73 protein-coding genes and 1 pseudogene (1 of these 74 cut by a window edge) are annotated in these 52960 nt (G+C 56.1%); 59 read left to right on the top strand and 15 right to left on the bottom strand.

Features of this window, described 5'->3' with window-relative positions:
- Both crp and ASF13_RS03095 read right to left on the bottom strand, forming a co-directional pair.
- Positions 1-487: the 5' portion of a cAMP-activated global transcriptional regulator CRP gene (gene crp / locus ASF13_RS03100; RefSeq protein WP_024966547.1), read on the bottom strand. It extends 146 nt beyond the left edge of the window; the window shows 487 of its 633 coding nt (coding positions 1-487); it begins with the start codon at positions 485-487; its stop codon lies off the left edge, out of view.
- Positions 488-709: 222 nt separating this feature from the next.
- Positions 710-1660, bottom strand: coding sequence for a LysR substrate-binding domain-containing protein (locus ASF13_RS03095; RefSeq protein WP_056232509.1), 951 nt, complete (start codon positions 1658-1660; stop codon positions 710-712).
- A gap of 198 nt (positions 1661-1858) precedes the next feature.
- Here ASF13_RS03095 and ASF13_RS03090 point away from each other — a divergent pair, with 198 nt between their 5' ends.
- Both ASF13_RS03090 and ASF13_RS03085 read left to right on the top strand, forming a co-directional pair.
- The gene (locus ASF13_RS03090) at positions 1859-3070 is read left to right on the top strand and encodes an MFS transporter (protein WP_072166271.1); all 1212 of its coding nucleotides are present in this window, start codon (positions 1859-1861) and stop codon (positions 3068-3070) included.
- Positions 3067-4254, top strand: a complete 1188-nt coding sequence (locus ASF13_RS03085) for an amidohydrolase (protein WP_056232505.1) — start codon at positions 3067-3069, stop codon at positions 4252-4254. The genes ASF13_RS03090 and ASF13_RS03085 overlap by 4 nt, the downstream gene beginning before the upstream one ends.
- A 24-nt stretch (positions 4255-4278) precedes the next feature.
- Here ASF13_RS03085 and ASF13_RS03080 read toward each other — a convergent pair whose 3' ends face one another.
- The 3 genes from ASF13_RS03080 to ASF13_RS03070 form a co-directional block, all read right to left on the bottom strand.
- On the bottom strand, positions 4279-5148 hold the full coding sequence (locus tag ASF13_RS03080) for a phosphoribulokinase (RefSeq protein ID WP_056232503.1): 870 nt from the start codon (positions 5146-5148) through the stop codon (positions 4279-4281).
- 108 nt (positions 5149-5256) lie between these two features.
- Positions 5257-5475: a YheU family protein gene (locus tag ASF13_RS03075; RefSeq protein ID WP_056232501.1), complete on the bottom strand. Its 219-nt coding sequence runs from the start codon at positions 5473-5475 to the stop codon at positions 5257-5259.
- Positions 5472-6491, bottom strand: coding sequence for a hydrolase (locus ASF13_RS03070; RefSeq protein WP_056232499.1), 1020 nt, complete (start codon positions 6489-6491; stop codon positions 5472-5474). The genes ASF13_RS03075 and ASF13_RS03070 overlap by 4 nt, the downstream gene beginning before the upstream one ends.
- Before the next feature lie 58 nt (positions 6492-6549).
- Between ASF13_RS03070 and ASF13_RS03065 the strand changes: the two genes are divergently transcribed.
- From ASF13_RS03065 to tauD, 5 genes are all read left to right on the top strand, one after another.
- Positions 6550-7152, top strand: coding sequence for a LysE family translocator (locus tag ASF13_RS03065; RefSeq protein WP_056232497.1), 603 nt, complete (start codon positions 6550-6552; stop codon positions 7150-7152).
- A 430-nt stretch (positions 7153-7582) separates the two neighbouring features.
- Complete coding sequence (gene tauA / locus ASF13_RS03060; RefSeq protein WP_056232495.1) at positions 7583-8560, top strand: taurine ABC transporter substrate-binding protein; 978 nt, start codon at positions 7583-7585, stop codon at positions 8558-8560.
- A gap of 13 nt (positions 8561-8573) precedes the next feature.
- The gene (gene tauB, locus ASF13_RS03055; protein ID WP_056232494.1) at positions 8574-9341 is read left to right on the top strand and encodes a taurine ABC transporter ATP-binding subunit; all 768 of its coding nucleotides are present in this window, start codon (positions 8574-8576) and stop codon (positions 9339-9341) included.
- Positions 9338-10168, top strand: coding sequence for a taurine ABC transporter permease TauC (gene tauC, locus ASF13_RS03050; RefSeq protein WP_056232492.1), 831 nt, complete (start codon positions 9338-9340; stop codon positions 10166-10168). Before tauB ends, tauC begins: the two co-directional genes overlap by 4 nt.
- Positions 10165-11004 (top strand): taurine dioxygenase, encoded by an 840-nt coding sequence (gene tauD, locus ASF13_RS03045; protein WP_056232491.1) that lies wholly within the window; start codon positions 10165-10167, stop codon positions 11002-11004. Before tauC ends, tauD begins: the two co-directional genes overlap by 4 nt.
- Positions 11005-11237: 233 nt before the next feature.
- Here the strand turns inward: tauD and ASF13_RS03040 are convergent, their stop codons facing one another.
- Complete coding sequence (locus ASF13_RS03040; RefSeq protein ID WP_056232489.1) at positions 11238-11963, bottom strand: NUDIX domain-containing protein; 726 nt, start codon at positions 11961-11963, stop codon at positions 11238-11240.
- A gap of 211 nt (positions 11964-12174) precedes the next feature.
- Here ASF13_RS03040 and prs point away from each other — a divergent pair, with 211 nt between their 5' ends.
- The gene (prs, locus tag ASF13_RS03035) at positions 12175-13050 is read left to right on the top strand and encodes a ribose-phosphate diphosphokinase (RefSeq protein ID WP_056232487.1); all 876 of its coding nucleotides are present in this window, start codon (positions 12175-12177) and stop codon (positions 13048-13050) included.
- Complete coding sequence (locus tag ASF13_RS03030; RefSeq protein ID WP_056232485.1) at positions 13040-14527, top strand: nicotinate phosphoribosyltransferase; 1488 nt, start codon at positions 13040-13042, stop codon at positions 14525-14527. The genes prs and ASF13_RS03030 overlap by 11 nt, the downstream gene beginning before the upstream one ends.
- 86 nt (positions 14528-14613) lie before the next feature.
- Here ASF13_RS03030 and ASF13_RS03025 read toward each other — a convergent pair whose 3' ends face one another.
- Positions 14614-16515: an ABC transporter ATP-binding protein gene (locus ASF13_RS03025; RefSeq protein WP_056232482.1), complete on the bottom strand. Its 1902-nt coding sequence runs from the start codon at positions 16513-16515 to the stop codon at positions 14614-14616.
- Between the two features lie 125 nt (positions 16516-16640).
- Here ASF13_RS03025 and kefG point away from each other — a divergent pair, with 125 nt between their 5' ends.
- From kefG to slyD, 4 genes are all read left to right on the top strand, one after another.
- Positions 16641-17192: a glutathione-regulated potassium-efflux system ancillary protein KefG gene (gene kefG / locus ASF13_RS03020; protein WP_056232480.1), complete on the top strand. Its 552-nt coding sequence runs from the start codon at positions 16641-16643 to the stop codon at positions 17190-17192.
- The gene (gene kefB / locus ASF13_RS03015) at positions 17193-18998 is read left to right on the top strand and encodes a glutathione-regulated potassium-efflux system protein KefB (protein WP_056232478.1); all 1806 of its coding nucleotides are present in this window, start codon (positions 17193-17195) and stop codon (positions 18996-18998) included. It abuts the gene before it with no gap.
- Between the two features lie 16 nt (positions 18999-19014).
- The gene (locus ASF13_RS03010; protein ID WP_056232790.1) at positions 19015-19215 is read left to right on the top strand and encodes a YheV family putative zinc ribbon protein; all 201 of its coding nucleotides are present in this window, start codon (positions 19015-19017) and stop codon (positions 19213-19215) included.
- A 142-nt stretch (positions 19216-19357) separates the two neighbouring features.
- On the top strand, positions 19358-19897 hold the full coding sequence (slyD, locus tag ASF13_RS03005; RefSeq protein WP_056232477.1) for a peptidylprolyl isomerase: 540 nt from the start codon (positions 19358-19360) through the stop codon (positions 19895-19897).
- A gap of 480 nt (positions 19898-20377) precedes the next feature.
- Here the strand turns inward: slyD and ASF13_RS03000 are convergent, their stop codons facing one another.
- A complete protein-coding gene (locus tag ASF13_RS03000) occupies positions 20378-20596 on the bottom strand; it encodes a protein SlyX (protein ID WP_056232475.1) in 219 nt (72 codons plus the stop codon).
- Positions 20597-20879: 283 nt separating this feature from the next.
- On the opposite strand from ASF13_RS03000, the gene fkpA reads away from it, so the two are divergent.
- The 41 genes and pseudogenes from fkpA (at position 20880) to ASF13_RS02810 (ending at position 43537) form a co-directional block, all read left to right on the top strand.
- Entirely contained in the window at positions 20880-21704 is an 825-nt protein-coding gene (gene fkpA, locus ASF13_RS02995) for an FKBP-type peptidyl-prolyl cis-trans isomerase (RefSeq protein WP_056232473.1), read from the top strand.
- A 203-nt stretch (positions 21705-21907) separates the two neighbouring features.
- Entirely contained in the window at positions 21908-22630 is a 723-nt protein-coding gene (locus ASF13_RS02990) for a transcriptional regulator (protein WP_056232471.1), read from the top strand.
- Positions 22630-23016, top strand: coding sequence for a sulfurtransferase complex subunit TusD (gene tusD, locus ASF13_RS02985; protein WP_056232469.1), 387 nt, complete (start codon positions 22630-22632; stop codon positions 23014-23016). Before ASF13_RS02990 ends, tusD begins: the two co-directional genes overlap by 1 nt.
- Complete coding sequence (gene tusC / locus ASF13_RS02980) at positions 23016-23375, top strand: sulfurtransferase complex subunit TusC (RefSeq protein WP_056232467.1); 360 nt, start codon at positions 23016-23018, stop codon at positions 23373-23375. Before tusD ends, tusC begins: the two co-directional genes overlap by 1 nt.
- 7 nt (positions 23376-23382) lie before the next feature.
- Positions 23383-23670: a sulfurtransferase complex subunit TusB gene (gene tusB / locus ASF13_RS02975; protein WP_056232465.1), complete on the top strand. Its 288-nt coding sequence runs from the start codon at positions 23383-23385 to the stop codon at positions 23668-23670.
- A gap of 126 nt (positions 23671-23796) precedes the next feature.
- Positions 23797-24171 carry a 30S ribosomal protein S12 gene (gene rpsL / locus ASF13_RS02970; protein ID WP_056232463.1) on the top strand — a complete coding sequence of 125 codons (375 nt, stop codon included), beginning with the start codon at positions 23797-23799 and terminating at the stop codon, positions 24169-24171.
- A 96-nt stretch (positions 24172-24267) separates the two neighbouring features.
- Complete coding sequence (gene rpsG, locus ASF13_RS02965) at positions 24268-24738, top strand: 30S ribosomal protein S7 (RefSeq protein ID WP_056232460.1); 471 nt, start codon at positions 24268-24270, stop codon at positions 24736-24738.
- 93 nt (positions 24739-24831) lie between these two features.
- Positions 24832-26946: an elongation factor G gene (gene fusA / locus ASF13_RS02960; protein ID WP_056232458.1), complete on the top strand. Its 2115-nt coding sequence runs from the start codon at positions 24832-24834 to the stop codon at positions 26944-26946.
- A gap of 70 nt (positions 26947-27016) precedes the next feature.
- On the top strand, positions 27017-27208 hold the full coding sequence (locus ASF13_RS02955; RefSeq protein ID WP_056232455.1) for a GTP-binding protein: 192 nt from the start codon (positions 27017-27019) through the stop codon (positions 27206-27208).
- Complete coding sequence (locus ASF13_RS02950; RefSeq protein WP_072166270.1) at positions 27154-28404, top strand: elongation factor Tu; 1251 nt, start codon at positions 27154-27156, stop codon at positions 28402-28404. Before ASF13_RS02955 ends, ASF13_RS02950 begins: the two co-directional genes overlap by 55 nt.
- Positions 28405-28510: 106 nt before the next feature.
- A pseudogene (gene tuf / locus ASF13_RS25275) lies at positions 28511-28642 on the top strand (elongation factor Tu); the annotation flags it as partial.
- A gap of 303 nt (positions 28643-28945) precedes the next feature.
- Positions 28946-29257 (top strand): 30S ribosomal protein S10, encoded by a 312-nt coding sequence (gene rpsJ / locus ASF13_RS02945; protein WP_001181005.1) that lies wholly within the window; start codon positions 28946-28948, stop codon positions 29255-29257.
- A 32-nt stretch (positions 29258-29289) separates the two neighbouring features.
- Positions 29290-29919 carry a 50S ribosomal protein L3 gene (rplC, locus tag ASF13_RS02940; protein WP_056232452.1) on the top strand — a complete coding sequence of 210 codons (630 nt, stop codon included), beginning with the start codon at positions 29290-29292 and terminating at the stop codon, positions 29917-29919.
- Positions 29920-29929: 10 nt separating this feature from the next.
- The gene (gene rplD, locus ASF13_RS02935; protein WP_056232449.1) at positions 29930-30535 is read left to right on the top strand and encodes a 50S ribosomal protein L4; all 606 of its coding nucleotides are present in this window, start codon (positions 29930-29932) and stop codon (positions 30533-30535) included.
- The gene (gene rplW, locus ASF13_RS02930) at positions 30532-30834 is read left to right on the top strand and encodes a 50S ribosomal protein L23 (protein ID WP_056232446.1); all 303 of its coding nucleotides are present in this window, start codon (positions 30532-30534) and stop codon (positions 30832-30834) included. The genes rplD and rplW overlap by 4 nt, the downstream gene beginning before the upstream one ends.
- A gap of 17 nt (positions 30835-30851) precedes the next feature.
- The gene (rplB, locus tag ASF13_RS02925) at positions 30852-31673 is read left to right on the top strand and encodes a 50S ribosomal protein L2 (RefSeq protein ID WP_056232443.1); all 822 of its coding nucleotides are present in this window, start codon (positions 30852-30854) and stop codon (positions 31671-31673) included.
- Between the two features lie 16 nt (positions 31674-31689).
- Positions 31690-31968: a 30S ribosomal protein S19 gene (gene rpsS, locus ASF13_RS23180; RefSeq protein ID WP_004160590.1), complete on the top strand. Its 279-nt coding sequence runs from the start codon at positions 31690-31692 to the stop codon at positions 31966-31968.
- Positions 31969-31980: 12 nt separating this feature from the next.
- A complete protein-coding gene (rplV, locus tag ASF13_RS02915; protein ID WP_000447532.1) occupies positions 31981-32313 on the top strand; it encodes a 50S ribosomal protein L22 in 333 nt (110 codons plus the stop codon).
- Between the two features lie 17 nt (positions 32314-32330).
- On the top strand, positions 32331-33029 hold the full coding sequence (gene rpsC, locus ASF13_RS02910; protein WP_045854067.1) for a 30S ribosomal protein S3: 699 nt from the start codon (positions 32331-32333) through the stop codon (positions 33027-33029).
- 12 nt (positions 33030-33041) lie between these two features.
- Positions 33042-33452, top strand: a complete 411-nt coding sequence (rplP, locus tag ASF13_RS02905; RefSeq protein WP_002438716.1) for a 50S ribosomal protein L16 — start codon at positions 33042-33044, stop codon at positions 33450-33452.
- On the top strand, positions 33452-33643 hold the full coding sequence (rpmC, locus tag ASF13_RS02900; protein WP_048917635.1) for a 50S ribosomal protein L29: 192 nt from the start codon (positions 33452-33454) through the stop codon (positions 33641-33643). Before rplP ends, rpmC begins: the two co-directional genes overlap by 1 nt.
- Positions 33643-33897, top strand: coding sequence for a 30S ribosomal protein S17 (rpsQ, locus tag ASF13_RS02895; RefSeq protein WP_056232438.1), 255 nt, complete (start codon positions 33643-33645; stop codon positions 33895-33897). Before rpmC ends, rpsQ begins: the two co-directional genes overlap by 1 nt.
- A gap of 166 nt (positions 33898-34063) precedes the next feature.
- A complete protein-coding gene (gene rplN / locus ASF13_RS02890; RefSeq protein ID WP_015960712.1) occupies positions 34064-34435 on the top strand; it encodes a 50S ribosomal protein L14 in 372 nt (123 codons plus the stop codon).
- Positions 34436-34445: 10 nt separating this feature from the next.
- On the top strand, positions 34446-34760 hold the full coding sequence (rplX, locus tag ASF13_RS02885) for a 50S ribosomal protein L24 (RefSeq protein ID WP_056232435.1): 315 nt from the start codon (positions 34446-34448) through the stop codon (positions 34758-34760).
- A 14-nt stretch (positions 34761-34774) separates the two neighbouring features.
- The gene (gene rplE, locus ASF13_RS02880) at positions 34775-35314 is read left to right on the top strand and encodes a 50S ribosomal protein L5 (RefSeq protein ID WP_056232433.1); all 540 of its coding nucleotides are present in this window, start codon (positions 34775-34777) and stop codon (positions 35312-35314) included.
- A 14-nt stretch (positions 35315-35328) separates the two neighbouring features.
- Positions 35329-35634 (top strand): 30S ribosomal protein S14, encoded by a 306-nt coding sequence (gene rpsN / locus ASF13_RS23175; protein WP_052902737.1) that lies wholly within the window; start codon positions 35329-35331, stop codon positions 35632-35634.
- A gap of 30 nt (positions 35635-35664) precedes the next feature.
- Entirely contained in the window at positions 35665-36057 is a 393-nt protein-coding gene (rpsH, locus tag ASF13_RS02875; RefSeq protein WP_056232430.1) for a 30S ribosomal protein S8, read from the top strand.
- Positions 36058-36070: 13 nt separating this feature from the next.
- Positions 36071-36604 carry a 50S ribosomal protein L6 gene (gene rplF, locus ASF13_RS02870; RefSeq protein ID WP_056232427.1) on the top strand — a complete coding sequence of 178 codons (534 nt, stop codon included), beginning with the start codon at positions 36071-36073 and terminating at the stop codon, positions 36602-36604.
- Between the two features lie 9 nt (positions 36605-36613).
- The gene (gene rplR / locus ASF13_RS02865; RefSeq protein ID WP_056232424.1) at positions 36614-36967 is read left to right on the top strand and encodes a 50S ribosomal protein L18; all 354 of its coding nucleotides are present in this window, start codon (positions 36614-36616) and stop codon (positions 36965-36967) included.
- A gap of 14 nt (positions 36968-36981) precedes the next feature.
- Entirely contained in the window at positions 36982-37482 is a 501-nt protein-coding gene (gene rpsE / locus ASF13_RS02860; protein WP_004160571.1) for a 30S ribosomal protein S5, read from the top strand.
- 5 nt (positions 37483-37487) lie between these two features.
- Positions 37488-37667: a 50S ribosomal protein L30 gene (gene rpmD, locus ASF13_RS02855; RefSeq protein WP_004160569.1), complete on the top strand. Its 180-nt coding sequence runs from the start codon at positions 37488-37490 to the stop codon at positions 37665-37667.
- Positions 37668-37670: 3 nt separating this feature from the next.
- Positions 37671-38105 carry a 50S ribosomal protein L15 gene (gene rplO, locus ASF13_RS02850; protein ID WP_056232421.1) on the top strand — a complete coding sequence of 145 codons (435 nt, stop codon included), beginning with the start codon at positions 37671-37673 and terminating at the stop codon, positions 38103-38105.
- Between the two features lie 7 nt (positions 38106-38112).
- Positions 38113-39444, top strand: coding sequence for a preprotein translocase subunit SecY (gene secY, locus ASF13_RS02845; RefSeq protein WP_056232419.1), 1332 nt, complete (start codon positions 38113-38115; stop codon positions 39442-39444).
- 32 nt (positions 39445-39476) lie between these two features.
- Positions 39477-39593: a 50S ribosomal protein L36 gene (rpmJ, locus tag ASF13_RS23170; RefSeq protein ID WP_004160566.1), complete on the top strand. Its 117-nt coding sequence runs from the start codon at positions 39477-39479 to the stop codon at positions 39591-39593.
- 146 nt (positions 39594-39739) lie between these two features.
- Positions 39740-40096, top strand: coding sequence for a 30S ribosomal protein S13 (gene rpsM / locus ASF13_RS02840; RefSeq protein ID WP_056232417.1), 357 nt, complete (start codon positions 39740-39742; stop codon positions 40094-40096).
- A 16-nt stretch (positions 40097-40112) separates the two neighbouring features.
- On the top strand, positions 40113-40502 hold the full coding sequence (gene rpsK / locus ASF13_RS02835) for a 30S ribosomal protein S11 (RefSeq protein WP_004160563.1): 390 nt from the start codon (positions 40113-40115) through the stop codon (positions 40500-40502).
- 33 nt (positions 40503-40535) lie between these two features.
- Positions 40536-41156, top strand: a complete 621-nt coding sequence (gene rpsD / locus ASF13_RS02830; RefSeq protein ID WP_056232414.1) for a 30S ribosomal protein S4 — start codon at positions 40536-40538, stop codon at positions 41154-41156.
- 25 nt (positions 41157-41181) lie between these two features.
- Positions 41182-42171, top strand: coding sequence for a DNA-directed RNA polymerase subunit alpha (gene rpoA, locus ASF13_RS02825; RefSeq protein ID WP_056232411.1), 990 nt, complete (start codon positions 41182-41184; stop codon positions 42169-42171).
- Positions 42172-42211: 40 nt separating this feature from the next.
- The gene (gene rplQ, locus ASF13_RS02820; RefSeq protein ID WP_003850180.1) at positions 42212-42598 is read left to right on the top strand and encodes a 50S ribosomal protein L17; all 387 of its coding nucleotides are present in this window, start codon (positions 42212-42214) and stop codon (positions 42596-42598) included.
- Between the two features lie 193 nt (positions 42599-42791).
- Complete coding sequence (gene zntR / locus ASF13_RS02815; RefSeq protein WP_056232409.1) at positions 42792-43223, top strand: Zn(2+)-responsive transcriptional regulator; 432 nt, start codon at positions 42792-42794, stop codon at positions 43221-43223.
- A gap of 56 nt (positions 43224-43279) precedes the next feature.
- The gene (locus tag ASF13_RS02810) at positions 43280-43537 is read left to right on the top strand and encodes an alternative ribosome-rescue factor A (RefSeq protein WP_056232406.1); all 258 of its coding nucleotides are present in this window, start codon (positions 43280-43282) and stop codon (positions 43535-43537) included.
- A 7-nt stretch (positions 43538-43544) separates the two neighbouring features.
- On the opposite strand, the gene mscL is transcribed toward ASF13_RS02810, so the two are convergent.
- From mscL to def, 5 genes are all read right to left on the bottom strand, one after another.
- On the bottom strand, positions 43545-43958 hold the full coding sequence (gene mscL, locus ASF13_RS02805; protein ID WP_056232404.1) for a large-conductance mechanosensitive channel protein MscL: 414 nt from the start codon (positions 43956-43958) through the stop codon (positions 43545-43547).
- Between the two features lie 122 nt (positions 43959-44080).
- Positions 44081-45457: a Trk system potassium transporter TrkA gene (gene trkA, locus ASF13_RS02800; protein ID WP_056232401.1), complete on the bottom strand. Its 1377-nt coding sequence runs from the start codon at positions 45455-45457 to the stop codon at positions 44081-44083.
- Between the two features lie 60 nt (positions 45458-45517).
- Entirely contained in the window at positions 45518-46807 is a 1290-nt protein-coding gene (gene rsmB, locus ASF13_RS02795) for a 16S rRNA (cytosine(967)-C(5))-methyltransferase RsmB (protein WP_056232399.1), read from the bottom strand.
- A 49-nt stretch (positions 46808-46856) separates the two neighbouring features.
- Positions 46857-47804: a methionyl-tRNA formyltransferase gene (fmt, locus tag ASF13_RS02790; RefSeq protein ID WP_056232397.1), complete on the bottom strand. Its 948-nt coding sequence runs from the start codon at positions 47802-47804 to the stop codon at positions 46857-46859.
- Between the two features lie 23 nt (positions 47805-47827).
- Positions 47828-48337: a peptide deformylase gene (gene def, locus ASF13_RS02785; protein WP_056232395.1), complete on the bottom strand. Its 510-nt coding sequence runs from the start codon at positions 48335-48337 to the stop codon at positions 47828-47830.
- A 126-nt stretch (positions 48338-48463) separates the two neighbouring features.
- On the opposite strand from def, the gene dprA reads away from it, so the two are divergent.
- From dprA to aroE, 5 genes are read left to right on the top strand one after another with little or no spacing between them, the layout of a single operon-like run.
- Positions 48464-49588, top strand: a complete 1125-nt coding sequence (gene dprA / locus ASF13_RS02780; RefSeq protein ID WP_056232392.1) for a DNA-protecting protein DprA — start codon at positions 48464-48466, stop codon at positions 49586-49588.
- A complete protein-coding gene (gene smg / locus ASF13_RS02775; RefSeq protein ID WP_056232390.1) occupies positions 49560-50033 on the top strand; it encodes a DUF494 family protein Smg in 474 nt (157 codons plus the stop codon). Before dprA ends, smg begins: the two co-directional genes overlap by 29 nt.
- Positions 50034-50058: 25 nt before the next feature.
- The gene (locus ASF13_RS02770) at positions 50059-50628 is read left to right on the top strand and encodes a type I DNA topoisomerase (protein WP_056232387.1); all 570 of its coding nucleotides are present in this window, start codon (positions 50059-50061) and stop codon (positions 50626-50628) included.
- Positions 50612-51178 (top strand): L-threonylcarbamoyladenylate synthase type 1 TsaC, encoded by a 567-nt coding sequence (gene tsaC / locus ASF13_RS02765; protein ID WP_200929766.1) that lies wholly within the window; start codon positions 50612-50614, stop codon positions 51176-51178. Before ASF13_RS02770 ends, tsaC begins: the two co-directional genes overlap by 17 nt.
- A gap of 6 nt (positions 51179-51184) precedes the next feature.
- On the top strand, positions 51185-52003 hold the full coding sequence (gene aroE / locus ASF13_RS02760; RefSeq protein WP_056232382.1) for a shikimate dehydrogenase: 819 nt from the start codon (positions 51185-51187) through the stop codon (positions 52001-52003).
- A 37-nt stretch (positions 52004-52040) separates the two neighbouring features.
- On the opposite strand, the gene ASF13_RS02755 is transcribed toward aroE, so the two are convergent.
- Positions 52041-52589, bottom strand: a complete 549-nt coding sequence (locus ASF13_RS02755; RefSeq protein ID WP_056232381.1) for a gamma carbonic anhydrase family protein — start codon at positions 52587-52589, stop codon at positions 52041-52043.
- Positions 52590-52769: 180 nt separating this feature from the next.
- Positions 52770-52960, bottom strand: a 191-nt coding sequence (locus tag ASF13_RS24855; RefSeq protein ID WP_235514937.1) for a hypothetical protein, incomplete at its 5' end; no start/stop codon positions are given.

Genomic DNA, 52960 nt, shown 5'->3' with positions numbered 1-52960 from the left:
CATCCGGGTGGGTCATGGCATCGGGCTGTTTGGCCAGATTGAGCAGGGTCTGGGCAATACGGCCGGTCACGTCGAGGAAGGCGAGGTTGCCGACCTTTTCAGACGTCACCTGCAGACGACGCGCCATCTGCGAGGAGAGACGCATCAGAATATCCGGGTTTACCTGAATCAGCTGACGGAATTTTTTGTAGGAAATTTCAGCCACTTCGCAGGCCGCTTTCGCGCGCACCCAGGCGCTGCGCTCCTGCCCCTCTTCAAACAGGCCCAGTTCGCCAATAAAGTCGCCCTGGTTCAGGTAGGAGAGGATCATCTCTTTGCCTTCTTCATCCTTGATCAGCACCGCTACCGCGCCTTTGACGATGTAGTAGAGGGTTTCTGCCTTTTCACCCTGATGGATCAGCGTGCTTTTGGATGGATATTTGTGAATATGGCAATGTGACAGGAACCATTCGAGAGTCGGGTCTGTTTGCGGTTTGCCGAGAACCATTCGCTGTTATCCTCTGTTTTGTCATCGAGCCCAAAAACAGGGGCTGCTCTCCCTGCCAGGCGTTGAAATAGTCAAGCGTTTCCCTGAGGGAAAATGATACGGGTCTCTGTTCAGAGCATGGCTCGCGTAGGGGGCCCGTTTTTACCGTGCATGATGGTGACAGTAAATATTACAGCTTTGTTTGTAGCACAGCTTTACATAACTGTCTTGTGTTGTATCGCTTCAGCATAGCGGGAAAAGGGAGGGCGTGCTGTTTTTGCCGGTAGAACAGCGCCACGCGTCACGCCCGCTGGCTTTCTCAAGTATTTTCAACAGCTGCTGCGCGCTGGCGGTCAGCGGCGAGTGGCTGGAGCAGACCGCGCCATACCGCAGCGCGGGTAGCGTGCCGATCGGCAGCTGCACCAGGCTGTGCGACCAGCGGCTCACCACCGGTTCCGGTAACAGCATCAGGTATCCCGCACGCTCGACCAGTTCGATGGCGGACAGTAACGAACTGGTGCGTAATGCAGGCTGCGGCAGCGCCTGAAAAAAGCGTTTCAGCTCATCATTTAACGATGACAGCGTGGCGCTCTCATCTTCTGCCAGCAGCCATTTTTGCTCGCTCAGCTGGGTTAACGCCCGCGCCCGCCGCGCCGGATGATTTTTGCTGGCGACCACGCACAGCGGCACCTGAAAGAGCGGGGTGATCACCAGCCGCTCCTGCTTAAGGTCAGCGGGAACCGGCCCGGCGGCAAAGTCGATCTCGCCGCTGTTCAGCAGCGGCAGCAGGCTGCGCATCAGGCCCTCTTTGACGGTTAGCCGGGCCTGCGGGTGGCGCAGGCGGAATTTTTCGACCACCTCCGCCAGCATCGTTGAGCCCACCAGGCTGCAAACTCCCACCGCCACCTGCCCCTGCTGAGGATGCTGGGCGGAGTAGATTTCATCCCCCGCCCGCTGCAGCTCCTGCAGGATAAAGCGGTTGCGTACCGCGAACAGCTGGCCGCTGGGCGTAAGCGTGATCCCGCCAGGGCCGCGCAGAAACAGCTCCGTTTGCAGCGTATTTTCCAGTTCCTTCAGCGCCCGGCTGATGGCCGGCTGTGACTGTGCCAGCGTGCGGGCCGCCGAGCGGATACTGCCCTGACGCACGACTTCTTCAAACACCCGCAGCTGCTGCATTTTAGGTAGATAGCGCATCCCGTTCTCCTTCACTGATGCCAGAAACGTATCAGGGCAACGAAAATTTCATCTTACCTGACTGATGTAAATCCCTGATGGTGTTGTGGACATGTTAAATCATTGTGTTTGTTTCGTTGTGATGTTGCTCACAGCGCGGGACAGAGACTGACGGACGTAATTGATTGATTCCTTTTCAGTTAATTAGGAGAAACAGCAATGGATAGACGCGCACGCCTGGGAATGATCCTGATGTTATTTGCCGGCTATACCCTGATTTATATCGATAAAACCGTGATGGGCTTTGCGCTTCTGCCGATACGCGCAGAGTTTAACTTCACCCCGCAGCAGGTCGGCCTGATCCCGGGCTTATTTTTTTTCTCCTACACCCTGTTTCAGATCCCCGCCGGCTGGTTAAACGACCGGCTGGGCTACCGGGCGATGCTGGTGATGTCGCTGGCGCTGGTGGGCGTATGTGCCCTGCTGTTTGGCTGGTGGGGGCTGGGCCTTGGCTGGCTGATCCTGTTTCGCATGCTGGCCGGCATCGGTCACTCCGGTTATCCCAGCGCCAGCGCGAAAACGGTGACCATGACCTTCGATCTGCAGCATCGAACCTTTGTACAGTCGCTACTGCTCTCCTCCTCAGGAATGGCGATGGTGATCGGGCCGCTGCTGGCAATCTGGGCGCTGCGGGTGATGCACTGGCAGCAGATGTATATGGTGTTTGCCGCACTCTTTCTGCTGGTGGCGCTGCTGATGCTGGTGCTACTGCCAAAACACGGACAGCAGCAACAGGAGGTGGCCGCGCCGTCGCGGGGTAGCTGGCGGCTGATGTTTCGTCATCCGCTAATCTGGCAGCTGATTATCGCCAACGTCTGCGTCAATCTTCCCGCCTACAGCCTGATGGCCTGGCTACCCAGCTTTCTGGTCAAAGAGCATGGCCTGTCGATGGCCGTTACCGGTGAGATCATCTCCATCGGCGGTATTGGGGCGTGGGCTTCGTCGATTATCGGCGGCTGGCTGGTGGGGCGCTATGGCTCCGGTCGCGAGCCGCTGGTGATCCTTTGCACCGCGCTGGTTGCGGCCTGTGGCCTGCTCGGCATCTATTTTTCCACCTCGCTGATGGCGACGATTGTCATTCTGATGATCACCAACGGTGCCACCTTCTGCACCTTTGTCTTTACCTTTACGCTGCCGTTGAAACGTTTCGAACCGCGCATTATGGGCACCACGGTGGGCTTTCTTAACGCCTGCGGTGTGGCCGGCGGGTTTATTGGCCCGATCGTCATCGGGTATCTGGTGGCGGCCAGCGGAGGGGACTACTTCACCAGCTTCCTGTTTATGATGGTCGCGATCGTGATTGCCGGGCTGGCGCTGCTGCCCGGCAGCCGGCGGCCGCTTATCTCACCGCAACATCAGGAGTCACTATGAACGCTGCAGTTGCTTCACTGATTGAGGATGTCACACCGCAGGTGGTCGCCTGGCGGCGGCATATTCATGCTAACCCCCATCTCTCCTTTTACGAGCAGGAGACGGCCGACTACGTGGCCGCGGAGCTGGCGAAGATGGGGCCATTGGCCCTGACGCGGTTGACGCCGAACAGCGTGCTGGCGGAGCTGACCGGCGCGCGCAGCGGCCCGTGTATTGCGCTGCGCGCGGATATGGACGCCCTGCCGATCCATGAGCTGAACGATGAGCCGTTTACCTCACGCCATCCGGGGGTGATGCACGCCTGCGGACACGACGCGCACACCGCGATGCTGTTGGGCGCGGCCAAAGTGCTGTGCCAGCTGCGCTCGCAGATTGCCGGACGCGTGCGCTTCGTTTTCCAGCATGCCGAGGAGGTACCGCCCGGCGGAGCGCAGGAGCTGGTGGAACTGGGGGCGATGCGTGACGTACAGACGATCTTCGGCCTGCACGTGATGCCCGGTTTTCCCACCGGCACCGTCGGTTTTACCGAAGGGGTGTTCAGCGCCGCCAGCGACAACTTTGATCTGATCCTGCAGGGCACCGGCGCGCACGCGGCGATGCCGGATAAAAGCTGCGATCCGATCGTGATGGGGGCAGGGGTGGTGCACGCGCTGCAGCAGGTGGTGTCGCGGCGGCTGAACCCGAACGACCGCGCGGTGCTGACCGTGGCCAGCTTTCTTGCCGACGGTGGCTACAACGTGATCCCGGACAGCGCGCACCTCAGGGGTACGCTGCGCACGCTAAGCCGCGAGGCGCGCGAAGAGATCCCTAAGATGATGGAGCAGATGCTGGAGGGCCTGACCCGGGCCTCTGGCGGCAGCTACCAGCTGAACTGGACGCGCGGCTACGTCACCGGCGTTAACCACCGCGACGCCTGCCAGATCGCTGCAGAGAATGTCCGAGCCCAGCTGGGCGAGCAGGCGTTGAAAATTCTGCCGCACCCGATGTTCGGCTGTGAAGACTTTTCGGCCTACCAGCAGGTGGTGCCCGGCTGCTTCCTGTTTGTCGGTTCGGGCAACGAGGCAATCGGGGCCTGCTGGAATCTGCATAACCCCCACTTCCGCCTTGATGAGGCGGTGCTGCCGCTGGGCGTGAAGCTGCATATCGGGTTTATCCAGCGGCTGCTGATGGACGGGCGCACCTGACGGCCACCGTCCGAACGGCGGGGCTCAGACGATTTTTTTACCTTCGATCAGCCGTTGCACCAGCGGTGCCATGATCAGCTCCATCGCCAGGCCCATCTTACCGCCGGGCACGACCAGGGTTTTCATATGCGAGATAAAGGAGCCCTGCAGCATGGCGAGCAGATACGGGAAGTCGATATCCTCCAGACCCTGGAAATGGATCACCACAAAACTCTCGTCGAGCGAGGGAATGCCGCGGGCGGCGAAGGGGTTGGAGGTATCCACCGTCGGCACCCGCTGGAAGTTGAGGTGGGTGCGCGAGAACTGTGGCGTAATAAAGTTGATGTAGTCCTCCATCGAGCGCACCACCGAATCCATCACCGCCTCGCGCGAGTGGCCGCGCTCGCTGGTGTCACGTACCAGCTTCTGGATCCATTCGAGGTTGACGATCGGCACCACGCCCACCAGCAGGTCAACGTGGTCTGCCACGCTGTGCTGTGGCGTTACCACGCCGCCGTGCAGCCCCTCATAGAACAGCACGTCGGTCGGTTCCGGCAGCGGCTGCCACGGGGTGAAGGTGCCCGGCACCTGGTTCCACGGCACCGCTTCATCATAGGTGTGCAGATACTTGCGTGACTGGCCCTTACCGCTGCGGCCATACCCGGCGAAGGTCTGCTCCAGCAGGCCGAAATCGTTAGCCTCCGGCCCGAAATAGCTGACGTGTTTCCCCATGTCACGTGCCTTACGGATGGCCATATCCATCTCCGGGCGGGTAAAACGGTGAAAGCTGTCGCCTTCCACCTCGGCCGCGCGCAGATTAAGCTGCTGGAATATTTTCCTGAACGCCAGGCTGGTGGTGGTGGTTCCTGCCCCGCTGGAGCCGGTGACGGCGATAACCGGATGTTTGGCTGACATGACGGACAACTCCCTTAAACTTCGAACCCAGGCTGCATTGGTATCACGTTTGGCGCGGTAATGTCACCAGTGCTGCATGCGCCGCCTGACCCGGCCAGCGCGTTATCGTCACTCCCTGAACTGGCCGCGCGGCATGATATTGACGGTTTCATGCAGTTCAGACCACATCAGCACTACCTCGCCGCTGACCAGCTGGCGCCGCACGTCGTCCACCTTCTCGGCCAGCGTGCGCTCCTGCTCGCCATAGTCGGTGCCTTCGCGCAGCACAAAGGCTTCCAGCAGGCTATCAAGGGTTTCAGGGTTAAGATCGCGCCAGGGAATAATCATCGTTGCTCCAGCCAGGGGGTAAGCCACTGTGGAATGCGCTGCTCCAGCCACATCTGTGGCTGACGCAGGGTTCCACCTACAAATCCGACATGCCCGCCGTGCTGCGTCAGCTGATAGTCAACGCACGCCGGCAGCAGTGCGGGGTCGGGGATCACTTCAGGGGTCATAAAAGGGTCGTCGCTGGCGTGCACGATCAGCAGCGGTTTACGCACGCCGGGCAGCAGCGGCAGGGCGCTGCAGCGGCGATAGTAGTCGGTGGCATCGGCAAAGCCGTGAGCGCGGGCGGTGATCGCATCATCAAAGTCGCGCAGCTGGCGCAGGGACGCCAGCTGTTGCAGATCGACCGGCAGCGTACCGGGCCACGCCAGCAGCTTGCGGCGGGCGTTCTGCTTCAGCAGGTTCAGCAGATAGCGCTGGTAGACGCGGGAAAATCCCTGCTCCAGCCGCCGGCTGCAGGGCTCCAGCATCAGCGGCGCAGAGACCACCACCCCGGCGTCCAGCAGACACGCGTCCCCCTGTTTTCCCATCAGGCAGGCCAGCATATTGCCGCCGAGGGAGATGCCTACCGCGGCGGTCGGTACGTCGCCCCACGTCTCACGCAGCCACCGCAGGAAGAAGCTGGCATCTTCCGTTTCGCCGGAATGATAGATGCGGTTCAGGCGATTCGGCGTACCGCTGCAGCCGCGAAAATGCATCACCACACCCAGCCAGCCGCGCGCCTGCCATGCCTGCATCAGGCCGTGGGCATAGGGGCTGTTGAAACTACCCTCCAGGCCGTGGAACAGCACCACGCGCGGTTTGTGGCGCGCCTGCGCCGGGTCTTCGCTCCAGGCCAGATCGACAAAATCGCCGTCCGGCAGGGTCAGGCGCTGCCAGTGGGGGCGCAGGGCAATGCGGCGGCGCAGCAGGCGCGGCAGAATCGTCTGCAGGTGCGGATTGGCCGCGCCCGGCAACGGGTGAAAAGCCTCGCCGGGGCGGGGGGCGAAATTTATAACGTCCGGGCTTGTTGAATCCATGGCTCGCTGTTAGCTTCATCGGGTTAACGATCGGTAGTGGGTGAGAGGCGCCCGTTGTATGGAACTGAGTCTGTTTTTATCTATGTTAGGCTTTCTTTGGGTCGCTGCCATCACGCCGGGCCCTAATAATATGTTACTCACCGCTTCCGGTGCCAGGTTTGGTTTGCTGCGTTCGCTGATGCTGCTGGTGGGCATCATGATCGGTATGCAGCTGATGCTGCTCATGGTGGCCTTTGGCGTTGGTGGCCTGATCCTGCTCTATCCCGCGCTGCATCTGCTGCTGAAAATTGCCGGTAGCCTCTACCTGCTGTGGCTGGCGTGGAAAATCGGCAGCGCCGGGTATGAAGAGCTGAACACCGATGCCGCCCCGGCCACACCGATGCCGTTCTGGCAGGGCGGGCTGCTGCAGCTGATCAACCCGAAAGCCTGGCTGATGGCGCTGGGCGCGGTAGCCAGCTTCAGCCTGGCGGGGGAGGCCTATCTGCACTCGGTGCTGGCCATCAGTTTCGGCATGGCGCTGGTGAATCTGGTCTCAGGGATTATCTGGATCGGCTTCGGGGCGCTGATCGGCCGCATTCTGCGCAGCCGTCGGGCGTGGCGCCTGTTCAACGTGGCGATGGGGCTGCTCACCGCCGCCTGTGTGCTGCTGATCTGGCGCTGAGGGCTGGGGGCTGGTCGCCTGTCACTCCGGCTACTGGCTCAGGGAGCCTGTCCACTCCGTCAAGACGCAAAAAGCGTCATCCGTGACAGCCCGGCACGGCAACTCCCTGTGCCGTGACGCTTTACTCCCTGTACAGGCTCCCATCGCCTCAGATTCGGTGTCGTCTGCCGGGTGCGGACTGAAACAGCGACATCAGCACTTTCGGACAGACCCGATACGCCGGGCACCTGAATTCACAGCGACCAGCCTGAACGTAATGAGGCCGTACACGGTTTATAACACCGGCTAATCCCGCTTTTTTGCATTGAATTGCTGTCTTTTTTCTAAGCAGATTTCGGTATAACAGAGAATTTTTAATTACTTTATTACGATAGTGCCGCCCGGTTACAAAGGAGGGGTTCACCCATAACAATAATTTTCGGAGCGGGCTATGGCGGGTAAATTTTCACTTTCAATTTTAGCAGCGGCACTGTCGCTGACGGCACTCAGCGTTCAGGCGGTGGATGTCACCATCGCTTATCAGACCTCAGCAGAACCGGCCAAAGTGGCGCAGGCCGACGGCACGTTTGCCAAAGAGAGCGGGGCAAAGGTCGACTGGCGTAAGTTTGACAGCGGCGCCAGCGTGGTGCGCGCGCTGGCCTCCGGCGACGTGCAGATCGGCAATATCGGCTCCAGCCCGCTGGCGGTAGCCGCCAGCCAGGGCGTGCCGATCGAGGTGTTCCTGCTGGCGTCCCAGCTCGGCAACTCCGAGGCGCTGGTGGTCAAAAAGAGCATTAAGGACCCGAAAGATCTGATCGGTAAGCGCATCGCGGTGCCGTTTATCTCCACCACCCATTACAGCCTGCTGGCCTCGCTGAAACACTGGGGCATCAAGCCGGGCCAGGTGCAGATCGTGAATCTGCAGCCGCCGGCGATTATTGCGGCCTGGCAGCGCGGCGATATCGACGGTGCTTACGTCTGGTCACCGGCGGTGAATCAGCTGGAGAAGGATGGCAACGTGCTAACCGACTCGGCGCAGGTGGGCAAATGGGGTTCCCCAACGCTCGACGTCTGGGTAGTGCGCAAGGACTTCGCCGAGAAGCATCCTGAGGTGGTCACCGCCTTCGCCCGCAGCGCGCTGGCCCCGCAGAAAGCCTATATCGATAACCCGGATGCGTGGCTGAAGCAGGACGACAACCTTGAGAAGCTGGCGCGCCTGAGCGGCGTGCCGAAAGAGGACGTGCCGGTGCTGGTGAAGGGTAATACCTACCTGACCGCGCAGCAGCAGATCGAACAGCTCAACGGCCCGGTGAACAAAGCGATTGTCGATACCGCTGGCTTCCTGAAAGAGCAGGGCAAGGTGCCACAGGCGGGCAGCGATTACAGCAGCTTCGTTACCGACCGCTTTATCCAGCCGCTGACTAAATAACCGGAGGTTGCCGATGCTTGCCGTTTCTCATCTTCACGCCAGCTATCAGGGCAAGCCTGCGCTGCAGGATATCAATCTGTCGATCGGCAACGGCGAGCTGGTGGTGGTGCTGGGGCCTTCCGGCTGTGGCAAAACCACGCTGCTCAACCTGATTGCCGGGTTCCTGCCGGCCGACAGCGGCAGCATCACGCTGGACGGCCAGCCGGTACGCGGGCCGGGTGCCGACCGCGGCGTGGTGTTCCAGAATGAAGGGCTTCTGCCGTGGCGCAACGTGCTGGATAACGTCGCCTTCGGCTTACAGCTGGCGGGCGTGGAGAGGACGGAACGCCATGCGGTGGCGCGACGTGTGCTGAAAAAGGTCGGGCTGGAGGGCGCGGAGAAGCGCTGGGTCTGGCAGCTTTCCGGCGGCATGCGTCAGCGGGTGGGCATTGCCCGCGCGCTGGCGGCCGATCCGCGCCTGCTGCTGCTGGATGAACCCTTTGGCGCGCTGGATGCGTTTACCCGTGAACAGATGCAGGAGCTGCTGCTGACCCTGTGGCGCGACAGCGGCAAGCAGATCCTGTTAATTACCCACGATATTGAAGAAGCGGTATTTCTGGCCAGTGAGCTGGTGCTGTTGTCGCCAGGCCCCGGCCGGGTGGCGGAGCGGCTGGCGCTGGATTTCGGCCGCCGCTACGCTGCCGGTGAAAGCTGCCGGGCGATCAAATCCGATCCGGCGTTTATCGAACGCCGTGAATATGTGCTCAGCCGGGTGTTCCATCAGCGCGAGGTGTTTATATGAGTTCCCTGACCAGTGAAAAAGTGGCACCGCGCCGTCGTTTGCGCCTGCGCTGGCCGCTGAATCGCCAGCTGACGCTGAGCCTCTCTACCCTGACGGTGCTTATTGCAGTTTGGTGGGCGATTACCGCCCTGCAGCTGATCGGCCCGCTGTTCTTACCGCCGCCGCAGCAGGTGCTGCAGAAGCTGTTAACCATTGCCAGCCCGGCAGGCTTTATGGACGCCACGCTGTGGCAGCATCTGGGGGCCAGCCTGACGCGTATTCTGATTGCCCTGCTGGCCGCAGTGGCAATTGGCGTGCCGGTGGGCATTTTTATGGGCCTGAACGAGACCGTGCGCGGTATTCTCGACCCGCTGATTGAGCTGTACCGTCCGGTGCCGCCGCTGGCCTATCTGCCGCTGATGGTGATCTGGTTCGGTATTGGCGAAACCTCGAAAATATTACTGATCTATCTGGCGATCTTCGCGCCGGTGGCGATGTCCGCCGTGGCCGGGGTGAAAAGCGCCCAGCAGGTGCGGCTGCGCGCCGCACGTTCCCTGGGTGCCAGCCGCTGGCAGGTGCTGTGGTATGTGGTGCTGCCCGGTGCGCTGCCGGAAATTCTTACCGGTTTACGCATCGGGCTGGGCGTCGGCTGGTCAACGCTGGTGGCCGCCGAGCTGATCGCCGCCACCCGTGGTCTTGGTTTTATGGTGCAGTCGGCTGGGGAGTTCCTGGCCACTGATGTGGTGCTGGCCGGTATTACGGTAATCGCCTTAATTGCTTTTGCGCTGGAGCTGGGGCTGCGCGCCCTGCAGCGTCGTTTAACCCCCTGGCATGGAGTACAGCAATGAACGAACGTATTAAAATTGAAGCGCTGGGGCCTTATATCGGCGCGCTGGTGAGCAACGTCGATCTGACCCGCCCGCTGAGCGACGGCCAGTTTGAGCAGCTCTATCACGCGCTGATCCGCCATCAGGTGCTGTTCCTGCGCGACCAGCATGTGACGCCGCAGCAGCAGCGCCAGCTGGCGCTGCGCTTCGGTGATTTGCATATCCACCCGGTCTACCCGCATGCGCCGGGCGTGGAAGAGATTATCGTGCTGGATACCCACGACAATAATCCGCCGGACAACGACAACTGGCATACCGACGTGACCTTTATTGAAACGCCGCCAGCCGGGGCGATCCTTGCCGCCAAACAGCTGCCGGAAACCGGCGGCGATACGCTGTGGGCCAGCGGTATCGCGGCGTTTGATGCGCTGTCTGAGCCGCTGCAAACCCTGCTCAGCGGCCTGCTGGCCGAGCACGATTTCCGTAAGGCGTTTCAGGAGTATAAATATCGCGGCAGCGAAGAGGAGCATCAGCGCTGGCAGCAGGCGGTGGCGAAGAACCCGCCGGTGGTGCATCCGGCGATCCGTACCCACCCGGTGAGCGGCAGAAAGGCGCTGTTCGTCAACGAAGGTTTTACCACGCGGCTGGTGGGCGTGAAGGAGAAGGAGAGTGACGCGCTGCTGAACTTCCTGTTCGCACACATCACCAAGCCGGACTTCCAGGTGCGCTGGCGCTGGCAGGTGGGCGACGTGGCGATCTGGGATAACCGGGTGACGCAGCACTATGCCAATGCGGACTATCTGCCGGCGCGCAGGATCATGCACCGGGCCACCATCCTCGGCGACAAACCCTTCTAAAACCGTCCGTACCGAGCTGCGACCGCGTTGCTGCGGCCCTTCGCGATGCTCACATACTGATGTATGCTCCGCTCGCTCAGCGCCTTGCGCCTTGTCTCGCTCCGGTACGATCGGTTTTTTCACTTGCCTTCCGTACCGAGCTGCGACCGCGTTGTGCGGCCCTTCGCGATGCTCACATACTGATGTATGCTCCGCTCGCTCAGCGCCTTGCGCCTTGTCTCGCTCCGGTACGATCACTCCTCACTCATCAGGTTGCGCGAGAAATGATGAATGTCGGCGCCAGGCTTAAGGCGGTAAAGCTTCGCCTTACGGGCACCGGTAGCGACGCTCTCGCCGGTTTCTTCAAACATCTCTGAGGCGTCAAAGCGACGGATCAGGCTTTTACGCTGCACCGGGCGAGCGAGGATCGTCTCAGTGACCTCCTGTAACTGGGTCAGGGTAAAGGCGGCGGGCAGGCAGTACACCGGCAGCAGGGAGTAGAGCGTTTTCTGCCGCAGCCGCTGCAGCGCGTCGGCAACGATCTGCTGGTGGTCAAAGGCGATGTCGCTGCGCTGTGCCAGCCCGGCCACCGGCTGCCACTGTGCATCGCTGACGTCGTCACTGCCGGCAGAACAGGCTTCGGCGGCGATCAGCGCGTACCACGCCGTGGTCAGGCTCCAGCCGCGCGGGTCTCGGTCGGGCCCCGAGTAGGTGGCCAGCTGCTCGAGCCACGGCGGATTGACGCCGGTCTTTTCCCGCAGCTTGCGTAGCGCGGTGTCGCGCGTGGATCCATCCTGCAGCAGGTCGATAAATCCCCCCGGTAACCCCCAGTGGCCGCGCTGCGGGTGCCTGGCGCGCTGTACCAGCAGCACGCACAGCTGCTGCTGCCAGAGGCTGAACAGCACGCTGTCGACGGTGACGATCGGGGACGGATAGCGCGAAGCGTCGTACTGCGCCAGATACTCGTGTTCTGATGACATAGCATTACCTGCAGGAAGTGTCGCTCGGACACATTACCAGCGGAGGAGCCATCATTCAATCTTTCCACCCGCGCTGACAACTTTATCACTCTTAAAATCAACTGGTTAAGCATCATTTTTGTGCCGGTTTGATTTTTCGCTTGTCAATTAATGTCTCTTGGACAATTATATAAATGTCCCTGTGACATTAATTGAGTTGAAGGAGTCGGTGATGATGAAACTGCAGTTAACGCTTGATGGTCAGGATGTGGCGCTGGAAAGCGGACGTTTTCCAGACGGTGCGGTCTGGGAGCGCGTCAGCGGGCCGCTGGATCCACAGGCGGAAAGCCTGACGCTGCGTGCCAGCGCGATGCAGACCCTCGATGACCTGATGCGGGTCGCCCAGGTGCTCGACGCGGTACGTCAGCGCTGCCTGCTGCGTCAGACCCGGCTTGAGCTGCCGTGGCTGCCTTACGCCCGCCAGGACCGCACGATGCGTGAAGGCGACAGTTTCGCCCTCAGGGTGTTTGCCGGTTTTCTCAATCAACTGCGCTTTGACCGCGTGGTGGTGTTGGATCCGCACAGCGACGTGGCTGCCGCGGTCGTTGACCGCATGGTCACCATTCCCCAGCACCGCTGCCTGGTCCACAGCCCTTCGCTGCTGGCCGCCCTTGAGCAGGGCATGATGCTGATTGCCCCGGACGCCGGCGCACTGAAAAAGGTCCATGCGCTGGCGCAGCAGGTGAAGGCGGCTGAGTACGGCATTCTCGGTAAGCATCGCGATATCGCCAGCGGTGCGCTGAGCGGTTTTGAACTGCTGAAAGGCGACGTGGCGGGCAGGGACGTGCTGATTGCCGACGACCTGTGCGATGCCGGTGGCACCTTTATCGGATCGGCGTCGGTATTGCGGGCCGCCGGCGCGCGCTCGGTCAGCCTGTACGTTACCCACGGTCTGTTCAGTAAAGGCGTTGAGCACCTGCTGAGCCAGGGCATTGACCGCATCTGGACCACCACTTCGCTGGGCGGCGCTGAACCGGCGCAGGAAGGCGTTGAACGCGTTGATATCGCCACCATTTACCGCAGTGAAGGAGCAAACCATGCAAATTAATCCGATTCTGGCTATCGATGGTTACAAAACCTCGCACCGTGAGCAGTACCCGCAGGGGACAAACCGGGTTTATTCCAACTTTACGCCGCGCGGTAAGCGCTATTTTCAGTCGCCGCTGGCGGATGAGTCGCTGGTGTTCTTTGGTCTGCAGGGATTTTTGCAGTGGTTTATGGTCGACCTGTTTAACCAGCAGTTCTTCGCCCAGCCGGAAGAGCAGGTAGTGGGGGAGTATCAGCAACTGATGGACAGCTACCTCGGGGAGAACAGCGTCAGCGTTGAGCACATCCGTGCGCTGCACCGCCTTGGCTATCTGCCGCTGGAGATCAAAAGCCTGGACGAAGGCAGCAAAGTGCCGATGAAGGTGCCGGTGCTGACCCTTACCAATACCCTGGGCGAGTTCTTCTGGCTGGTGAATTACCTCGAGAGCGTGATGTCGGCCGAGCTGTGGAAATCCTCCACCACCGCCACCGTCGCGCACCACTATCGCCAGATCTGCCAGCGCTGGGCCGAACGCACCTGTGACGACGTGGCGCACCTTGATTTTCAGTGCCATGACTTTTCGTTCCGCGGCATGTCCGGGGTGCACGATGCGGCACAGTCCGGCGTCGGCCATCTGCTGAGCTTTACCGGCACCGACAGCCTGCCGTCGATTCTCTATGCCCAGCGCTACTACCGTCCGGCGGCAGGCACCTTTATCGGCGGCAGCATCCCTGCCACCGAGCACAGCGTAATGTGCATGGGCGAGGAGCAGGGCGAGATCGCCACTTTCCGTCGCCTGCTGACCGAGCTCTATCCGCGCGGGCTGGTTTCGATCGTGTCCGATACCTGGGACTACTGGAAGGTGCTGACCGGGTACAGCCGTGAGCTTAAACCGGAAATCATGGCGCGTGAGGGGCGGCTGGTGTTCCGCCCGGACAGCGGTGACCCGGTCGACATACTGTGCGGCAGCGGCGACGATCGGGATCGTGACCCTGCGCGCAGCGCGCAGCAGAAAGGCTCGGTGGAGGTGCTGTGGGAGATCTTTGGCGGCACGGTCAATGCCAGAGGCTATAAGGTGCTCGACCCGCACGTCGGCCTGATTTACGGCGATTCGATTACGCTGGAACGGGCCAATGAGATCCTCAGCCGGCTGGAGGCAAAAGGCTTCGCCAGCAGTAACGTGGTGTTCGGCGTCGGCTCATATACCTACCAGTACCACACGCGTGATACCTTCGGCTTCGCGATGAAAGCAACCTATGGGGAAGTGAACGGCGTGGGGCGGGAGATCTTTAAACAGCCGAAAACCGACAGCGGGCTGAAAAACTCCGCGCGTGGCCTGCTGCGGGTGGAGAAAGATCAACAGGGGAACTACCGTTTGCTGGATGGTCAGAGCTGGCAGCAGGAGCAGGGGGGGGAGCTGAAAACCCGCTTCCTGAACGGTAAACTGCTCAACGTTGAGGATCTGACCACGCTGCGCCAGCGGCTGGCGGCGGAATAAGGCGGGAACGCTGAGCGGGGCGGCACAACGATGCGCCCCGGCGCTCGAAGCGGGGGGGACGACGGACTGTCATCCCCCCCGTTATCTCAGCCGTTCATGATTGATTCAAGCTGTTCCTGTGCCTCCAGCCATTCCATCTCACACTCTTCCAGCGCCGATTTGGCGCTGGCCTGCTGCTGCAGCGCGGCGGTCAGGTCTGTTTTGCGGCTCTGCTCGTAAATCGCGATATCGCCCAGCTTGTTTTCAGCGTCGGCCAGCTGCGCGTTGTGCTTCTCCATCTGCTTTTCCAGCTTTTCAATCTGCCTGCGCAGAGGCTGGGTCTGGGTGCGCAGTTCGGCATCGCGGCGTTTCTGATCCTTACGCGCCTGGGCGCTGTTGGCGGTTTCCGCTTTCGGTGACGCGTCGGCCTGAACCTGCTTCTGCAGGTCGCTCAGCCACTGCTGGTAATCTTCCAGATCGCCGTCGAAGGGTTCAACCTTGCCATCGTGCACCAGGTAAAGGTCGTCGGTGGTGGAACGCAGCAGGTGGCGATCGTGCGAGACGACTACCAGCGCACCTTCGTAGTCGATCAGCGCTTCGGTCAGCGCCTGACGCATATCGAGATCCAGGTGGTTGGTCGGTTCATCGAGCAGCAGCAGGTTAGGGCGCTGCCAGACGATCAGCGCCAGCACCAGCCGCGCTTTCTCGCCGCCTGAGAAGCGTTGGGTCTGCTCCGTCACTTTGTCGCCCTGGAAACCAAAGCCGCCGAGGTAGTCGCGTAGCTGCTGTTCCAGAATTTTAGGCGCCAGTCGGGCCAGGTGCTGCAGCGGTGATTCGTCGGCGCGCAGGAACTCCAGCTGATGCTGGGCAAAGTAACCGAGCTTGATGCCCTTCGCCAGGCCGATCTCACCGGCCTGCGGGGCCAGTTCACCGGCCAGCAGCTTGATCAGCGTCGACTTACCGGCGCCGTTACGCCCGAGCAGCCCGATGCGCGAACCCGGCACCAGGTTCAGCTTGATCGAGTTAAGGATCTTTTTATCGCCGTAGCCGGCGCTGACCTTCTCCATCTTCAGCAGCGGGTTCGGCAGGCTTTCCGGCTCGCGGAAGCTGAAGGTAAACGGGTTATCGACGTGCGCCGGGGCAATCAGCTCCATGCGTTCGAGCATTTTGATGCGGCTCTGCGCCTGCTTGGCCTTGGTGGCCTTGGCCTTGAAGCGGTCGATAAAACTCTGCAGATGCGCCACCTTCTGCTGCTGGTGTTCAAACATCGACTGCTGCTGCGCCAGTTTGGTGGCGCGCTGGATCTCAAACGAGCTGTAGTTGCCGGTGTATTCGAAGATGCTCTGCTGTTCAATATGCAGGATCTTATCGACCACCGGGTCGAGGAAGTCGCGGTCGTGTGAGATCAGGATCAGCGTGCCGCTGTAGCTTTTCAGCCAGCGTTCCAGCCAGATCACCGCGTCAAGGTCGAGGTGGTTGGTCGGTTCATCGAGCAGCAGCAGATCGGAGCGGCAGATAAGCGCCTGGGCCAGGTTGAGGCGCATGCGCCAGCCGCCGGAGAAATCGCTGACCGGGCGCTGCAGTTGTTCCTGGCTAAAGCCCAATCCGCTTAGCAGGCTGGCGGCGCGGGACTGTATGGTCCATGCCTGAATGGCATCCAGCTTGCCGTGCAGCGTGGCGATAGCGTGGCCGTCGTTAATTTCATTCGCGCGATCTAATTCAGACTGCAGCTGACGAAATTCGCGGTCGCCGTCGATAACATACTCAACGGCGGGCATATCCAGCGCCGGCGTTTCCTGGTTGACCCAGGCCAGCGACCAGCTGCCGGGATAGCTGAAGCTGCCGGCATCGGCGCTTATCTCGTTTTTCAGCAGGGACAGCAGGGTGGATTTGCCGCAGCCGTTTTTGCCCACCAGGCCCACTTTCTGGCCGGGGTTGATGGTCGCGGTGGCGTTATCCAGCAGGACGCGCACGCCGCGACGTATTTGTAACGAGGAGAAGACAATCATAAGCGCCGTTAGTCCATAATATGTTAAATTAATCCATCATAAATAAGTTTCCGGAATCACTGATTCCGTTGCGTCGAGCATGGTAGCGGATTTCGCCTGCCGTGACGACGATTTGGAGGGGAATGATGTCGCAGCCGCCTAAGGTCCTGCTGTTGTATGCCCATCCGGAGTCACAGGACTCGATTGCCAATCGCGTTTTGCTACAACCGGCCCGGCGCCTGGAACATGTGACGGTCCATGACCTGTACGCAGAGTATCCGGATTTTTTTATTGATATTCACCGCGAGCAACAGCTGCTGCGCGAACATCAGATTATCGTTTTTCAACATCCGCTTTATACCTACAGCTGCCCTGCTCTGCTGAAAGAGTGGCTGGACCGCGTGCTGTCGCGCGGCTTTGCCAGCGGCCCCGGTGGCAACGTGCTGGAGGGTAAATACTGGCGCAGCGTGATCACCACCGGAGAGCCGGAGGCCGCCTACCACCAGGAAGGGCTGAACCGTTACCCGATGTCAGACATTATGCGACCCTTTGAACTGACCGCGCAGATGTGCCGCATGCACTGGATGACGCCGATGATTATTTACTGGGCGCGTCGCCAGACGGCTGACGTGATGCAAAATTATGCCCGCGCCTACGGCGACTGGCTGGGCAATCCGCTGCCCTATGGAGGAGTGTAAATGGAAGGTCAAAGCCTCCTGACCGCGGGAGTGGTTTATCTGTTTGCCGCGGTGATTGCGGTACCGATCGCCGCCCGGCTCGGTATTGGCGCGGTGCTCGGCTATCTGCTGGCGGGGATCGCCATCGGCCCGTGGGGACTCGGTTTTATCAGTGACGTGGATGAGATCCTGCACTTCTCCGAGCTGGGCGTGGTGTTTCTGATGTTTATCATCGGGCTGGAGCTGAACCCGTCTAAGCTGTGGCAACTGCGGCGCTCGATCTTCGGCGTCGGTGCCGCGCAGGTGATTCTGAGCGCCGCAATCCTTGGCGGCCTGCTCTACCTGACCGACTTCTCCTGGCAGGCGGCGCTGATTGGCGGTATCGGCCTGGCGATGTCCTCCACCGCCATGGCGCTGCAGCTGATGCGTGACAAAGGCATGAACCGCAGCGAATCCGGTCAGCTCGGCTTCTCGGTGCTGCTGTTCCAGGACCTGGCGGTGATCCCGGCACTGGCGCTGGTGCCGCTGCTGGCCGGCGGCGACAGCGGTCATACCGACTGGATGAAGGTGGGCATGAAGGTGCTGGCGTTTGCCGGCATGCTGGTCGGCGGGCGCTATCTGCTGCGGCCGATCTTCCGCTTTATCGCTGCCTCCGGCGTGCGGGAAGTGTTTACCGCCGCGTCGCTGCTGCTGGTGCTGGGCTCGGCGCTGTTTATGGACGCGCTGGGGCTGTCGATGGCGCTGGGCACCTTTATCGCCGGGATCCTGCTGGCGGAGAGTGAGTACCGTCACGAGCTGGAGACGGCGATCGACCCGTTTAAAGGGCTGCTGCTGGGGCTGTTCTTCATCTCGGTCGGGATGGCGCTTAACCTGGGCGTGCTCTATACCCATATCATTGAGATCCTGATCGGCGTGGTCGGCCTGGTGGCGGTAAAAACCGGCGTGCTTTACCTGCTGGCGCGGATCTACGGCCTGCGCAGTTCTGAACGTCTGCAGTTCTCCGGCGTGCTGAGCCAGGGCGGGGAGTTTGCCTTTGTGCTGTTCTCCGCGGCGTCGTCGGCGAAGCTGTTTAGCGGCGATCAGATGCCGCTGCTGCTGGTGACGGTCACGCTGTCGATGATGACGACGCCGTTGCTGATGCAGGGCGTGGATAAAATTCTTGAACGGCGTTTCAACGAGCCCGATGAGAGCGCGGAGAAACACTTTGTCGAGGACGATAAGCCGCAGGTGATCGTGGTCGGCTTCGGCCGCTTTGGTCAGGTGGTGGGGCGTCTGCTGATGGCGAATGACAAGCGGGTCACCGTGCTGGAGCGCGATATCAGCGCGGTCAGCCTGATGCGTAAATATGGCTACAAGGTCTATTACGGCGATGCCACCGAGCTGGAGCTGTTACGCGCCGCCGGGGCAGAAACCGCGCAGTCGATCGTGATAACCTGCAACGATCCGGAAGACTCGATGCATATCGTGCACCTGTGCCAGCAGCACTTCCCGCATCTGGCGATCCTCGCCCGCGCCCGCGGCCGCGTGGAGGCACACGAACTGTTGCAGGCCGGCGTGACCCAGTTCTCGCGTGAAACCTTCAGCAGCGCGCTGGAGCTGGGCCGCAAGTCGCTGATCTCCGTCGGCATGCACCCGCACCAGGCGCACCGTGCGCAACAGCACTTTCGCCGGCTGGATATGCGCATGCTGCGTGAGCTGATGCCGAGCCACGACGACAGCGTGCAGATCTCCCGCGTGAAAGAAGCGCGGCGCGAGCTGGAAGATATCTTCCGCACCGAGATGAAATACGAAAAAAGTCAGTATGACGGCTGGGATGAGCAGCATTAACCACGAACTCAACGAGATGATTATGCGTAAACGTTTTATCGCTGGCGCCACCTGTCCGAAGTGCCAGCAGAAAGATACCCTGGCGCTGTGGCGCGAGAATAATGTCGATGTGGTTGAGTGCGTTAAGTGCGGGCATCAGATGCGCGAGGCGGACAAACAGGTGCGTAAAGAGGTGCGTGAAAACGAACAGGTCATCGGCATTTTTCACCCGGAGTAGCGCGATCGCCCCGCTTTTTTTATGCTTAAGGGTACAGCCGCGGTTGAAATTCGATACAATTGCCGCCACTTAGAGTCCTCCCGCTGAAGGTTAAAACCAGCGGGAATACGAATTCACGCTCTCAACGGTTTTAGGAGTCATCATGAAAGTAGCAAAAGACCTCGTGGTCAGCCTGGCATACCAGGTACGTACAGAAGACGGTGTGTTGGTTGATGAATCCCCGGTGAGTGCACCGCTGGATTACCTGCACGGTCACGGTTCCCTGATCTCCGGCCTGGAAAAAGCGCTGGAAAATCGCGAGCCAGGCGACAAGTTTGACGTTAAGATCGAAGCTAACGACGCTTACGGCCAGTTCGATGACAACCTGGTGCAGCGCGTACCGAAAGACGTCTTTATGGGCGTGGACGAACTGCAGGTTGGCATGCGCTTTATGGCGGAAACCGATCAGGGCCCGGTGCCGGTTGAAATTACCGAAGTGGAAGACGAGCACGTGGTGGTTGACGGTAACCACATGCTGGCCGGTCAGAACCTGAGCTTCAACGTGGAAGTCGTTGCGGTGCGTGAAGCGACCGAGGAAGAGCTGGCCCACGGCCACGTTCACGGCGAGCACGGTCATCACCACGACCACGACCATGACCACGAAGGTGGTTGTGGTACCGGCGGCTGCGGCTGCAGCCACTGATCTTCCGTCGTCTTTCGCGCTGCGGGTGCGTTTACCGCCTTCCTGCAGCACGAAATACTCGGAATATCTGTCAAAGAGGTCACGCAGATGCGTGGCCTTTTTTTTGGTTGCTTCGTGTACAGGCTCCCATCGCTTCAGATTCTGGGTGGTCTGCACATCGTCAGCGGGTATTGCGGCGGGCTCTATGTCTGCGCCGGACTGTAGCAGCAACCTCAGAACTTTCGGGCAATCGGGTATATCCGGGTTAGCGGACCGTCGACGGCCATGGATGGCCGGCGCCGAGCGTACAGGGACGTATTTACAGCGTGTCCGCGTTCCGGATATACCCGATAAGCCAGGCTCGCGAACCGGCAGCGACTTCTGCCAGCGATGCACCTGATACGCCGGTCACCCGAACCGACAGCGGCTTCTGCCAGCGATGCGTCCGATACGCCTGGCATCCGATCCTGCAGCAGCAGCTCTGCGCAGCCATTCTGAACATTAGTAATGCGGAGGAGGGGTTTCTTCGGATTGTGAGGCAATGAGGGATGGCGCTGCTTCCTTTAATTTATCGGTTAGCAGGCGCATCTGTTCGCGCAGGCGGGCCATCTCCAGCTGATGCTGAACCACCGTTTCGTTGAGTTCATCGATAGTGTGATCCTGAAACGCCAGTTTGCTTTCCAGCCGCTCCAGCCGCTCTTCCAGCCATGATTGTTGCATTATGTTTCCTCCTGTTACTACCTGCGGCGCTTTCTCGGCGCGAATTGTCCGATTCTAAGGGTAAAAGGCAGGCGAAAACAGGTAAAATGACGTAGATTGGCCGCCAGAGGTTGAAAAGTCGTACCGCTGACGCCACTGAAGGTGGTGAAACTTTCGGGCAATCACGCGGTCGGAAGTTAACTTTAGTTTTATGCAGGGGAGCGCCCCTGAGACCCGTTACAGCACAGACCGCCGGTCTGCCAACGATTCCCCGGGGTGAGATGCTTCGGTTTTGGAGAAATGGATGAAATCACTGTTTAAAGTTACTTTATTAGCTACCACTCTGGCTGCGGCGTTCACCGCACCGCTGGCCATCGCTGCCGACGCTGCTGCGGCTCCTGCTGCTCAGCAGGCGCCAAAAAACGCGGCGTTCAAGAACGATGACCAGCAGTCGGCCTATGCGCTGGGTGCTTCTCTGGGCCGCTACATGGAGAACTCCCTGAAGGAGCAGGAAAAACTGGGCATCGCTCTGGATAAAAACCAGCTGATTGCCGGCGTTCAGGATGCGTTTGCGGGTAAAAGCAAGCTGACTGACCAGGAAATCGAGCAGACCCTGCAGTCCTTTGAAGGCCGTGTGAAAGGTGCCGCTCAGGCCAAGATGGAGAAAGACGCGAAAGAGAACACCGCTAAAGGTGAGGCTTACGCAGCGAAATTCGCCAAAGAGAAGGGCGTGAAGAAAACGGAATCCGGCCTGCTCTACCTGGTAGAGAAAGCGGGTGCCGGTGAGTCACCGAAAGACAGCGATACCGTGGTGGTGAACTACAAAGGTACCCTGGTTGACGGCACCGAGTTCGATAACTCTTACACCCGCGGCGAGCCACTGTCATTCCGTCTGGACGGCGTGATCCCAGGCTGGACCGAAGGCCTGAAGCAGGTCAAGAAGGGTGGCAAAATCAAGCTGGTGATCCCACCGGCGCTGGCCTACGGCCAGAATGGCGTTCCGGGCATTCCGGCTAACTCTACGCTGGTATTCGAGGTTGAGCTGCTGGACATCAAACCGGCCGCTAAAGCCGACGAGAAAGCAGAACAGCCTGCAGCAGCAGCGGCTGATAAAGCCAAAGCGCAGTAATTGTATCACCGCCACCTGCGGGTGGCGGTGCTCCCGCCTGCGATTAATTCCTGTTTCCACTGGCTTTTAACCCGTGCAATTTCCGTGGAAAGGTCGGGACACGGCTTTCCCATATTTGCTAGACTAGCCAGCGCGCATTATAACTAAGAATGAGTCTGCCCTTGCGCCGTGTGACAGGCTCTTGTCAGAGGGTGGTGTCGTCAATGTCTAATTCCCTGTTTTCCGGTGATGTTGCGGATTCGGATCTGCTTGAGCAGCGTCCTTTCCTGCCCGGTGACTTCGAAATTTTAAAATCTTATGAGGCCGTGGTTGACGGTCTGGCGATGCTGATCGGTTCGCATTGCGAAATTGTGCTGCATTCGCTGGAAGATTTGAAATGCTCTGCGGTGAGGATCGCTAACGGTGAACATACCGGGCGAAAAATTGGTTCTCCTATCACCGATCTGGCGTTGCGCATGCTGCATGATATGACCGGTGCCGACAGCAACGTCTCTAAAGCCTATTTTACCCGTGCCAAAAGCGGCGTGCTGATGAAGTCAGTGACCATCGCTATCCGCAATCGTGACAAGCGGGTGGTGGGGCTGCTGTGCATCAACATGAACCTCGACGTGCCGTTCTCGCAGATCATGGCGACCTTTATGCCGCCGGAGACGCAGGAAGTGGCCTCTTCGGTTAACTTTGCCTCATCGGTGGAAGACCTGGTGATGCAGACGCTGGAGTTCACCATTGAGGAAGTCAGTACCGATCGCAACGTCTCTAACAACGCCAAGAACCGGCAGATCGTGTTGAACATGTATGAGAAGGGAATTTTCGACATTAAAGACGCGATCAATCAGGTGGCGGACCGCCTGAACATCTCTAAACATACGGTTTATCTCTACATCCGTCAGTTTAAGAACGGCGACTTCCACGGTCAGGACAAGTAGTGCGCTTCAGCCTGATGGTGACCGGCCCAGCCTACGGCACCCAGCAGGCCAGCAGCGCGCTGCTGTTTGCCCGTGCGCTGCTGGAGCAGGGGCACGCGTTGGAGAGTATCTTCTTCTATCGGGAGGGGGTGCTGAACGCCAGCCTGCTGAACGCTCCCGCCAGCGATGAGTGTGATTTAACGCGCCAGTGGCAGCAGCTGCATCAGCAACACGGGGTGGCGCTGAACATTTGCGTGGCGGCGGCTCTGCGCCGGGGCATCAGCGACGAGCGTGAAGCGTTGGCGCTGGGGCTGCCCACGGCCAACCTTGCCGCGGGCTTTCAGTTAACCGGCCTGGGGGCGCTGGCAGAAGCGCTGCTCGGCTGTGAGCGGATGGTACAGTTCTGATGAAACGCATCGCTTTTGTCTTCAGCCATGCGCCGCACGGCTCCAGCGGCGGGCGGGAAGGGCTGGACGCCGCGCTGGCCACCTCAGCGCTGAGCGACGAGATTGCGCTGTTCTTTGTCAGCGACGGCGTGCTGCAGTTGACCAGCGGCCAGCGGCCCGGGCAGATTCTGGCGCGTAACTACATCGCCACCTTTGGCGTGTTGCCGTTGTACGACGTCGACCGCTGCTACCTGTGTGCGGCGGCGCTGGCGGAGCGTGGTCTGAGCGAAACGCTGCCGCGGGTGCTGGACGCCGAGGTTCTGTCTCCGGCCGAACTGAGCGAGCTGCTGCACCAGTACGACCGCGTACTGGTCTTCTGAGGTCACCATGCTCCATACGTTAATGAGTTCACCGTTCCACTGCGATCTGCCGGCGTTACAGCGTCTGCTGGCCGCTGGCGACGATCTGCTACTGCTGCAGGATGGGGTGCTGGCGGCCCTGGCAGGCAGTCAGGCGCTTGAATCGCTACAGCTTGCCCCCATATCGATCTACGTGCTGAAGGACGATGTGGAGGCGCGTGGGCTTTCTGCTCAAATTTCGACCAGTGTGATGCAGGTAGGCTATACTGACTTCGTCAGGCTGACGGTCAAACATCCTCAACAAATGACCTGGTAAATGCGGTAATCCTGGTTATTTCTTGACACCTTTTAAGCTCAGCTCTAAAATTCCGCGGCCTCGTGATTCTGCGAGGCGATTTATTACGTGTTTACGAAGCAAAAGCTAAATTCCAGGAGCTATTTAATGGCAACAGTTAATCAGCTGGTTCGCAAACCACGCTCAAGCAAGGTTGCTAAAAGCAACGTGCCTGCGCTGGAAGCCTGCCCGCAGAAACGTGGTGTATGTACTCGTGTATACACTACTACCCCGAAAAAACCGAACTCCGCACTGCGTAAAGTATGCCGTGTTCGTTTGACTAACGGTTTTGAAGTTACCTCCTACATCGGCGGTGAAGGTCATAACCTGCAGGAACACTCCGTGATCCTGATCCGTGGCGGTCGTGTTAAAGACTTGCCAGGTGTGCGTTACCACACCGTTCGTGGCGCGCTGGACTGCTCAGGTGTTAAAGACCGTAAGCAGGCCCGCTCCAAGTACGGCGTGAAGAAGCCAAAGGCTTAATGGTTCTCCGTTAAGTAAGGCCAAACGTTTTAACTTAAATGTCAAAATAAACTCGTAGAGTTTTGGACAATCCTGAATTAACAACGGAGTATTTCCATGCCACGTCGTCGCGTCATTGGTCAGCGTAAAATTCTGCCAGATCCTAAGTTCGGATCTGATCTGCTGGCTAAATTTGTAAATATCCTGATGGTAGATGGTAAAAAATCTACCGCTGAAACAATCGTTTATACCGCGCTGGAGACCCTGGCTCAGCGTTCTGGTAAAAACGCACTGGAAGCTTTTGAAGTAGCCCTGGACAACGTCCGCCCAACCGTGGAAGTTAAATCCCGTCGCGTTGGTGGTTCTACTTATCAGGTTCCGGTTGAAGTTCGTCCGGTTCGTCGTAATGCCCTGGCAATGCGCTGGATCGTTGAAGCTGCTCGTAAACGCGGTGATAAATCTATGGCTCTGCGCCTGGCGAACGAACTTTCTGATGCTGCAGACAACAAAGGTACTGCAGTTAAGAAACGTGAAGACGTTCACCGTATGGCCGATGCCAACAAGGCGTTCGCTCACTACCGCTGGTAACAGCTCTGTAGTTGTTATTAACCCAGCGGGCGTTCAAGTAGCCAACCCGCTGGGATTTACTAACTTAGAACGTCCGAGAATCAGAGGAATCAAATGGCTCGTAAAACACCCATTGAGCGCTACCGTAACATCGGTATCAGTGCGCACATCGACGCCGGTAAGACCACAACTACCGAACGCGTTCTGTTCTACACCGGTGTAAACCACAAAATCGGTGAAGTACATGACGGCGCAGCAACCATGGACTGGATGGAGCAGGAACAGGAACGTGGTATTACCATCACATCCGCTGCGACCACCTGTTACTGGTCTGGTATGGCTAAACAGTTTGAGCCGCACCACGTGAACATCATCGACACCCCGGGACACGTTGACTTCACCATCGAAGTTGAGCGTTCTATGCGTGTGCTTGATGGCGCAGTAATGGTTTACTGTGCAGTTGGTGGCGTTCAGCCACAGTCTGAAACCGTATGGCGTCAGGCTAACAAATATAAAGTTCCACGCATCGCGTTCGTTAATAAAATGGACCGCATGGGTGCAAACTTCCTGAAAGTTGTTGATCAGATGCAAAAACGCCTGGGTGCAAACCCGGTGCCATTGCAGCTGGCTATCGGCGCTGAAGAAAAATTCACCGGGGTTGTTGACCTGGTGAAAATGAAAGCGATCAACTGGAACGAAGCCGATCAGGGCGTGACCTTCGAATACGAAGAGATCCCAGCTGATATGCAGGAACTGGCAGAAGAATGGCATGCGAAGCTGGTTGAAGCCGCAGCTGAAGGCTCTGATGAGCTGATGGAGAAATTCTTTGGCGGCGAAGAGCTGACTGAAGAAGAGATCAAAACTTCTCTGCGTAAGCGCGTTCTGAACAGCGAAATCATTCTGGTCACCTGTGGTTCTGCATTTAAGAACAAAGGTGTTCAGGCGATGCTGGATGCGGTTGTTGAATATCTGCCAGCACCGACTGACGTTACCGCGATTAACGGTATGTTAGACGATGGCAAAGACACTCCGGCTGTTCGTCACTCAGACGACAACGAGCCGTTTGCTGCTCTGGCGTTCAAAATCGCTACCGACCCGTTTGTAGGTAACCTGACCTTCTTCCGCGTTTACTCCGGTGTGGTTAACACGGGCGATACCGTGTTCAACCCGGTTAAGTCAAACCGTGAGCGTCTGGGCCGTATTGTTCAGATGCACGCTAACAAGCGTGAAGAGATCAAAGAAGTTCGTGCGGGCGACATCGCAGCGGCGATCGGCCTGAAAGATGTGACCACGGGTGACACCCTGTGTGATCCGGACAACGTGATCATTCTTGAGCGTATGGAGTTCCCTGAGCCGGTAATCTCCATCGCCGTTGAGCCGAAAACCAAAGCTGACCAGGAAAAAATGGGTCTGGCTCTGGGTCGTCTGGCGAAGGAAGATCCATCGTTCCGCGTTTGGACTGATGAAGAAACCAACCAGACCATCATCGCTGGTATGGGTGAGCTGCACCTCGACATCATCGTTGACCGCATGAAGCGTGAATTCAACGTTGAAGCGAACGTCGGTAAACCTCAGGTTGCTTACCGTGAAGCGATTCGCGCGAAAGTTACCGATATCGAAGGTAAACACGCCAAGCAGTCTGGTGGTCGTGGTCAGTACGGTCATGTTGTTATCGACATGTACCCACTGGAGCCGGGCTCTAACCCTAAAGGTTACGAGTTCATCAACGACATCAAAGGTGGTGTAATCCCTGGTGATTTCATCCCTGCGGTTGATAAAGGTATCCAGGAGCAGCTGAAGTCAGGTCCTCTGGCGGGTTATCCGGTGGTTGATCTGGGCGTTCGTCTGCACTTCGGTTCTTACCATGACGTTGACTCCTCTGAGCTGGCATTTAAACTGGCGGCTTCTATCGCGTTCAAAGACGGCTTCAAGAAAGCAACTCCGGTACTGCTTGAGCCGATCATGAAGGTTGAAGTAGAGACTCCGGAAGAGAACACCGGTGACGTTATCGGTGACCTTAGCCGTCGTCGTGGTATGCTCAAAGGACAGGAATCTAACGCTACTGGCGTTCAGATCCACGCTGAAGTTCCGCTGTCCGAAATGTTCGGATACGCGACTCAGCTGCGTTCTCTGACTAAAGGCCGTGCTTCATACTCTATGGAGTTCCTGAAGTACGATGATGCGCCGAACAACGTCGCTCAGGCCGTTATTGAAGCTCGTAGCAAATAAGCTACAGTTTTAAAATATTGATCCTATGCTCTCACCAAAGGGTGAGAGCATTAAAGTAAGGAATATAGTCGTGGCTAAAGAGAAATTTGAACGTTCCAAACCGCACGTCAACGTAGGTACTATCGGCCACGTTGACCACGGTAAAACTACCCTGACTGCTGCTATCACCACCGTTCTGGCTAAAACCTACGGCGGTTCTGCACGTGCATTCGACCAGATCGCGGTACTATCGGCCACGTTGACCACGGTAAAACTACCCTGACTGCTGCTATCACCACCGTTCTGGCTAAAACCTACGGCGGTTCTGCACGTGCATTCGACCAGATCGATAACGCRCCAGAAGAGAAAGCTCGTGGTATCACCATCAACACTTCACACGTTGAATATGACACCCCAAGCCGTCACTACGCACACGTTGACTGCCCAGGCCACGCCGACTATGTGAAAAACATGATCACCGGTGCTGCGCAGATGGACGGTGCAATCCTGGTTGTTGCTGCGACTGATGGCCCAATGCCACAGACCCGTGAGCACATCCTGCTGGGTCGCCAGGTTGGCGTTCCGTTCATGATCGTATTCATGAACAAATGCGACATGGTTGACGACGAAGAGCTGCTGGAGCTGGTTGAAATGGAAGTTCGTGAGCTGCTGTCTGCTTACGATTTCCCTGGCGACGACATCCCGGTTGTTCGCGGTTCAGCACTGAAAGCCCTGCAGGGTGAAGCTGAGTGGGAAGATCGTGAGCTGCTGTCTGCTTACGATTTCCCTGGCGACGACATCCCGGTTGTTCGCGGTTCAGCACTGAAAGCCCTGCAGGGTGAAGCTGAGTGGGAAGMRAAAATCATCGAGCTGGCTGGTCACCTGGATTCTTACATCCCAGAGCCAGAGCGCGCGATTGACAAGCCATTCCTGCTGCCTATCGAAGACGTGTTCTCCATCTCAGGCCGTGGTACCGTTGTTACCGGTCGTGTAGAGCGCGGTATCATCAAAGTTGGTGAAGAAGTTGAGATCGTTGGTATCAAAGATACCGTGAAATCAACCTGTACCGGCGTTGAGATGTTCCGTAAGCTGCTGGACGAAGGCCGTAAAGTTGGTGAAGAAGTTGAGATCGTTGGTATCAAAGATACCGTGAAATCAACCTGTACCGGCGTTGAGATGTTCCGTAAGCTGCTGGACGAAGGCCGTGCGGGTGAGAACTGTGGTATCCTGCTGCGCGGTGTTAAGCGTGAAGATATCCAGCGTGGCCAGGTTCTGGCTAAGCCAGGTTCAATCAAGCCACACACCAAGTTCGAATCTGAAGTGTACATCCTGTCCAAGGATGAAGGCGGCCGTCATACTCCGTTCTTCAAAGGCTACCGTCCACAGTTCTACTTCCGTACAACTGACGTGACCGGTACCATCGAACTGCCAGAAGGCGTAGAGATGGTAATGCCAGGCGACAACATGGTCCAAGGATGAAGGCGGCCGTCATACTCCGTTCTTCAAAGGCTACCGTCCACAGTTCTACTTCCGTACAACTGACGTGACCGGTACCATCGAACTGCCAGAAGGCGTAGAGATGGTAATGCCAGGCGACAACATCCAGATGGTTGTTACCCTGATCCACCCAATCGCAATGGACGACGGTCTGCGTTTCGCAATTCGCGAAGGCGGCCGTACCGTTGGTGCAGGTGTTGTTGCTAAAGTTATCGCTTAATTGTGAGACTTGTACTGGCAGAGCCTGCTCTGCCAGAGCACAGAAAAGAGAGCGCTTCGGCGCTCTTTTTTTATGCGATAAATCACGCAGGGTAGTTGCTTTAATCGCGTATGCACGTATAATACGCGGGCCTGCCAATATGGTAAGGCGCGATTCAATATGAATTGCAGGTCGTTGCGAAAGCAGTGACCAACAATACTCGCGATATGCGGGTTATGTGCTTAACGATTACACTCTTCCATCAATCGTAATGGATATGAGTAGTAATTCTTTTCGTTTATAAATAATTGGAGCTCTGGTCTCATGCAGAACCAAAGAATCCGTATCCGTCTTAAAGCGTTTGATCATCGTCTGATCGATCAATCAACTGCGGAAATCGTAGAGACTGCCAAGCGCACTGGTGCGCAGGTACGTGGTCCTATCCCGCTGCCGACCCGCAAAGAGCGCTTTACCGTTCTGATCTCCCCGCACGTCAACAAAGACGCGCGCGATCAGTATGAAATTCGCACTCACAAGCGTCTGGTTGACATCGTTGAGCCAACTGAAAAAACGGTTGATGCTCTGATGCGTCTGGATCTGGCTGCAGGTGTTGACGTGCAGATCAGCCTGGGTTAATCAGGTCATTGAGCGATTGAGAGGTTGAAACAATGATTGGTTTAGTCGGTAAAAAAGTGGGCATGACTCGTATCTTCACTGAAGATGGCGTTTCTATCCCAGTAACCGTGATCGAAATTGAAGCAAACCGCGTGACTCAGGTTAAAGGCCTGGCGAACGACGGCTACACCGCTGTTCAGGTAACTACCGGTGCTAAAAAAGCAAACCGTGTAACTAAGCCTGAAGCAGGTCATTTTGCTAAAGCTGGCGTTGAAGCTGGCCGTGGTCTGTGGGAATTCCGTACCGCCGAAGGCGAAGAATTCACCGTAGGTCAGAGCATTAACGTTGACATTTTCGCTGATGTGAAAAAAGTTGACGTGACTGGTACATCTAAAGGTAAAGGTTTTGCCGGTACTGTTAAGCGCTGGAACTTCCGTACCCAGGATGCTACCCACGGTAACTCCTTGTCCCACCGCGTTCCGGGTTCTATCGGTCAGAACCAGACTCCGGGCAAAGTGTTCAAAGGCAAGAAAATGGCAGGCCAGCTGGGTAACGAACGTGTAACCGTTCAGAGCCTGGATGTGGTACGCGTTGACGCTGAGCGCAACCTGCTGCTGGTTAAAGGTGCAGTTCCCGGTGCTACCGGTAGCGACCTGATCGTTAAACCAGCTGTTAAGGCGTAAGGGGATAGCAATGGAATTAGTATTGAAAGACGCGCAAAGCGCGCTGACTGTTTCCGAAACTACCTTCGGTCGTGATTTCAACGAAGCGCTGGTACACCAGGTTGTTGTTGCTTATGCAGCAGGTGCTCGTCAGGGTACTCGTGCTCAGAAGACTCGTGCTGAAGTAACTGGTTCAGGCAAAAAGCCATGGCGCCAGAAAGGTACCGGCCGCGCTCGTGCAGGTTCTGTTAAGAGCCCAATCTGGCGTTCAGGTGGTGTGACCTTTGCTGCGAAGCCACAGGACCACAGTCAAAAAGTAAACAAAAAGATGTACCGCGGCGCGCTGAAAAGCATCCTGTCCGAACTGGTACGTCAAGAACGTCTGATCGTTGTCGAGCAGTTCTCTCTGGAAGCGCCTAAAACTAAGCTGCTGGTAGAGAAACTGAAAGACATGGCTCTGGAAGACGTGCTGATCATCACTGGCGAACTGGAAGAGAACCTGTTCCTGGCCGCACGTAACCTGTACAAGGTTGACGTACGTGATGCAGCGGGTATCGACCCAGTTAGCCTGATCGCCTTCGACAAAGTCGTTATGACTGCTGATGCAGTTAAGCAAGTTGAGGAGATGCTGGCATGATCCGTGAAGAACGTCTGCTGAAAGTACTGCGCGCGCCGCACGTATCTGAAAAAGCATCTGCTGCGATGGAAAAAACTAACACCATCGTTCTCAAAGTTGCGAAAGACGCGACCAAAGCAGAAATCAAAGCCGCTGTGCAGAAACTTTTCGAAGTGGAAGTAGAAACCGTGAACACCTTGCTGGTTAAAGGCAAGACTAAGCGTTCAGGTCAGCGTATTGGTCGTCGTAGCGACTGGAAAAAAGCTTACGTCACCCTGAAAGAAGGCCAGAATCTGGACTTCGCAGGCGGCGCTGAGTAAGTCGGAGGAGAAGAACAATGGCAATTGTTAAATGTAAACCGACATCTCCGGGTCGTCGCCACGTAGTTAAAGTGGTAAACGCGGAGCTGCACAAGGGCAAACCATTCGCCCCGCTGGTTGAGAAAAACAGCAAATCCGGCGGCCGTAACAACAATGGTCGCATCACTACCCGTCATATCGGTGGTGGTCACAAGCAGGCTTACCGTATTGTTGACTTCAAACGCAACAAAGATGGTATCCCAGCGACCGTTGAACGTCTTGAGTACGATCCGAACCGCTCTGCGAACATCGCACTGGTTCTGTACAAAGATGGTGAGCGCCGTTACATCCTGGCCCCTAAAGGCCTGAAAGCTGGCGATCAGATTCAGTCTGGCGTTGATGCTGCGATTAAAGCGGGTAACACCCTGCCAATGCGTAACATCCCAGTGGGTTCTACCGTTCACAACGTAGAAATGAAACCAGGCAAAGGCGGTCAGATTGCTCGCTCAGCTGGTACTTACGTGCAGATCGTTGCGCGTGATGGTTCTTACGTTACCCTGCGTCTGCGTTCTGGTGAAATGCGTAAAGTCGAAATCGACTGCCGCGCGACCCTGGGCGAAGTCGGTAACTCGGAGCACATGCTTCGCGTTCTGGGTAAAGCCGGTGCAACTCGTTGGCGTGGTGTTCGTCCTACCGTTCGCGGTACTGCGATGAACCCAGTCGATCACCCGCACGGTGGTGGTGAGGGTAAAAACTTTGGTAAGCACCCGGTAACTCCGTGGGGCGTTCAGACCAAAGGTAAGAAAACCCGCAGCAACAAGCGTACTGATAAATTTATCGTACGTCGCCGTAGCAAATAATTTTAGAGGATAAGCCATGCCACGTTCTCTCAAGAAAGGTCCTTTTATTGACCTGCACTTGCTGAAGAAGGTAGAGAAAGCTTTGGAAAGCGGAGACAAGAAGCCACTGCGCACTTGGTCCCGTCGTTCAACGATCTTCCCTAACATGATCGGTTTGACCATCGCTGTCCATAATGGTCGTCAGCACGTTCCTGTCTTTGTTTCCGACGAAATGGTCGGTCACAAACTGGGTGAATTTGCACCGACTCGTACTTATCGCGGCCACGCGGCAGATAAGAAAGCCAAGAAACGCTAACAGGAGGAAGAGATGGAAACTATCGCTAAACATCGCCACGCTCGTTCTTCTGCCCAGAAGGTTCGCCTGGTAGCAGATCTTGTACGCGGTAAGAAAGTGTCGCAGGCTCTGGATATTCTGACCTACACCAATAAGAAAGCTGCTGTATTGGTTAAGAAAGTCCTGGAATCTGCCATTGCTAACGCCGAACACAACGATGGCGCTGACATTGATGATCTGAAAGTCACGAAGATCTTCGTAGACGAAGGCCCAAGCATGAAGCGCATTATGCCTCGTGCAAAAGGTCGTGCAGATCGCATCCTGAAGCGCACCAGCCACATTACTGTGGTTGTGTCCGATCGCTGAGACTCTGGAGACTAGCAATGGGTCAGAAAGTACATCCTAATGGTATTCGCCTGGGTATTGTTAAACCCTGGAACTCTACCTGGTTCGCAAATACCAAAGAATTCGCTGACAACCTGGACAGCGACTTTAAAGTTCGTCAGTTCCTGACCAAGGAACTGTCTAAAGCATCCGTCTCTCGTATCGTTATCGAGCGTCCGGCTAAGAGCATCCGTGTGACCATTCACACCGCTCGTCCTGGCATCGTTATCGGTAAGAAAGGTGAAGATGTAGAAAAACTGCGCAAGGTCGTCGCGGATATCGCTGGCGTTCCTGCACAGATTAATATCGCCGAAGTCCGTAAACCGGAGCTGGACGCTAAGCTGGTTGCTGACAGCATCACTTCACAGCTGGAGCGTCGTGTGATGTTCCGTCGTGCTATGAAGCGTGCTGTACAGAACGCAATGCGTCTGGGCGCTAAAGGGATTAAAGTTGAAGTTAGTGGCCGTCTGGGCGGTGCAGAAATCGCGCGTACCGAATGGTACCGTGAAGGCCGCGTGCCACTGCACACTCTGCGTGCAGACATTGACTACAACACCTCTGAAGCCCACACCACTTATGGTGTAATCGGCGTTAAGGTATGGATCTTCAAAGGTGAGATCCTGGGTGGTATGGCTGCTGTTGAACAACCGGAACCGGCTGCTCAACCTAAAAAGCAGCAGCGTAAAGGCCGTAAGTAAGGAGAGTCGCTGATGTTACAACCAAAGCGTACAAAATTCCGTAAAGTGCACAAAGGCCGCAACCGTGGTCTGGCGCAGGGTACGGATGTTAGCTTCGGTACTTTCGGTCTGAAAGCTGTTGGCCGTGGTCGTCTGACTGCACGTCAGATCGAAGCAGCACGTCGTGCTATGACCCGTGCAGTTAAGCGTCAAGGTAAAATTTGGATCCGTGTATTCCCGGACAAACCAATTACCGAGAAGCCGCTGGAAGTGCGTATGGGTAAAGGTAAAGGTAACGTGGAGTATTGGGTTGCCTTGATCCAGCCAGGTAAAGTCCTGTATGAAATGGACGGTGTTCCGGAAGAGCTGGCCCGTGAAGCATTCAAGCTGGCAGCAGCAAAACTGCCTATCAAAACCACCTTTGTAACTAAGACGGTGATGTAATGAAAGCAACTGAGCTGCGTGAAAAAAGCGTTGAAGAGCTTAACACTGAGCTGCTTAATCTGCTGCGTGAGCAATTTAACCTGCGCATGCAGGCAGCATCTGGCCAACTTCAACAGACTCATGTCCTGAAGAATGTTCGTCGTGATGTTGCACGCGTTAAGACTTTACTGACTGAGAAGGCGGGTGCGTAATGACCGATAAAATCCGTACTCTGCAAGGTCGTGTGACTAGTGACAAAATGGAGAAATCCATCGTTGTCTCTATCGAACGTGTTGTGAAACACCCAATCTACGGGAAGTTCATCAAGCGTACGACCAAACTGCACGTACACGACGAGAACAACGAATGTGGTATCGGCGACGTGGTTGAAATCCGCGAATGCCGTCCACTGTCCAAGACTAAGTCCTGGACGCTGGTTCGCGTTGTAGAGAAAGCGATTCTGTAATAGAATTCGCCTTCTCTAAAAATAAGATGAACGGCTCGACAGGGCCGTTCATTTTTTCTACCCATATGCGAGAAGTGGTGTTATAATGCCGCGCCCTCAATTGTGGGGCTTTTAATCGACCTGAATCAGGTCCCGAAGTAGTAGTTGACATTAGCGGAGCACTAAAATGATCCAAGAACAGACTATGCTGACCGTCGCCGACAACTCCGGTGCACGTCGCGTAATGTGTATCAAGGTTCTGGGTGGCTCGCACCGTCGCTACGCAGGCGTAGGCGACATCATCAAAATTACCATCAAGGAAGCAATTCCTCGCGGTAAGGTTAAGAAGGGTGATGTGCTGAAAGCGGTAGTGGTGCGCACCAGGAAGGGTGTTCGTCGCCCGGACGGTTCTGTCATTCGCTTCGATGGTAATGCATGCGTTATTTTAAACAATAACAGCGAGCAGCCTATCGGAACGCGTATTTTTGGGCCGGTAACTCGTGAACTTCGTACTGAAAAGTTCATGAAAATTATCTCTCTGGCACCAGAAGTACTCTAAGGAGCGAAAAATGGCAGCTAAAATCCGTCGCGATGACGAAGTTATCGTTCTTACCGGTAAAGATAAAGGTAAGCGCGGTAAAGTAAAAAATGTTCTGTCTGCAGGAAAACTGATCGTTGAAGGTATCAACCTGGTGAAGAAACATCAGAAGCCGGTTCCGGCTCTGAACCAACCAGGTGGCATCGTTGAAAAAGAAGCTGCTATTCAGGTTTCTAACGTTGCGCTGTTCAACTCGGCAACCGGTAAGGCTGACCGTGTAGGCTTTAGATTCGAAGACGGCAAAAAAGTCCGTTTCTTCAAGTCTAATAGTGAAACTATCAAGTAATTTGGAGTAGTACGATGGCGAAACTGCATGATTACTACAAAGACGAAGTAGTTAAAAAACTCATGACTGAGTTTAGCTACAATTCTGTCATGCAAGTCCCTCGGGTCGAGAAGATCACCCTGAACATGGGTGTTGGTGAAGCGATCGCTGACAAGAAACTGCTGGATAACGCAGCAGCTGACCTGGCAGCAATCTCCGGCCAAAAGCCGTTTATCACCAAAGCACGCAAATCAGTTGCAGGCTTCAAAATCCGTCAGGGCTATCCGATCGGCTGTAAAGTAACTCTGCGTGGCGAACGCATGTGGGAGTTCTTTGAGCGTCTGATCTCTATTGCTGTTCCACGTATTCGTGACTTCCGCGGCCTGTCTGCTAAGTCATTCGATGGTCGTGGTAACTACAGCATGGGCGTTCGTGAGCAGATCATCTTCCCAGAAATCGACTACGATAAAGTCGATCGCGTTCGTGGTTTGGATATCACCATTACCACTACTGCGAAATCTGACGATGAAGGCCGTGCACTGCTGGCTGCTTTTGACTTCCCGTTCCGCAAGTAAGGTAGGGTTACTTCATGGCTAAGCAATCGATGAAGGCACGCGAAGTTGTTCGCGTAAAACTGGCTGATAAATACCGCGCTAAACGCGAGGAATTGAAAGCTATCATCTCTAGTGTGAACTCATCCGACGAAGATCGTTGGAATGCTGTTCTCAAGCTGCAAACTCTGCCGCGTGATTCCAGCCCGTCCCGTCAGCGTAACCGCTGCCGCCAGACTGGTCGTCCACATGGTTATGTGGGCAAATTCGGGTTGAGCCGTATCAAGCTGCGTGAAGCCGCCATGCGCGGTGAAGTGCCTGGCTTGAAAAAGGCTAGCTGGTAATTACCAATTGAATCACGGGAGTAAATACAGATGAGCATGCAAGATCCGATCGCGGATATGCTGACCCGTATCCGTAACGGTCAGGCCGCTAACAAAGTTGCGGTCACCATGCCTTCCTCCAAGCTGAAAGTGGCAATTGCTGCTGTGCTGAAAGAAGAAGGCTATGTCGAAGAATTTAAAGTTGTAGGCGACATCAAGCAAGAACTGGAACTGACTCTTAAGTATTTCCAGGGCAAAGCTGTGGTAGAGAGCATTCAGCGTGTTAGCCGTCCAGGTCTGCGCATTTATAAGCGCAAAGACGAACTGCCAAAAGTTATGGCTGGACTGGGTATCGCTGTTATTTCTACCTCTAAAGGTGTTATGACCGATCGTGCAGCGCGCCAAGCTGGTCTTGGTGGCGAAATTATCTGCTACGTAGCTTAATCGGAGGAAACTAATGTCTCGTGTTGCTAAAGCACCTGTCGTTATTCCTGCCGGCGTAGAGGTAAAACTCGACGGTCAGGTAATTTCGATTAAAGGTAAAAACGGCGAGCTGACTCGTACTATTAACAGCGCTGTTGAAGTTAAGCATGCTGACAACGTCCTGACTTTCGCTCCGCGCGAAGGTTTTTCAGACGCTTGGGCGCAGGCTGGTACTTCTCGTGCCCTGCTGAACGGTATGGTTATCGGTGTTACCGAAGGCTTCACTAAGAAGCTGCAGCTGGTTGGTGTAGGTTATCGTGCAGCCATCAAAGGCAACGCAGTGAGTTTAGCTCTTGGCTTCTCTCACCCAGTTGAGCATGCGCTGCCAGCGGGGATCACTGCTGAATGTCCAACTCAGACTGAAATCGTGCTGAAAGGCGCTGATAAACAGCTGATTGGTCAGGTTGCAGCAGATCTGCGCGCCTACCGTCGTCCTGAGCCTTATAAAGGCAAGGGTGTTCGTTACGCCGACGAAGTCGTGCGTACCAAAGAGGCTAAGAAGAAGTAAGGTAACACTATGGATAAGAAATCTGCTCGTATCCGTCGTGCGACCCGCGCACGTCGCAAGCTCAAAGAGCTGGGTGCTACTCGCCTGGTGGTACATCGTACCCCGCGTCATATTTACGCACAGGTAATCGCACCTAACGGTTCTGAAATCCTGGTGGCTGCTTCTACAGTAGAAAAAGCTATCAGTGAGCAACTGAAGTACACTGGAAACAAAGACGCTGCTGCTGCTGTTGGTAAAGCAGTTGCTGAACGCGCAATCGAAAAAGGCATCACTGGTGTTTCTTTCGACCGTTCTGGTTTCCAATATCATGGTCGTGTCCAGGCACTGGCAGATGCTGCCCGTGAAGCTGGCCTACAGTTCTAAGGTAGAGGTGTAAGATGGCACACATCGAAAAACAAGCTGGCGAACTGCAGGAAAAGCTGATCGCGGTAAATCGCGTATCTAAAACCGTAAAAGGTGGTCGTATTTTCTCCTTCACAGCTCTGACTGTTGTTGGTGACGGTAATGGCCGCATCGGTTTTGGTTACGGTAAAGCGCGTGAAGTTCCAGCAGCGATCCAGAAAGCGATGGAAAAAGCCCGTCGCAATATGATTAACGTCGCGCTGAACAACGGCACCCTGCAGCACCCTGTTAAAGGCGTGCACACAGGTTCTCGCGTGTTCATGCAGCCTGCTTCTGAAGGTACCGGTATCATTGCCGGCGGTGCAATGCGCGCCGTTCTGGAAGTCGCTGGGGTTCATAACGTTCTGGCTAAAGCCTACGGTTCCACCAACCCGATTAACGTGGTTCGTGCAACTCTGGATGGCCTGGCCAACATGAATTCTCCAGAGATGGTTGCTGCCAAGCGTGGCAAATCCGTTGAAGACATTCTGGGGTAATGACCATGGCTAAGACTATTAAAATTACTCAAACCCGTAGTTCGATCGGCCGTCTGCCTAAACATAAGGCAACGCTGCTTGGCCTGGGTCTGCGTCGTATTAACCACACCGTAGAGCGCGAAGACACGCCAGCTGTACGCGGCATGGTTAACGCGATTTCCTACATGGTTAAAGTGGAGGAGTAACAGATGCGTTTAAATACTCTGTCTCCGGCCGACGGTTCTAAGCACGCTTCCAAGCGTCTGGGTCGTGGTATCGGTTCTGGCCTCGGTAAAACCGGCGGTCGTGGTCACAAAGGTCAGAACTCTCGTTCTGGCGGTGGCGTACGTCGTGGGTTCGAAGGCGGCCAGATGCCTCTGTACCGTCGTCTGCCGAAGTTCGGTTTCACCTCGCGTAAAGCAATGGTGACAACTGAAGTTCGTCTGTCTGACCTGGCGAAAGTTGAAGGCGGCATCGTCGACCTGAACACGCTGAAAGCGGCAAACATTATCGGTATTCAGATTGAGTTCGCGAAAGTGATCCTGTCTGGTGAAGTTTCTGTACCGGTAACAATCCGCGGTCTGCGTGTGACCAAAGGCGCTCGTGTTGCAATCGAAGCTGCCGGCGGGAAAATTGAGGAATAAGTAGCAGATGGCTAAACAACCGGGATTAGATTTTCAAAGTGCCAAAGGGGGTTTTGGCGAACTGAAACGCAGACTTCTGTTTGTGATCGGGGCGCTGATTGTTTTCCGTATTGGCTCTTTTATTCCAATCCCTGGTATTGATGCCACTGTACTTGCCAAGTTGCTTGAGCAACAGCGTGGCACCATCATTGAGATGTTTAACATGTTCTCTGGTGGTGCTCTGAGCCGTGCTTCTATCTTTGCCCTGGGTATTATGCCGTACATTTCGGCCTCTATTATTATCCAGCTGCTGACGGTGGTTCATCCCGCGTTAGCTGAAATCAAGAAAGAAGGGGAGGCTGGCCGTCGTAAGATAAGCCAGTACACCCGTTACGGTACTCTGGTACTCGGTATATTCCAGGCGGTCGGTATTGCTACCGGCCTGCCGAATATGCCTGGAATGCAAGGTCTGGTGTTAAACCCTGGCTTCGCCTTCTACTTTACCGCTGTTGTCAGCCTGGTCACCGGAACCATGTTCCTGATGTGGCTGGGTGAGCAGATTACTGAACGAGGTATCGGCAACGGTATCTCGATCATAATCTTCGCGGGTATCGTTGCGGGTCTACCGCCGGCCATTGGCCATACCATCGAGCAAGCGCGGCAAGGCGACCTGCACTTCCTCCTGTTGCTGTTGGTTGCAGTTCTCGTATTTGCAGTGACCTTCTTCGTTGTTTTCGTTGAGCGTGGTCAACGCCGCATTGTGGTGAACTATGCGAAACGTCAGCAAGGCCGTCGTGTCTATGCTGCGCAGAGCACACATTTACCGTTGAAAGTGAATATGGCCGGGGTTATCCCAGCGATCTTCGCCTCCAGCATCATTCTGTTCCCGGCAACCATCGCGTCATGGTTCGGGGGCGGTACGGGCTGGAACTGGTTGACAACTATTTCGATGTATTTGCAACCAGGTCAGCCGCTTTATGTGTTACTCTATGCGACTGCAATCATCTTCTTCTGTTTCTTCTACACAGCGTTGGTGTTCAACCCACGTGAAACAGCAGATAACCTGAAGAAGTCTGGTGCATTTGTACCAGGTATTCGTCCGGGAGAACAAACGGCGAAGTACATCGATAAAGTAATGACGCGTTTAACCCTTATCGGGGCGCTGTACATTACCTTTATCTGCCTGATCCCGGAGTTCATGCGTGATGCGATGAAAGTTCCATTCTACTTCGGCGGTACATCACTGCTGATCGTAGTGGTTGTCATCATGGACTTTATGGCTCAAGTGCAAACTCTGATGATGTCTAGTCAGTACGAGTCTGCATTGAAGAAAGCAAACCTGAAGGGCTACGGCCGTTAATTCAGGCGCTTGAGAAGTTACGGAGAGTAAAAATGAAAGTTCGTGCTTCCGTCAAGAAATTATGTCGTAACTGCAAAATCATCCGTCGCGACGGCGTCGTACGTGTGATCTGCAGCGCCGAGCCAAAGCATAAACAGCGCCAAGGCTGATTTAATCGCATATTTTTCTTGCAAAGTTGGGTTGAGCTGGCTAGATTAGCCAGCCAATCTTTTGTATGTCTATGCGTTTCCATTTGAGTATCCTGAAAACGGGCTTTTCGGCATGGGACGCATAAGTAATTTAATAGGAGTGCATAGTGGCCCGTATAGCAGGCATTAACATTCCTGATCAGAAACATACCGTTATTGCATTAACTGCAATCTTCGGCATCGGTAAAACCCGCTCACAGGCTATCTGTGCAGCAACGGGTATTGCTGAAAATGTTAAGATCAGAGAGCTGTCTGAAGAGCAAATCGACATTCTGCGTGACGCTGTTGCAAAGTATGTTGTTGAAGGCGATCTGCGTCGTGAAATTACCCTGAGCATCAAGCGTCTTATGGACCTTGGCTGCTATCGTGGTTTACGCCATCGTCGTGGTCTTCCAGTACGCGGTCAGCGTACCAAGACCAACGCACGTACCCGTAAGGGTCCGCGTAAACCGATCAAGAAATAATCGGGGTGATTGAATAATGGCAAAGGCACCAGTTCGTGCACGTAAGCGTGTAAGAAAGCAAGTCTCTGATGGCGTGGCTCATGTCCATGCATCTTTCAACAACACCATCGTCACTATTACCGATCGTCAGGGTAATGCGCTGGGTTGGGCAACAGCCGGTGGTTCCGGTTTCCGTGGTTCTCGTAAATCTACGCCGTTCGCTGCACAGGTTGCTGCTGAACGTTGCGCAGAGGCCGTGAAAGATTACGGTATTAAGAACTTGGAAGTTATGGTTAAGGGTCCAGGTCCAGGCCGCGAATCAACGATTCGTGCTCTGAACGCTGCTGGTTTCCGCATCACTAATATTACTGATGTGACTCCGATCCCTCACAACGGTTGTCGTCCGCCGAAAAAACGTCGCGTATAACGCCCCGTTTTTTAGGAATGTTGGAGAAAGAAAATGGCAAGATATTTGGGTCCTAAGCTCAAGCTGAGCCGTCGTGAAGGCACAGACCTGTTCCTTAAGTCTGGCGTTCGCGCGATTGATACCAAGTGTAAGATTGAACAAGCTCCTGGTCAGCACGGTGCGCGCAAGCCACGTCTGTCTGACTATGGCGTACAGTTACGTGAAAAGCAGAAAGTTCGTCGTATCTACGGCGTGCTGGAGCGTCAGTTCCGTAACTATTATAAAGAAGCAGCACGTCTGAAAGGCAACACCGGTGCAAACCTGTTAGCTCTGCTGGAAGGTCGTCTGGATAACGTTGTTTACCGTATGGGCTTTGGCGCCACTCGTGCAGAAGCACGTCAGCTGGTTAGCCACAAATCTGTTATGGTAAACGGTCGCGTTGTCAGCATCGCTTCTTATCAGGTAACTCCGAATGACGTTGTTAGCATCCGTGAGAAAGCCAAAAAGCAGTCTCGCGTGAAAGCCGCTCTGGAGCTGGCTGAGCAGCGTGAAAAGCCAACCTGGCTGGAAGTTGATGCGACTAAGATGGAAGGTGTGTTCAAGCGTATTCCTGAACGTACCGATCTGTCTGCGGACATTAACGAACACCTGATCGTCGAGCTTTACTCCAAGTAAGGCTTAGTACCAAAGAGAGGACACAATGCAGGGTTCTGTGACAGAGTTTCTAAAACCGCGCCTGGTAGATATCGAGCAAGTGAGTTCGACGCACGCCAAGGTGACCCTTGAGCCTTTAGAGCGTGGCTTTGGCCATACTCTTGGTAACGCGCTGCGCCGTATTCTGCTTTCATCAATGCCGGGTTGCGCGGTGACCGAGGTTGAAATTGATGGTGTACTGCATGAGTACAGCACCAAAGAGGGTGTACAGGAAGATATCCTGGAAATCCTGCTCAACCTTAAAGGTTTGGCGGTAAGAGTTCAGGGCAAAGATGAAGTTATTCTTACTCTGAATAAATCTGGCATTGGCCCTGTGACTGCAGCCGATATCACCCATGATGGTGATGTCGAAATCGTCAAGCCGCAGCACCTGATCTGCCATCTGACCGATGAGAACGCCGCTATCAGCATGCGTATCAAAGTTCAGCGTGGTCGTGGTTATGTGCCGGCGTCTGCCCGAATTCATTCGGAAGAAGATGAGCGCCCGATCGGTCGTCTGTTAGTCGACGCCTGCTACAGCCCTGTAGAGCGTATTGCCTACAATGTTGAAGCAGCGCGTGTTGAACAGCGTACTGACCTGGACAAGCTGGTCATCGAAATGGAAACCAACGGCACTATCGATCCTGAAGAAGCGATCCGCCGTGCGGCTACCATCCTGGCAGAACAACTTGAAGCTTTCGTTGACTTACGTGATGTTCGTCAGCCGGAAGTTAAAGAAGAGAAACCAGAATTCGATCCGATCTTGCTGCGCCCTGTTGACGATCTGGAATTGACTGTCCGCTCTGCTAACTGCCTTAAGGCAGAAGCTATCCACTACATCGGTGATCTGGTACAGCGTACCGAGGTTGAGCTGCTTAAAACGCCTAACCTTGGTAAAAAATCTCTTACTGAGATTAAAGATGTGCTGGCTTCTCGTGGTCTGTCTCTGGGCATGCGCCTGGAAAACTGGCCGCCAGCTAGCATTGCTGATGAATAACCCGATCACAGGTTAAGGTTTCACTGAGAAGGATAAGGTCATGCGCCATCGTAAGAGTGGTCGTCAACTGAACCGCAACAGCAGCCATCGTCAGGCTATGTTCCGCAACATGGCTGGCTCTTTGGTTCGTCACGAGATTATCAAGACGACCCTGCCAAAAGCGAAAGAGCTGCGTCGCGTAGTTGAGCCGCTGATTACTCTTGCCAAGACCGACAGCGTAGCTAATCGTCGTCTGGCATTCGCCCGTACTCGTGATAACGAGATCGTGGCAAAACTGTTTAACGAGCTGGGCCCGCGTTTCGCGAGCCGTGCCGGTGGTTACACTCGCATTCTGAAGTGTGGCTTCCGCGCTGGTGACAACGCTCCGATGGCTTACATCGAGCTGGTTGATCGTCCAGAAGCTCAAGCAGAAGCTGCTGCAGAGTAATCTGTAGTTGCAACGTAAAAAAACCGGGCTTGCCCGGTTTTTTTATATCCAAAATTCCTCTGCTCGTCATCTCCCCCGAAACTGCGCTATGCTAACCCACTCTTTTACCCAGGCAGCCATGTCGAATATCGGCCGGCTATCAGGCTAACCTGTTCCGCAGGGAAAACCGCTTGCGTTTCACTGAGGAGAAGTTATGTACCGCATCGGGCAACTGGCAAATCTGGCTGACGTCACGCCGGACACCATTCGTTTCTATGAGAAGCAACAGATGATGGATCATCAGGTTCGTACTGAGGGCGGCTTTAGGCTTTACAGTGAGAACGACCTGCAGCGACTGAAGTTTATTCGCTATGGTCGTCAGCTGGGTTTCACCCTGGAGGCGATCCGCGAACTGCTGTCGATCCGCGTCGACCCTGAGCATCATACCTGTCAGGAGTCGAAATCGATCGTACAGAAGCGTCTGAACGAGGTGGAGAGCATGATCGCCGAGCTGCAGCATATGCACCGTTCGCTGACGCGGCTCAATGATGCCTGCTGCGGCACCGCGCACAGCAGCCGGTACTGTTCTATTCTGGAAGCTCTCGAGCAGGGGGCCAGCACATCAAATGCTAAAGCGGCAGATTGAAATTCAGCGAATAGCGGACTATATTTATCGCCGCTAATCACACAAAGGAGAGATCCATGACCCGCTATCAACACAAGAAAGGCATTATCCGCGATAACGCACTTGAAGCCCTGTTGCATGACCCGTTGTATAAAATCAGAGTTGAAGAAAATCAGAAGGGCAAAGGCAGCTACCGGCGCAAAGCAAAACACGCACAGAAAGGTAACTGGGAGGCCAGTGGTAAAGCCGCTAACAGCGACGTTACCACTGGCCTTCTGCTTTCTCAGGCAAAAAAAACGCCAGCTCTCAGACTGGCGGTTTTACTGACAGGCTGACCGGTTATTACAGCGGTTTGTTATTCTGTTCTTTCAGCAGGTCGCGGATTTCTGACAGCAGGGTCTCTTCCGCTGAAGGTTTGGCTACCGGTTTCTCGACTTCTTTCTTTTTATAGAGCCTGTTCATCAGCTTGATGGCCATGAAGATGGCAAACGCAACGATAACAAAATCAAACACCGTCTGCAGGAACGCACCATACTCCATCACCACGGCCGGGGTGGCGCCATCAGCGGGCTTAAGCACCCAGCTAAACTGTTTAAAGTCGACACCACCGATCAGCAACCCCAGCGGCGGCATAATGATATTTGCTACCAGTGATGAGACGATCTTGCCAAACGCCGCTCCGATAATGACACCCACCGCCAGATCGACGACGTTGCCACGCATCGCGAAATCGCGAAACTCTTTGAATAAACTCATGCTTCTCTCCATTCCTGTGCCAATGATACAAGTCTAACAAACGATCGCACTTTTTCCATAACGTGAAAAGATTAATCCTTAACGCCCGCCCAGTCCCGAACTGCCAACTGCCTGGGTCGCGATTACAGAAAGAACGGACTGGGCTGAAACAGACGCTCAACATCAGGGACGAATTTTTTATCGGTCAGGAACATGATCACATGATCGCCCTGCTCAATGCGCAGATCGTTACTGGCGATCATCACATCGTTACCGCGCACCACGCCGCCGATGATGGTGCCCGGTGGGAGTTTGATCTCTTCGATCATCCGGCCCACCACCCGCGAGGTGGACTCTTCACCGTGGGCAATCGCCTCGATCGCTTCCGCCACACCGCGGCGTAGGGAAGAGACGCCGACGATATCTGCTTTACGCACATGGCTCAGCAGAGCCGAAATGGTGGCCTGCTGCGGGGAGATGGCAATGTCGATCACGCTGCCCTGCACCAGGTCAACATAGGCGCGGCGCTGGATCAGCACCATCGCTTTCTTCGCTCCCATCCGCTTGGCGAGCATCGCGGACATGATGTTGGCCTCGTCATCGTTGGTGATGGCGATAAACAGATCGATCTGATCGATATGCTCTTCGGCCAACAGCTCCTGATCCGAGGCGTCGCCGTAAAACACGATGGTGTTCTGCAGGTTCTCTGCCAGTTCTGCGGCACGTTGCTGGTCACGCTCGATCAGCTTCACGCTGTAGTTTTTCTCCAGCCGCTGCGCCAGGCCAAAGCCGATGTTGCCGCCGCCGACGATCATTATGCGCTTATAAGGCTTCTCCAGACGTTGATACTCACTCATCACCGCCCGAATGTGCTGGCTGGCGGCGATAAAGAATACTTCATCCCCGGCCTCGATCACCGTCGATCCCTGCGGGCGGATCGGACGGTCCTGGCGAAAGATTGCCACCACGCGGGTATCAATGTGTGGCATATGATCGCGCATGATCGACAGGGCGTTCCCCACCAGTGGCCCACCGTAGTAGGCTTTGACGACCGCAAGGCTGACTTTGCCTTCGGCAAAGTTAACCACCTGCAGCGCACCCGGATACTCGATCAGCCGGTAGATATTGTCGATCACCAGCTGTTCGGGAGAGATCAGATGGTCGATCGGCACGGCTTCAGGGATAAACAGCTTATCTGCGGCGCGGATGTAGTCCGGCGCGCGGATACGGGCGATGCGGTTTGGGGTGTTAAACAGCGAATAAGCAACCTGACAGGCGATCATATTGGTTTCGTCAGAGTTGGTCACGGCAACCAGCATGTCGGCATCTTCCGCGCCGGCGTCCCGCAGCACGCGTGGATGCGAACCATGGCCCTGAACCACCCGCAGATCAAACTTATCCTGCAGCTGGCGCAGACGAAGAGGGTCTGTGTCGACCACGGTAATATCGTTGTTTTCACCGACAAGGTTCTCTGCGAGCGTACCGCCAACCTGTCCTGCGCCAAGAATGATAATTTTCATGATATTCAGTCTGTCTGGTGATCGTGCGGGTTATGGCACCGCGGGACGGTGCCATCTCTGTTACTGTTTTATCAACTTAGCGTAGTAGAAGCCATCACCGCCTTCCGGCTGTGGGAACACCTGAATGCCCGGCTGCTGCTGGGTGCCGGTTTCCGTCAGTCGGGCATCGGCGTGGCGCTGCAGAAATGCGCTTATCTGCAGGTGATTCTCTTCCGGCAAAATTGAGCAGGTGGCGTAAAGCAGAGTGCCGCCGGTTTTCAGGTGCGGCCAGACCGCATCGAGGATCTGCTGCTGCAGCGCGGCCAGTTCAGGAATATCGCGATCGCGGCGCAGCCATTTGATATCCGGATGGCGACGAATCACACCGGTGGCCGAACAGGGGGCATCCAGTAAGATACGGTCGAACTGCCGATCGCCACACCATTCTGCCGGCGTGCGGCCGTCTCCCTGCTTAACCTCTGCCTGCATAGCCAGGCGCTGCAGGTTCTCACTGACCCTGGCCAGGCGCTGAGCATCCACATCGACCGCCATCACCTGAGCCTGAGGTGCCGCCTCCAGAATATGGGTGGTTTTTCCGCCCGGCGCGGCGCAGAGGTCGAGAATTGACTCGCCGTTCTGCGGATCGAGCAGGGCAACGCAGCCCTGAGCGGAGGCATCCTGTACCGTGACCCAGCCCTGCTCAAATCCCGGCAGCTGGCTGACGGCGCACGGTGCCTCCAGGCGCAGCGCATCCGCGTGCTCAGGGTGAGCAAACGCCTGTTTGCCGCTCTCCTGCAGCAGCTGCAGCCAGGCGTCACGGGTGTGGTGCTGGCGGTTAACGCGCAGCCACATCGGTGGGCGCTGGTTATTAGCCTCGACGATCTGCTGCCACTCTGCAGGCCAGGCCCGTTGCAGCCGTTCCAGCAGCCATTTCGGATGCAGATAGCGCTGCTCGCCGACGTTCATCTGCTGTGTAAGCTCTTCCTGCTGGCGCTGGAACTGACGCAGAACGCCGTTGATCAACCCTTTTAACTGCGGTCGCTTAAGGCTTACCGCCCCCTCGACGGTTTCCGCCAGTGCGGCATGCGCCGGAATGCGGGTAAACATCAGCTGATACAGGCCTACCATAATCAGGAAGTGCAGCACCCGCTGCTTGCCGGTCATCGGGCGGGACATCAGCCTGTTGACGATCCCCTCCAGCTGCGGCAGCGTACGCAGCACGCCGTAGCACAGCTCCTGTAACAGAGCACTGTCTTTCTCGCCCACGCTTTTCTGTGCGGCAGGCAGCACGTTACTGAGAGACTGCCCTTGCTCAATGACTTTTTCGAGAGTCTGCGCGGCAACGCTGCGTAAATTGATCTTTGTTTTCATAGTGAGATTCGCAAGTCAAACGGCCCGGCAATGCTGCCGGGCGGGGGGATCAGGCAATGATATTGCCAGGCGTAAACCATTCACGGCGGGAGTTAAGCAGGTCCTGAGCTTTCATCGCTTTTTTACCTGCGGGTTGCAGCTCTTCAATATTCAGCACGCCATTCGCGGTCACCACCTGAATGCCCTGCTTATCTGCCTGCAGAATTTCGCCCGGCTGATGGCCGCTGACCGCAGGCAGCACCGAGGCTTTCCAGACTTTAACCGGCTGTTCATCAATGATGAAATAGCTGACCGGCCACGGGTTAAACGCACGGACGCAGCGCTCCAGCTGGGCGGCAGACAGCGACCAGTCCAGACGCGCTTCCTCTTTACTCAGCTTCTCAGCGTAGCTGACCCGCGCTTCGTCCTGCACTTCTACCTCTGCGGTGCCGTCGGCTAACTGCTGCAGCGTGGTGAGCATGCCGGCCGGCCCAAGCTGTGCCAGCTTGTCATACAGCGTGGCGCTGGTATCGGTTGGCTCAATCGGCAGCGCCAGCTTATGCAGCATATCGCCAGTATCGAGGCCAACGTCCATCTGCATGATGGTCACGCCCGTTTCGGCATCACCGGCCCACAGTGAGCGTTGGATCGGGGCGGCACCACGCCACAGCGGCAGCAGCGAACCGTGGACGTTGATGCAGCCAAGCCGCGGCATCTCCAGCACGGCTTTCGGCAGAATCAGGCCATAGGCCACTACCACCATCACGTCAGCGTTCAGCTGGGCGACCAGCTGCTGGTTCTCTTCGGGGCGTAGAGACTTAGGCTGATACACCGGGATCTGATGCTGCTCAGCCAGTTGTTTAACCGGGCTGGCAGTCAGCTTATTGCCGCGGCCGGCGGGGCGATCGGGCTGAGTAAATACGCCGACGATCTGGTGCCCGGAAGACAACAGCGCGTCAAGATGACGCGCTGCAAAGTCAGGGGTGCCGGCAAAAATGATTTTTAACGATTCGGACACGGTGTTCCCTTTAGTCAAGGCTCTCAGTCACGGGCATTCTGGCGATACAGTTTTTCGAGCTTCTGACGGATGCGCTGACGCTTCATCGGCGAGAGATAATCAATAAACAGTTTACCGACCAGGTGATCCATTTCGTGCTGAATGCAGATCGCAAGCAGGCCATCGGCCTCCAGCTCAAAGCTGTTGCCATCACGGTCTAACGCGCGGATCTTAACTTTCTCTGAACGCGGTACCAGCGCACGCTGTTCCGGGATCGACAGGCAGCCCTCTTCGATGCCGGTTTCGCCGCTCTGTTCCAGCAGTTCCGGGTTAATTAACACCAGCGGCTGGTCGTGATTCTCTGAGACGTCAATCACGATAATACGCTGGTGAATATCGACCTGAGTAGCGGCAAGACCGATGCCTTCTTCGGCCTTCATCGTTTCAAACATATCATCAACGATACGCTGAATATCGGCGTTTACTGCCTTAACCGGGGTCGCGACGATGCGCAGGCGATCGTCAGGAAAATGTAATACCTGCAAAACTGACATAACGTTCCAGATCTGTATTCAAGGGATGAAAGAATTATTCGTCGTATTGTAGACATTTCAGTCGTTGATTGACAGCATTCACCGCAGGGAACCTTCCGCCGGAAGGGGCAAATCAGGGAAGAGACGATGTTGCCAGTCGAGTGTGCCTTGCGATTATCCGGGGTGGCGGGATTATCCAGCCTTCGTCGCCTGCATTTGCTGGACAAACTAGTGCCGTTGCACCGGCCTGCGGGTGTGGAGCTGGCAGCAGCGGGTCTGTCTGTCGAGCAGCAGCGGGCATTCCTGGATTATGACCCTCGCATCATCGAACAAACGCTGGCGTGGCTGGAAACGGACGGCAACGTTTTCCTGACTGCCAACGACCCCCGCTACTCCGACCGGCTGAGAAACATCAGTAATTTCCCGTTGATGTTATTCGTGCAGGGTGATGCGGCACTGCTATCGTCGCCACAGCTGGCGGTGGTCGGTAGCCGCAACTGTTCCCATTATGGCCGCGAGTGGGGCAGCTGGTTCTGCCAGGCGCTGGCGCTGAGTGGGCTGACCATCACCAGCGGCCTGGCGCTGGGCGTTGACAGCGTGGCGCATCGTGCGGCGCTGGAGGTACAGGGAAAAACGCTGGCGGTGTTGGGGTGCGGGCTGAGCACCATCTATCCTGCTCGCAACCGGCTGCTGGCCCGCCAGATTGTCGACGCCGGGGGCACGCTGGTCTCGGAATTTCCTCTGCACCTGCCGCCAGTGGCCAGCCATTTTCCCCGCCGTAACCGGATCATCAGCGGGTTAAGTCTGGGCGTGCTGGTGGTGGAAGCGGCGATGCGCAGCGGGTCGCTGGTGACGGCACGGCTGGCGCTGGAGCAAAACCGCGACATTTTCGCGCTGCCAGGCGCGCTGGGAAACCCCGGCAGTGAAGGAACCCACTGGCTTATTCAACAGGGGGCGTTGCTGGTTGCCCATCCAAATAATATTATTGAACAGTTACAGAGCGATTTGGCCTGGTTGCCCGAACGGCCACAGTTGGTAAACATTTCCACAGAGAGTGGCATTCCTTCATTGCCATTTTCCGAGCTGTTGGCTAACGTAGGAGATGAGGTTACACCTGTTGACGTCGTCGCTGAACGTGCCGGCCAACCTGTGCCAGCCATCGTAGCTAAGCTGCTTGAGCTGGAGTTAGCAGGGTGGATCGCAGCTGTACCCGGCGGCTATGTCCGATTGAGGAGGGCAAGCCATGTTCGACGTTCTAATGTACTTATTTGAAACCTATATCCATAGCGATGCCGAAATGCGCGTCGATCAGGATAAGCTGACTGATGATTTAACCGACGCCGGTTTTCATCGTGAAGATATTTATAATGCGTTGAACTGGTTGGAAAAGCTGGGAGATTATCAGGATGGTCTGGTCGCTCCGATTCAGCTGGCATCCGATCCGCTGTCTATGCGTATCTACACCGAGGAAGAGGGCCATCGTTTAGATGCCAATTGTCGCGGCTTTATTCTGTTCCTTGAGCAAATTCAGGTGCTGAATCTGGACACCCGCGAAATGGTTATCGAACGTATTATGGCGCTGGATACCCTCGAGTTTGATCTGGACGATCTCAAATGGGTGGTGCTGATGGTGCTGTTTAACATCCCGGGATGTGAAAATGCCTACCAGCAAATGGAAGAGCTACTTTTCGACGTCAATGAAGGTACACTGCACTGAAGATTGATCGGGTGTAGACAACGTTATGAACAAAACAGCGCTTTTCGCTGTGCACAAAAATGATCCCTGCCCCCAGTGTGGGGCAGAGCTGGTTATTCGCTCCGGAAAACACGGTGCCTTTATGGGCTGCTCACACTACCCGGAGTGCGACTTCATTCGCCCACTTCAGCGTCAGGCTGACGGGCACATCATTAAAGTACTTGAGGGACAGTTCTGTCCTGCATGCGGTGCCGAACTGGCACTGCGGCAGGGGCGCTACGGCATGTTTATCGCCTGCAGCCGCTATCCCGAATGCGATCACACCGAAACCATCGATAAACCGGATGAGACGACGCTCGCCTGCCCGCAGTGTTCCAGCGGCAAGCTGGTGCAGCGGCGCTCGCGCTACGGCAAAACCTTCCACGCCTGCGACCGTTATCCGGATTGTCAGTTTGCGGTGAATTTTACCCCGCAGGAAGGGGAGTGCGCGTACTGCCATTTCCCGTTGCTGATTGAAAAGAAAACGGCCAGAGGCGTGAAGCGTTTTTGCGCCAGTAAAGCCTGTGGAAAACCCGTCATAGCAGGAAACAGTAGTGAAGATGAATCACGTGAATGACTCTTTATCGCAGTGCGTGGCGCAGCTGCGCCAGTCAGCGGTTATTGCCTACCCGACAGAAGCGGTGTTTGGTTTAGGCTGTGACCCCGACAGCGAAGCGGCGGTAATGCAACTGCTGGCGCTGAAACGACGCCCGGTGGAGAAGGGGTTGATCCTGATCGCCGCGGATTATCAGCAGCTGATGCCCTATATTGCCGATGAGCGGCTCACCCCTGAGCAACGCCAGCGTATGTTTTCCCGCTGGCCTGGCCCGGTGACCTGGGTACTGCCGGCAAGGGCGGATACGCCGCGCTGGCTGACCGGGCGGTTTAGCTCACTGGCGGTGCGCGTGAGCGATCATGCCGGCGTGGTTGAACTGTGCCAGGCCTTCGGTAAACCGCTGGTCTCTACCAGTGCCAATCTGACAGGTCTTGAGCCGTGCCGCAACGTGGCTGAAGTGCGGGCTCAGTTCGGTGACGATTTCCCGGTGCTGGTGGCAGAAACCGGCGGCCGTCAGAATCCTTCGGAAATTCGTGATGTCATCACCGGTGGCCTTATTCGTCAGGGATAAAATACGATGTCCTCATTTGTAGTGTTCGGCAATCCGATTAATCACAGTAAATCTCCGCGCATCCATCAGCTGTTTGCTGAACAGACCGCGATTCCCCATCCTTACGATCGTCTGTGCGCACCGGTGGATGGCTTTGCGGCCAGCGTGGCTGAATTCATCGCGGCGGGCGGCGGCGGTGCCAACGTGACGCTACCGTTTAAGCAGCAGGCGTTCGAGCTGGCCGATGAGCTGACCGAGCGTGCGGCGCTGGCCGGTGCGGTGAACACGCTGAAGAAGCTGGACGATGGCCGTCTGCTCGGTGACAACACCGACGGTATTGGCCTGTTAAGCGATCTTCAGCGCCAGCAGCTGATCCGGTCCGGCGATCGGATCCTGCTGATTGGGGCGGGAGGGGCCGCGCGCGGCGTGATCCTGCCGCTGCTCTCTGCCGGCTGCAGCGTGACCATTGTTAACCGCACGCACGCAAAGGCTGAGGAGCTGGCACAGCTGTTTGCCCACCACGGCGGCGTGCGGGCGCTCGCTCGTGACGAACTGGCCGGCGCAGAGTTTGAGCTGGTGATCAACGCCACCTCAAGTGGCGTATCCGGCGCGGTGCCCGACCTGCCAGCACAGCTGGTGAATAGCGGTACGCGCTGCTACGACATGTTCTATCAGGTGGGAGATACCCCGTTCCTGCACTGGTGCCGTCTGCAGGGAGCCAGCCAGATGGCTGACGGCCTGGGAATGCTGGTGGGCCAGGCGGCGCATGCCTTTATGCTGTGGCACGGCGTTATGCCGGATATCACCCCGGTGATTGCCCGGCTGAAGCAGGAGATGAGCGCGTGAACCCGGCAATAAAGGAGAGCAGGTAAAACGATCGGGGTCAGGTCTGGCTCTCTTCGGCCAGGTAGTCATCCTTCCAGCCGACATAGTTGTTCGCGGAATAGAGCAGGCCGGCAATTTCAGCCTCCGTTAACGGGCGGACTTTGCGGGCCGGGCTGCCTAAATAGAGATGGCCGCTCTCCAGCCGCTTGCCCGGCGCGACCAGGCTACCGGCACCAATCATCACATCATCCTCTATTACTACACCGTCCAGTACGATCGTTCCCATGCCAACCAGTACCCGGTTGCCAATCCTGCAGCCGTGCAGCATCACCTTATGGCCAACGGTAACATCCTCTCCAATCACCAGCGGGTGACCTTCAGGCTTTGCCGCAGACTTATGGGTGACGTGCAGTACGCATCCGTCCTGGATATTGCTGCGTTTCCCGATGGTCACGCGGTTGACGTCACCGCGGATGGCGACCAGCGGCCAGATTGCCACATCATCCGCCAGCCGGACATCGCCAATCACCACGCTGCTGCTATCGACTCTCACCCGTTCGCCCAGTTGCGGACTCATACCTTTATAACTACGCAAATTCGTGCTCATGACAGCCTCTCTGTTAGATCCTTAAGGGTACGCGTTGAGACTAAACGATCCTGCAGCGCTTTTCGCCCCTTAAAAATGCCTTAAAAATGCGCGATTAGCCTGATATATCAACGAAGAGAATGAAAAGAAAGCAACCGATAAGAAAGATCCAAAAAAGGCTTGTGCATTAAATTCGGATCCCTATAATGCGCATCCATCGACACGGAACAACGGCTTACAGGCCAGCGTGTTGAGAGGTTCAGGAAGTACTCTGAACCGCCGGAAAAAACTTCTCAAAAAGAAGTTGACTCCGAAGGAGGAAAGCGTAATATACGCCACCTCGCAACAGGAAGCTTCGGCACTGATTGCACAAGCTTCGGCACTGATTGCAC

The sequence above is a fragment of the Erwinia sp. Leaf53 genome, from assembly GCF_001422605.1.
Lineage (GTDB): Bacteria > Pseudomonadota > Gammaproteobacteria > Enterobacterales > Enterobacteriaceae > Erwinia.
This window is presented reverse-complemented; position numbering and strand designations above follow the sequence as displayed.

Bases quoted from the DNA above. Each gene is read 5' to 3' on its own strand.
- ASF13_RS03095 (WP_056232509.1), bottom strand. From the start codon at position 1,660: ATGCGCTATCTACCTAAAATGCAGCAGCTGCGGGTGTTTGAAGAAGTC.
- ASF13_RS03090 (WP_072166271.1), top strand. From the start codon at position 1,859: ATGGATAGACGCGCACGCCTGGGAATGATCCTGATGTTATTTGCCGGC.
- ASF13_RS03085 (WP_056232505.1), top strand. From the start codon at position 3,067: ATGAACGCTGCAGTTGCTTCACTGATTGAGGATGTCACACCGCAGGTG.
- ASF13_RS03080 (WP_056232503.1), bottom strand. From the start codon at position 5,148: ATGTCAGCCAAACATCCGGTTATCGCCGTCACCGGCTCCAGCGGGGCA.
- ASF13_RS03075 (WP_056232501.1), bottom strand. From the start codon at position 5,475: ATGATTATTCCCTGGCGCGATCTTAACCCTGAAACCCTTGATAGCCTG.
- ASF13_RS03070 (WP_056232499.1), bottom strand. From the start codon at position 6,491: ATGGATTCAACAAGCCCGGACGTTATAAATTTCGCCCCCCGCCCCGGC.
- ASF13_RS03065 (WP_056232497.1), top strand. From the start codon at position 6,550: ATGGAACTGAGTCTGTTTTTATCTATGTTAGGCTTTCTTTGGGTCGCT.
- tauA (WP_056232495.1), top strand. From the start codon at position 7,583: ATGGCGGGTAAATTTTCACTTTCAATTTTAGCAGCGGCACTGTCGCTG.
- tauB (WP_056232494.1), top strand. From the start codon at position 8,574: ATGCTTGCCGTTTCTCATCTTCACGCCAGCTATCAGGGCAAGCCTGCG.
- tauC (WP_056232492.1), top strand. From the start codon at position 9,338: ATGAGTTCCCTGACCAGTGAAAAAGTGGCACCGCGCCGTCGTTTGCGC.
- tauD (WP_056232491.1), top strand. From the start codon at position 10,165: ATGAACGAACGTATTAAAATTGAAGCGCTGGGGCCTTATATCGGCGCG.
- ASF13_RS03040 (WP_056232489.1), bottom strand. From the start codon at position 11,963: ATGTCATCAGAACACGAGTATCTGGCGCAGTACGACGCTTCGCGCTAT.
- prs (WP_056232487.1), top strand. From the start codon at position 12,175: ATGATGAAACTGCAGTTAACGCTTGATGGTCAGGATGTGGCGCTGGAA.
- ASF13_RS03030 (WP_056232485.1), top strand. From the start codon at position 13,040: ATGCAAATTAATCCGATTCTGGCTATCGATGGTTACAAAACCTCGCAC.
- ASF13_RS03025 (WP_056232482.1), bottom strand. From the start codon at position 16,515: ATGATTGTCTTCTCCTCGTTACAAATACGTCGCGGCGTGCGCGTCCTG.
- kefG (WP_056232480.1), top strand. From the start codon at position 16,641: ATGTCGCAGCCGCCTAAGGTCCTGCTGTTGTATGCCCATCCGGAGTCA.
- kefB (WP_056232478.1), top strand. From the start codon at position 17,193: ATGGAAGGTCAAAGCCTCCTGACCGCGGGAGTGGTTTATCTGTTTGCC.
- ASF13_RS03010 (WP_056232790.1), top strand. From the start codon at position 19,015: ATGATTATGCGTAAACGTTTTATCGCTGGCGCCACCTGTCCGAAGTGC.
- slyD (WP_056232477.1), top strand. From the start codon at position 19,358: ATGAAAGTAGCAAAAGACCTCGTGGTCAGCCTGGCATACCAGGTACGT.
- ASF13_RS03000 (WP_056232475.1), bottom strand. From the start codon at position 20,596: ATGCAACAATCATGGCTGGAAGAGCGGCTGGAGCGGCTGGAAAGCAAA.
- fkpA (WP_056232473.1), top strand. From the start codon at position 20,880: ATGAAATCACTGTTTAAAGTTACTTTATTAGCTACCACTCTGGCTGCG.
- ASF13_RS02990 (WP_056232471.1), top strand. From the start codon at position 21,908: ATGTCTAATTCCCTGTTTTCCGGTGATGTTGCGGATTCGGATCTGCTT.
- tusC (WP_056232467.1), top strand. From the start codon at position 23,016: ATGAAACGCATCGCTTTTGTCTTCAGCCATGCGCCGCACGGCTCCAGC.
- tusB (WP_056232465.1), top strand. From the start codon at position 23,383: ATGCTCCATACGTTAATGAGTTCACCGTTCCACTGCGATCTGCCGGCG.
- rpsL (WP_056232463.1), top strand. From the start codon at position 23,797: ATGGCAACAGTTAATCAGCTGGTTCGCAAACCACGCTCAAGCAAGGTT.
- rpsG (WP_056232460.1), top strand. From the start codon at position 24,268: ATGCCACGTCGTCGCGTCATTGGTCAGCGTAAAATTCTGCCAGATCCT.
- fusA (WP_056232458.1), top strand. From the start codon at position 24,832: ATGGCTCGTAAAACACCCATTGAGCGCTACCGTAACATCGGTATCAGT.
- rpsJ (WP_001181005.1), top strand. From the start codon at position 28,946: ATGCAGAACCAAAGAATCCGTATCCGTCTTAAAGCGTTTGATCATCGT.
- rplC (WP_056232452.1), top strand. From the start codon at position 29,290: ATGATTGGTTTAGTCGGTAAAAAAGTGGGCATGACTCGTATCTTCACT.
- rplD (WP_056232449.1), top strand. From the start codon at position 29,930: ATGGAATTAGTATTGAAAGACGCGCAAAGCGCGCTGACTGTTTCCGAA.
- rplW (WP_056232446.1), top strand. From the start codon at position 30,532: ATGATCCGTGAAGAACGTCTGCTGAAAGTACTGCGCGCGCCGCACGTA.
- rplB (WP_056232443.1), top strand. From the start codon at position 30,852: ATGGCAATTGTTAAATGTAAACCGACATCTCCGGGTCGTCGCCACGTA.
- rpsS (WP_004160590.1), top strand. From the start codon at position 31,690: ATGCCACGTTCTCTCAAGAAAGGTCCTTTTATTGACCTGCACTTGCTG.
- rplV (WP_000447532.1), top strand. From the start codon at position 31,981: ATGGAAACTATCGCTAAACATCGCCACGCTCGTTCTTCTGCCCAGAAG.
- rpsC (WP_045854067.1), top strand. From the start codon at position 32,331: ATGGGTCAGAAAGTACATCCTAATGGTATTCGCCTGGGTATTGTTAAA.
- rplP (WP_002438716.1), top strand. From the start codon at position 33,042: ATGTTACAACCAAAGCGTACAAAATTCCGTAAAGTGCACAAAGGCCGC.
- rpmC (WP_048917635.1), top strand. From the start codon at position 33,452: ATGAAAGCAACTGAGCTGCGTGAAAAAAGCGTTGAAGAGCTTAACACT.
- rpsQ (WP_056232438.1), top strand. From the start codon at position 33,643: ATGACCGATAAAATCCGTACTCTGCAAGGTCGTGTGACTAGTGACAAA.
- rplN (WP_015960712.1), top strand. From the start codon at position 34,064: ATGATCCAAGAACAGACTATGCTGACCGTCGCCGACAACTCCGGTGCA.
- rplX (WP_056232435.1), top strand. From the start codon at position 34,446: ATGGCAGCTAAAATCCGTCGCGATGACGAAGTTATCGTTCTTACCGGT.
- rplE (WP_056232433.1), top strand. From the start codon at position 34,775: ATGGCGAAACTGCATGATTACTACAAAGACGAAGTAGTTAAAAAACTC.
- rpsN (WP_052902737.1), top strand. From the start codon at position 35,329: ATGGCTAAGCAATCGATGAAGGCACGCGAAGTTGTTCGCGTAAAACTG.
- rpsH (WP_056232430.1), top strand. From the start codon at position 35,665: ATGAGCATGCAAGATCCGATCGCGGATATGCTGACCCGTATCCGTAAC.
- rplF (WP_056232427.1), top strand. From the start codon at position 36,071: ATGTCTCGTGTTGCTAAAGCACCTGTCGTTATTCCTGCCGGCGTAGAG.
- rplR (WP_056232424.1), top strand. From the start codon at position 36,614: ATGGATAAGAAATCTGCTCGTATCCGTCGTGCGACCCGCGCACGTCGC.
- rpsE (WP_004160571.1), top strand. From the start codon at position 36,982: ATGGCACACATCGAAAAACAAGCTGGCGAACTGCAGGAAAAGCTGATC.
- rpmD (WP_004160569.1), top strand. From the start codon at position 37,488: ATGGCTAAGACTATTAAAATTACTCAAACCCGTAGTTCGATCGGCCGT.
- rplO (WP_056232421.1), top strand. From the start codon at position 37,671: ATGCGTTTAAATACTCTGTCTCCGGCCGACGGTTCTAAGCACGCTTCC.
- secY (WP_056232419.1), top strand. From the start codon at position 38,113: ATGGCTAAACAACCGGGATTAGATTTTCAAAGTGCCAAAGGGGGTTTT.
- rpmJ (WP_004160566.1), top strand. From the start codon at position 39,477: ATGAAAGTTCGTGCTTCCGTCAAGAAATTATGTCGTAACTGCAAAATC.
- rpsK (WP_004160563.1), top strand. From the start codon at position 40,113: ATGGCAAAGGCACCAGTTCGTGCACGTAAGCGTGTAAGAAAGCAAGTC.
- rpsD (WP_056232414.1), top strand. From the start codon at position 40,536: ATGGCAAGATATTTGGGTCCTAAGCTCAAGCTGAGCCGTCGTGAAGGC.
- rpoA (WP_056232411.1), top strand. From the start codon at position 41,182: ATGCAGGGTTCTGTGACAGAGTTTCTAAAACCGCGCCTGGTAGATATC.
- rplQ (WP_003850180.1), top strand. From the start codon at position 42,212: ATGCGCCATCGTAAGAGTGGTCGTCAACTGAACCGCAACAGCAGCCAT.
- zntR (WP_056232409.1), top strand. From the start codon at position 42,792: ATGTACCGCATCGGGCAACTGGCAAATCTGGCTGACGTCACGCCGGAC.
- ASF13_RS02810 (WP_056232406.1), top strand. From the start codon at position 43,280: ATGACCCGCTATCAACACAAGAAAGGCATTATCCGCGATAACGCACTT.
- mscL (WP_056232404.1), bottom strand. From the start codon at position 43,958: ATGAGTTTATTCAAAGAGTTTCGCGATTTCGCGATGCGTGGCAACGTC.
- trkA (WP_056232401.1), bottom strand. From the start codon at position 45,457: ATGAAAATTATCATTCTTGGCGCAGGACAGGTTGGCGGTACGCTCGCA.
- rsmB (WP_056232399.1), bottom strand. From the start codon at position 46,807: ATGAAAACAAAGATCAATTTACGCAGCGTTGCCGCGCAGACTCTCGAA.
- def (WP_056232395.1), bottom strand. From the start codon at position 48,337: ATGTCAGTTTTGCAGGTATTACATTTTCCTGACGATCGCCTGCGCATC.
- dprA (WP_056232392.1), top strand. From the start codon at position 48,464: ATGTTGCCAGTCGAGTGTGCCTTGCGATTATCCGGGGTGGCGGGATTA.
- smg (WP_056232390.1), top strand. From the start codon at position 49,560: ATGTTCGACGTTCTAATGTACTTATTTGAAACCTATATCCATAGCGAT.
- ASF13_RS02770 (WP_056232387.1), top strand. From the start codon at position 50,059: ATGAACAAAACAGCGCTTTTCGCTGTGCACAAAAATGATCCCTGCCCC.
- tsaC (WP_200929766.1), top strand. From the start codon at position 50,612: ATGAATCACGTGAATGACTCTTTATCGCAGTGCGTGGCGCAGCTGCGC.
- aroE (WP_056232382.1), top strand. From the start codon at position 51,185: ATGTCCTCATTTGTAGTGTTCGGCAATCCGATTAATCACAGTAAATCT.
- ASF13_RS02755 (WP_056232381.1), bottom strand. From the start codon at position 52,589: ATGAGCACGAATTTGCGTAGTTATAAAGGTATGAGTCCGCAACTGGGC.